The sequence below is a fragment of the Niabella beijingensis genome, assembly GCF_020034665.1.
In the GTDB taxonomy this organism is placed as follows: Bacteria; Bacteroidota; Bacteroidia; order Chitinophagales; family Chitinophagaceae; genus Niabella; species Niabella beijingensis.
The window spans coordinates 2,414,467-2,472,137 of record NZ_JAIQDI010000001.1 but is presented as its reverse complement, the minus strand read 5'-3'; the positions used below and the strand labels follow the sequence as shown (position 1 = coordinate 2,472,137).

Below are 57,671 nucleotides of genomic sequence, written 5' to 3'. Positions count from 1 at the left end.
AGCAGCATTCCGCATGGGTGCAGAAAACAGGGAGACATTCAATGAGCCGATGGCTCCGGATATGAGCTATGGAGAACTGCTGGGGCATTCGCTTTATTTTTATACAAAGGATACGGGTAAACCCGTGGCGTTCCATCCGCCTGCTTTTGCAATGGATGTGCAAAAAGAAATTCCCCGGTACAGGAGTTTTAATGCAAAGGAGCATGGCTGTAAGCTCTGGTGGGTGGAGTATGGCGGAAGACTGGATACCGTACACGACACCGAACAGATCAAGTGGGAATTGTGGAAGGTGATCTATGGTGTGTGGGATTATATCAAAAATTCAGGGGAGTTTCCTGAAGCGGCTACCTATACGCTGGAATGGGTGGGAATGATCCCGGGTAAAAGGGAAAGCCGCCGGTTTGAAGGAGATTATATGTTATCTCAAACGGACCTGATCGAACAGCGGATACATCCCGATGCCGTTGCTTACGGAGGATGGTCGATAGACCTGCACCCGGCAGACGGCGTATTCAGTGAGCGCTCTCCCTGCAATCAATGGCACAGCAAAGGACTTTTTCAAATTCCGTATCGTTGTTTGTATAGCCGGAATATAAAGAACCTGTTTCTTGCAGGCCGTATCATCAGCGTCAGTCATGTGGCTTTTGGTGCTACCCGCGTAATGGCTACCAGTGCTTATACGGGTCAGGCGGTGGCCGTGGCAGCTGCGCTTTGTGCACGGCTGCAGAAAGAACCGCAGGAGCTGCTGGAAGCACCGCATATGGCAACCCTTCAAAAAGAACTGATGAAGACCGGTCAGTATATTCCGGGTAAAAAGTTGCGGGATGAGGAAGACCTGGCGCTCCGCAGCACTGTTACAGCGAGTTCTTCTATAAACTTCAGCGGGTTTGATCAGCGGGAGTTGATGTATAAGCCGCTTACAATATCTGCAGGACAGCTGATTCCTGTTACGTCAGGAACATTGCCGGCGTTCCGGTTGCCTGTAAGAGCAGACGCGCCAACAGAGCTTACCGTGGAGATTCGCTCCAGCAGCAGGCCCGGCGGGTTCACGCCGGACAAGATCCTGTTCCGGAAGCAGCTTTCATTGAGCGCGGGTGATACGGTAATTGAAATAAACTCCGGGTTGCAGCTGGATCGGCCGCAATACCTGTTTCTTTGTTTTATGAAAAATGAAGCGGTGGAGATCGCGTATTCCGCGCAACGGATAACAGGTTTTGTTTCGGTCTTTAACGGGGTCAACAAAGCGGTATCCAATAATGGGAAACAGCAGGCACCGGAAGGATCGGGAGTGGATACCTTCGAGTTCTGGTGCCCGCAGCGGCGGCCGGAGGGACAGAACCTGGCGCTTACCTTTTCGGACCCTGTATTTGTACCAGGCATAAGCGCGCTTACCAATGGCGTTGACCGGCCAACCGACCAGCCCAATGCCTGGATCGCAGATCCCGCGGATGCACATCCGTCTGTATCCCTTGACTGGAGCGTGCCGCAGCAGATCCGAAAGATCCACCTGGCGTTTGATACGGATTTTGATCACGCCATGGAATCGGTGCTGATGACCCATCCGGAGACCACGATGCCGTTCTGCGTGCAGCGCTACCAGGTGGAAGATGAAGGGGGAAATATTGTGTATCAAAAAGAGGCTAACTTTCAAACGCAGCATACGATTGTATTTGAACAACCGGTAACCACGAAGCGGCTGACGATCCGGATGGAACATCCCTCCGGGCAGGTTCCGGCGGCGTTGTTTTCTGTAAGATGTTATGCAGAATAAATGAACTGTGACCGTTGTGCAACGTAAGAAAAGTACATAGCAGTACCGGAGTTGAAGGGTGCGACGCAACAAAGCATCATAGTAGTGCTGCAGCCGGGCATATAAAAAATATAGTAGTAACAGGTGCTAAAAAATAGTTTAAGAGTATGATAGATACAATAGTGGTTATCGTATTTTCTGTTTTTATTTTGCTGGTGGGCATCAGTTTTTCCCGTACCGGAAGAAACCTGAAGTCCTTTTTTGCAGGGGGAGAGGCGGTGCCCTGGTTCATTGGCGGACTGTCGCTGTTCATGAGCTTTTTTTCTGCCGGAACATTTGTTGCCTGGGGCGCCATTGCATACCAGCACGGATGGGTGGCGGTTACCATACAATGGACCATGTGCATCGGTGCGCTGGTAACGGGTCTGTACCTGGCGCCCAAATGGAAGGCCACCGGAAACCTTACGGCAGCGGAGTTCATCAAGATGCGGCTGGGGCCTGGTGTTCAAAAAAGCTATATCTACATTTTTACCATTGTTTCGGTATTTATAAAAGGATCGGTACTTTATTCGGTGGCAAAGCTGGTGTCTGCATCACTGGGGTATCCCCTTATTCCGGTTACGGTCATACTGGGCATCCTGATGATCTCCTACACCGCGGTTGGCGGCCTGTGGGCGGTAATGGTAACGGATATATTGCAGTTTGTGGTATTGACTGCTGCCGTGCTGATCATACTGCCCCTGGTATTTCATGAAACAGGCGGCGTGCAACAGTTTATTGATAAAGCGCCCGATCATTTCTTTAACCTGGTGAACGGCGAATACAGCTGGGGCTTCATTTTTGCATTCGCGCTCTACCATATATTTTACATCGGAGGTAACTGGACTTTTGTGCAACGATATACCAGTGTGGATAGCCCCAAAAGTGCCTCGAAAGTGGCCTACCTGTTTGCGGGGCTTTATATCTTAAGTCCCATCATCTGGATGTTGCCGCCCATGGCTTACCAGGTGATCCATCCCGGTCTGTCGGGTTTGGATGCGGAGAATGCATACATCATGGTTTGTAAACAGGTATTGCCGGCGGGCCTGCTGGGCCTGATGTTGACGGGCATGTATTTTTCCACCTCTGCCTCTGCCAATACCGCGCTGAATGTGGTATCTGCGGTATTTACCAATGATATTTATAAGGGATCCATCAATCCCGGGGCCTCCGATAAAAAACTGATGTTTGTGGCCCGGGCCTCCTCCTGGTTCTTCGGAATTTTTATGATCCTGATCGCCATTGGGGTGCCGTATATCGGCGGAATCGTGGAGTTTACGCTCAGCGTGGGCGCGATTACAGGCGGACCGCTACTGCTACCACCCATCTGGGCCCTGTTCTCCAAAAGGCTGTCGGGGAAGGCCACCATCTATATTACAGTACTGAGTCTTGCGGTGAACCTGCTGTTTAAAATGGTGATCCCGTTTATCAATCAGTATAAATTGTCGAGGGCCAATGAAATGCTGCTGGGTGTACTGTTGCCGCTGATTGCGCTGGCCGTGTATGAATTTATTGCAATGCGAAAACAACGGATCAGTACCGACTACACGGCATACCTGGATTACAAACAAAACAAAAAAAAGGAAGCCGCCGTACAGAATGAGGAAGAGGCCCGGCTTGTAAAACAACAAAACATATTCGGGTTAAAGATGATCGCTTTTTCGCTGGCGTTTATGGCGGTGTTGATGCTGGTACTGGCATTTATTACCTCAAAGGGCAGGACACTGGTGGCCATCATCGCGGTACTCATCCTGGCAGGGGCCCTTATACCCTGGCGGGCATCAAAGAAAGGGAAAGACAACTGATGCGGGTGTGTGTCCGGTACGGACGCGAAACAGGGCAGCAGATCCCTGCCTGAAATGTACCGTGCCTACGGCACTCTATCTTTTATTAGCGGGTGCTATCTCCGGAATAAATTCCGGAGTTGGGAGAGGGATCAGGCCGATGGCCTTCTGTATTCCTATCGAAGGATAAGAGGCATCGCCTCGACCAGCCATCAACTGCGAACTTCAGTTCGCGGTATAGAAGGAGAATGCGGAACAGAGAACCGTAGGCTCGGGGCATAAGCTATAGTGCAAACACGAATCAAGGCGAAAGAACCGCTCTATCATCTTTCTTTTTCTGCTTCGTTATTTCCTTCCTCCCCGTGTGAGGGATAGCAGCGGATACCCCGCTGAAGCCTTTGTGTGATGGGTCCCGGTGGCTATCGGGATGGCGGAGTAGGAGCGGATAGCCCGACCCCGGCCGTGTACTGCTTTTGCAGCGCTGGTAGGGTTGGGGGCACGCCCAAAAAATTATTTCTTCGCAATTAGTTTTTCCAGCTTATCAATCATTCCCTTTTGCTGTTACAGCATCGCTCGTACAGCTCAACCATCTTATCGATTGGATTAAATGTGCATTTGTATTGTCCTGCATAAGCTACAGCCTCATCAATAAAAGTATTAGATATGATATTCACTGCCTGTTCCTCATCAGAATTCTGTATCGCTTCCGCGGGTATTTTTAATGCAGTATATATCTGTTGGAGCAGGGTACATTTATGGTTTCTTTTTGTTTGAGTTTGGCGATGATTGGAAAAATAAAACAGAACCTGCTTCTTAACTTTATAAAACACCAATTATGGCAATTATTGCAACCATGAAAAACAGCGCCACCATCAAAAGAATGCGTAAGCTGAAGATATATGACCGGGCAATTGTGTATAACTCCACCCTTTGGAGCGGGTACATAATTAATCATTACCCGGAAATACGTCTTATGGGCAAATGGCTTTTGGATTGTGGCTTTAAGTGCGGCCAGCATATAGATATAACGATTGCAGAAAACAAGCTCATTATAGTTCCGGCATGTTTTGAACCGGAAAGGGGGTGAATCGTTATGTGCCGGGTATTTCTGTGTTGGTTTTTCCCGCTCTTTTCATACTTTCATACCCCCGTTAACGATTACGGGGATACAATAAAACATCAGTATGACAACTCCTACTTTTAAAAACCTGCTTGTTTTTTGGACAGTAGCTTTTTTTGCAATAACCAGCCATGCTGCAATGGCTGCGGATCCAAAACCCAAAGCGGTGTTGAAGATGATGCACCGCGTGGCCGACTGGCAGCTGAACGACTGGAAAATAAAGGGCTTTAAGTATGGAAAGGCTGACTGGACCAATGGAGCCTGCTATACCGGGTTGTACGCCGCAGGAACATTGAAGGGGGGAAAAAAGTACCTGCAGGCATTGGTAAACATAGGCAATGATCTTAGCTGGAATACGGGGCGCCGCCGTTTTTTTGCAGATGATTATTGTGTGGGACAAACCTATGCACAACTGTCGGTGAAATATAAAGACCCGAAAATGATTGCGCCTTTTATATTGCTGGCCGATAGCATCCTTGCAAAACCGCATGATGAGCCGCTGAACTGGAAGAACAGCATACAACTGCGGGAGTGGGCCTGGTGCGATGCCTTATTTATGGGTCCGCCTTCACTGGCCTACCTGACCACCGCAACAAGGGATCCGAAGTACCTGGATATGGCGGCAAAGCTCTGGTGGAAAACAACCGATTTTCTTTATGATCCTTCCGAGCTGCTTTATTTCAGAGACGAAAGTTATTTTAATAAAAAGGAAAAGAACGGGCAAAAAACATTCTGGTCGCGGGGCAACGGATGGGTACTGGGTGGATTGGTACGGATGCTGGAAAATATGCCCGCCAATTATTCCGATAGGGCAAGATTTGAGAAGCTTTATAAAGACATGATCGCAAAAGTGGTTTCGCTTCAGCAGCCGGATGGCAGCTGGCATGCGTCATTGCTGGATTCGGAAAGCTTTCCGGTAAAGGAAATGAGCGGTACGGGCTTTTTTTGCTATGCAATTTTATGGGGATTGAATCATGGTCTGCTGGATAAAGCTGCTTACTGGCCGGCGGCACAGCGTGCCTGGGATGTTATGGTGTCTTCAGTGAATGCGGATGGAATGTTGGGCTATGTACAACGCATTGGTGCGGCACCAGACAAGGTAAATGCGGAAAGCACAGAGGTTTACGGGGTAGGGGCCTTCCTGCTGGCGGGTACTCAATTGTATCATTATTTAAAAAAATAATAAGGAACAAATGAAATACAGTGCATACCGGATCATTGTGCTGCTTTTGCTTCTTACGGGCTTTAGCAGGGGTTATACTCAGGACACGGGCCGGAAAACGGTACGGTTATTCCTGATCGGTAATAGTTTTTCGCAGAATGCTACAAGATACCTCCCTCAACTGGCGCAGGAGGGCGGTTTTACCCTTTCCATCGGTCGTGCTGAACTGGGAGGCTGCTCATTGCAACGGCACTGGGAACTGGTTGAAGCCGCAGAGGCCGGCGATCCTAAAGGAAAAGCATACAACGGAAAATCGTTAAAAGAATTGCTGGGCTCCGGAACCTGGGATGTGGTTACATTGCAGCAGGCCTCCATTTTATCCGGCGATTCCAATACCTACAAACCCTATGCGCGCAAACTGGTGGAATACATTCACCACCTGCAACCCACCGCAACGATTGTGCTGCACCAGACATGGCCCTACCGCACCGATGCGCCGTCCTTTTCACAGATCTCCGGCGGAGGCCATGCTCCGTCTGCCGAAGCGATGTGGAAACAATCACGGGCTGCATATCATACAACAGCTGCTGCGTTACAGTTACCGCTTATTCCTGTAGGGGATGCTTTTTTTGCAGCGCAACAGAAAAGCAGCACGGCATTTAAAACGGATCAATCCTTTAAACGCGGGCAGGCCGTTTTTCCTGATCTTCCTGATCAGGCACATTCCCTGCATGTGGGATATTTTTATAATAAAAAGAAGGAGCTGGACCTGGATACGCATCATGCCAGCGAAGCGGGCTGCTACCTTGCGGGATTGGTATGGTATAAGTTCCTGTTTGGTGCTTCTTCCGTGCGCACCACATTTAAGCCAGAAATTGTAACGGATGAATTTGCAAAAGCGTTAAGGGCGATTGCAGATGATGTTGTATCCGGAATGGATCAGGCACAGGTACGGCGATGAGCCATGGTGAAAGCAGTACAAGTATTTTCGGTCCGTTGTTATCGGCTGAGAACGGAGTTACCGCATTATTCCTGAAGCCTTAGTCGTCTGCCAACACATAAAAAAGGAGCTCCATGTTCAGGTCGTTCTGGACCAGGGAGCCGGAGTATTCGTTCCTGGTCAATCCGTACGTGGTGATCAGGGTCAAAAACAACGCTTTCCGGGAGCCTGTAGCTTCGCGGAAGGCAGTGATTTTATTTCTCAGTTCTCCTGCGTATTTTTTGGTGATCGTAAAATCATTAAGGGAGAATTTCATTTCACAAAGATTGATCACCTGGTCTTTCCGGTCGATCACAAGATCTATTTGGGCCCCTTCACCCATCCAGGAAGAAACCGATGTCTGCACCCCGCTGATACCAAGTGCCTGTTTGATCTCTTTTATATGTGCAAGACAAACCTGCTCAAAGGCATAGCCGCTCCAGGCCCGGTGCTTTGGATCATCCAGGCCATTGATCCAGTTGTTTTCATCCTGCCGGGTTACAATAAAACGCAGATAGAAAAGCGAATAGAAATCAGCCAGCTGGTACAAACTGTTTCGTTCTTTCTTACCGAAAGAATTGTACTTACGGATAAAACCACTTTCTTCCAGCTCTTTTAATATGCGGGTAGTGCTGCCGGCATTCGGCAGCTTCGTAAGGGTAATGATCGCATCGCGCGTAAGCCCTTTTGCTTTTTTGCTCAGCGCTTCTATGATCTGGATGTGTTTTTCTGCCTTGTTAAATAAAGAACGGTACAGATCGTCAAATTCTGTAACCAGGAGTCCGCTTTCGCTGAAGCAGATCCGGTCAATGTTCTGTGCGGCACTGCGGCCCGGGTCAACCTGGTTCAGGTAAAAGGGAATACCACCCATTACCATGTATAATTGAATGATCTGATAGCGGTCAAAAACGGCGTTCCGGCTTTTTAAAAAAGCTTCGCATTCGGCAAGGGTGAAGGGATCCAGCTTAATGCGCCGGGTAACCCTGTTGTGCAGACCTCCCTTATTATGGATGAGTTTATTGATCATCCAGGAAGCGGTTGATCCGCAAACCACCAGCACAATATCTTTTCTGCCGCTTGCCCAAGAGTTCCAGAAATGTTCCAGCGCCGGCATAAAACCAGACTGTGCGGTATCCAGCCAGGGAAGCTCATCAAGGAATACGATTTTTTGGTCACTGGTTTTTGTTTCCAGCAGGGTGATCAGTCGCTGGAAGGCCATCAGCCAGTTTTCGGGAGGTATATTTTCTTTTGCTGCGGGGTCGTATTTATTCAGGGCCAGGTGAAAGTTCAGGAGTTGTTGCCGGGTGTTTACATTTGCCATCCCGGTAATATAGAAGTCAAAGTTATTGGCAAAGGTCTCCCGTATTAAAAAAGTTTTTCCTACGCGGCGCCGGCCATACACTGCAATGAACTCTGATTGTGCCGATGTACAGATCTTCTTTAGCTGCTCCTGCTCCTTTTTACGTCCGATAAGCATAAGAAAGACATTTGGCTATAAATATAATCAAAATACGCGTTAAAGCCAAATTATAAATTAAAATTGGCTTTAACTGTTGTTGAAATCATTGTTAAAGCCAAATAGATCCGGTATCTTTTATGGTCTGAGCCGGTCCTGATGCAAAGACGTTGTACCAAAGATCGCATTTACTACTGGTTAGAATATGCTGGTGCATACCCGACCGCCGGGCCCTGTCAGGTGCTTTGGGTTGACTTTTTAATGTACTGGTAACAAAAAGTTGCAGGGAAGTTACCGCCGCGCTGCGGCTGGGATGATCACTGAGGCCTCCTGGTTATAATGATTATCGGCGCGCTGCGCCTGTTCAGGCATTTTATGTTTTCTGGGTTTAAGATATGCCTCAACAATCAATGTGGCAAGCCGGCTCCGGATGCAGAGATATCTTGTTATTGGTAAAGACAGTACTCCGTGGTATGGATCGGCCCTGATGCATCGCAAACGCATTAAGTTAATTTGAGTATACCCGAAAGCTGCATCGCAGCGTAGATCTTTCAGGTAAGCGAATAACAGAGGAATAAAGGTGCAGCGCACCGGTAACAAAAAAAGGCTCCTGCAGCCATTGCAAAAATTTACCGCCGCGCTGCGGCTGGGATGATCATTGAGGCCTCCTGGTTATAATGATTATCGGCGCGCTGCGCCTGTTCAGGTATTTTATGTTTTCTGGGTTTGAGAATATTGGTAAAGGCCGGGCTGTACAAAACGCAAACAAAATGCATAAAAGCAAAGATCCGATTTTGCAGTACCATCATATTTCGGCGACTTACCTATTGTGTTCCAATAAAAAACCCGAAGTGAAACACTCCGGGATCTTTTGTGGTGTGGGCCGGCCCCGAAGCTTCGGGGGAACCGGCACTTTAATAAATTGTAATGGCGAATTTTTCGTCAACAATTTTCTTGAATTGTTCCAAAAACAGATCCTGGGCAATGAGTTTTCGCAAGAAATTTTTAGATTTCATTGATTTTATGTACTGTTCAATCCTGAGGGCTTCTACCCGTAGGGGTACTTTCAACGTCAATACAATTTTCCAATCGGAAGTAAAAGCGGTACTGGATGTAGCATAAAATCCTGTGTTGTGCTGCTGCAATCGTTGTTCCGGACAAACTGTTTCCCCGATGTAAAACCGGTCACAGGCCGGACTGTATAAAATATATACAAAGTGCATAAAAGCAAAGATCCCGATTTTGCAGTACAATCATATTTGGGCGACTTACCTATTGTGTTCCAATAAAAAAACCCGGAGTGAAACACTCCGGGTTCTTTTCGTGGTGTGGGCCGGGATCGAACCGGCGACACAAGGATTTTCAGTCCTTTGCTCTACCGACTGAGCTACCGCACCATCCTTTCCGCCTTAGCGGGCTGCAAATATAGAGCATAGGCAGCAGATTTTCAAAAATATCCGCAAAAAATCAAAAAATCTCCGGAGAGGATTCATTTGATACGCGCGTCATCCGTTAAAGGGAGCCGCTACATTCCGTATTCTGCCAAAAACTTGATCCGCATGATCTTAAGCTGCTCCCAGTTAAAATCAAACTCGGCCAGTTCTTCCAGTGCCAGCTGAAGGGAAGAGGTTTCACAGCTTTTGAAATATTCGATGATCTCATCCTGTTCTTCCTCATCCAGCATTTCATCTATAGCATACCCCAGGTTCAGCTTGGTACCGCTGGCAGCAATGGTTTCCATTTCCTCCAGCAGTTCGTTCATTTGCCAGCCCTTGTTTTTAGCAATGGTTTCCAGCGGAATTTTTTTATCAGTTTGCTGAATAATGTACACTTTGTTACCGCTTTTATTCACCACGCTTTTCATTACAAAATCATCCGGCTTCTGAATGTTATTGTCTTCTACATAGCGCGCCACCAGCTCCACAAAAGGTTTTCCATAGCGGATGGCCTTGCCCTTGCTCACCCCCTGGCATTTTTCCAGTTCAGCTGTGGTGGTGGGATACAAAGTGGCCATGTCCATCAGCGAATTTTCAAGGAAGATCACAAAGGGGGGCAGGCTTTTCCGCTTGGCTTCCTTCTGACGAAGTTCTTTCAGCATCTCAAATAACTGCTGATCAGTCGCAGCTCCGTCACCATCTTCTGCACCGGCCTCATCGTCGTCCCAGGCTTCTTCAAACTTATTGTTGAGCACAATCGGGAAGGCCTTGGGTTTCTTTAAGAAAGCGGTTCCGGCCGGGGTTATTTTTAATACACCATATTCTTCAATGTCTTTTTTCAACAGTCCTTCCAGGAGCATCTGGCGGATCAGGGAGTTCCAGAACAGGGTGTCCTGCTCTTTTCCCGTACCAAAACTGGAAAGCCCTTCATGACGGAACATTTTCACCTGGGGGGTAAGTTTTCCGATAAGGATATTCACTGTATAATCTGTGGCAAAACGTTCGTCCAGTTCTTTAATGGTCTTGAGCACCAGTACGGCCTGGTCTTTTGCTTCCATGCGTTCTTTAGGGTGTCTGCAATTATCGCACTGCCCGCAATTCTCTACCTCATATTGCTCCCCGAAATAGCTCAGGATCACTTTTCTCCGGCAAACGCCGCTTTCGGCATAAGCCACGGTTTCATTGATCAGCTGGGCACCCACTTCCCGTTCGCTGAGCGGTTTATCGCGCATTAAATGTTCCAGTTTGCTCACATCCTTATGGGAATAGTACAACAGGCATTTCCCTTCCAGCCCGTCGCGGCCGGCACGACCGGTTTCCTGGTAGTAGTTTTCAATGGACTTTGAAATATTGTAATGTATGACAAACCGGATATCGGGCTTGTCGATCCCCATTCCAAAGGCGATAGTGGCTACAATTACCTGTACATCCTCGTTTAGGAACTGGTCCTGCCGCTCTGCACGTAGCTTACTGTCCAGCCCCGCATGATAAGCCACTGCCTTAATGCCATTGGCCATCAGTATATCGGCCAGCTCTTCCGTAGTCTTACGGTTCAGCGTATAAATGATGCCGCTTTTATTCTTCATGCTTTTGATAAAGCGGACAATACTTTCGTTGGTCTGTTTCTTGTTTATCTTGGGAGCGATCTCATAATAAAGATTGTCCCGGTTAAAGGAGGAAATAAAGATGTTTGCCTCTTTAAGACCCAGGTTTTTTATAATATCGCTTTGCACCTTCGGGGTAGCTGTAGCGGTTAAGGCAATGACGGCGGCATCCGGGTTGATCTGGTTCATCATTTCCCGCAACCGGCGATACTCCGGGCGGAAATCATGGCCCCACTCGGAAATACAGTGCGCCTCATCTACTGCAAAAAAGGAAATGTTCAGATCGCTGAAAAAGGCCAGGTTCTCCTGTTTGGTCAGGGTTTCCGGGGCAACGTACAGGAGTTTTGTCTTACCGGATAACAGGTCATCATGAACTTCCTTTATTTCCTTTTTATTTAACGTGGAATTTAAAAAGTGTGCAATTTCATCATTGCTGTTATACCCCCGCACCAGGTCTACCTGGTTCTTCATCAGGGCGATCAGCGGTGAAACAATAATAGCAACACCCTCCATGATCACAGCGGGCAGCTGGTAGCAGAGGCTTTTTCCTCCACCGGTGGGCATAATAACAAAAGTGTCTTTTCCTGATAAAAGCGATTGGATGATGGCTTCCTGTTTGCCTTTAAATTTTTGAAAACCAAAGTTCTTAAGCAGTTCTCCGTGTAGGTCTGTCTTTGTTTCTGTTTTCTTGGTGCGGCTGACCGCAGGTTCCTTTTTCCTGGTGGCCTTCTTTTCGCTTTTCACTGCCATTTCTGTAATATAAAAGATTTAATTGTCATCCAATATCCTTAAAAGGTACGTTGGATATTCAGAAAAAAAAAATTTTCGGGAAGCGAATTTAGCTAAGGTTGGCCTGCTTTTAAAATATTAATGGTTAAAGTTTTTTGTGCCCATATAAATAATACATTTGTGTTTTCTTAAGTAGGCTGATATTTAAATGAGTGACAATATATTACAACGCGCCAGAAAAACATTCCAGCTAGAGGCCGGTGCGCTTAATGAAGTACAGCAGCAGTTAAACGATGATTTCCGGCAAGCGGTCCTGCTGATTCAGAACTGTACGGGGCGGGTGGTCTTCAGCGGAATAGGCAAAAGTGCCCTGGTGGCACAGAAGATCGTGGCTACGTTCAATTCAACAGGAACGCCTTCTATCTTTATGCATGCGGCCGACGCATTGCATGGTGACCTTGGCATGGTACAAGACGCGGATATTGTGATCATCCTCAGTAAAAGCGGGTACAGCCCGGAAATAAAAGCACTGGTGCCGCTGGTAAAAAACTTTGGGAACAAACTGATCGCCATCGTAGGTAATACCGGGTCTTATCTGGCGCAGCAGGCCGATCTTATTTTAAATACAACCGTCGACCAGGAAGCCTGTCCGAATAACCTGGCACCGACCTCCAGTACCACCGCACAGATGGTCATGGGCGATGCATTGGCTGCCTGCCTGATGGATCTGAAAGGTTTTAAAGATGATGATTTTGCCAAGTTCCATCCGGGAGGTACCCTGGGCAAAAAGCTGTACCTGAGCGTGGCGGATGTTTTTGCGGGCAACGACCGGCCGATGGTTTTTGAAGGGCAATCCGTAAAAGAGGTGATCGTGGAGATCACTCAAAAAAGACTGGGAGTAACTGCGGTGGTAAATGAACAAAATGCGCTTGCTGGCATTATAACAGACGGAGATCTCCGGCGGATGCTGGAAAAGAACACCGATATCGAAGGCACTGTTGCCCGGGATATTATGACGCGAAACCCTAAAACGATCGCACCTGGTGAACTGGCAATTTCTGCTCTTGATATGATGCGGAAGAATGCAATAACCCAGTTGGCTGTTGTTGAAGATGCGACGTACCTGGGAATTATTCACATACACGACCTGTTAAAGGAGGGGTTGATCTAAATAAAACGACATGAGTAACCGTTATGTTGCCATAATGGCCGGGGGAATCGGAAGCCGGTTCTGGCCCAAAAGCCGGACCAATTACCCCAAACAGTTTTTAGACATTCTGAATACCGGTAAAACGCTGATCCAGTCTACATTCAGCCGGTATAACAAAATTGTGCCCGCTGAGAACATCTTTGTGGTGACCTCGGAAGAATACAGGGATATTGTGGCGCAGCAGCTTCCCGATCTTCCGCAGGAAAATATTGTTACCGAACCGTTCCGGAAAAATACGGCGCCCTGTATTGCATACATCGCGTTTAAGATCCAGAAAAAAGACCCCGAGGCCATCATGATCGCGGCACCGTCGGACAATCTTATCCTGGAAGACGAGGCATTTAATGAAACAGTAGAGAACGCCCTGAAGTTTGTAGAGTCCGTTAATGCCCTGGTAACCCTGGGCATCAAGCCCCGTAACCCCAATACGGGATATGGCTATATACAGCATGACTCCGTTGAAGCGGCTCCCGGCATTTTTAAGGTAAAGACATTTACAGAGAAACCCAATCTCGATCTGGCAAAAGTGTTTGTAAAAAGCGGGGACTTTTTATGGAACTCCGGCATCTTTACCTGGAAGGTAAAAAATATCCTTGCAGCGTTTGAGCGGTTTTTACCCGAGATCCATGAAGTATTTGCCTCGTATCAGGATCTGTTCAACACTCCGGAGGAGGCAGATATAATAGAAGAGATCTATGCACAATGTTCCAATATCTCCATCGATTTTGGCATTATGGAAAAAGCATCGAACGTATATGTGATACCCGCAGGGTTCACGTGGAGCGATCTCGGTACCTGGAACAGCGCCTACGACAATATGAGTAAGGACTATTTTGACAATGCGGTTGTGGGTGCGGATGTGATGGTGTATGATACACATAATTGTATGGTGCATGTACCGGAAGGAAAACTGGTGGTGTTGCAGGGGCTTGAAAATTTTATCGTGGTAGATACCAATGATGTGTTGCTGATCTGCAGAAAAGACCAGGAACAGGAGATAAAAGAGTACGTTGCAGATGTAAAACGGAATAAAGACGAAAAATACCTGTAATCATGCTTGCTCAATATGCTGTTCATACCATTCTTTTTTTAGATATCGAAACCGTGCCGCAATACGCTTCGTTCAGCGAAGTGCCGGAGGCCTGGAAACACCTGTGGGAGCGAAAGTCTGCTTCTATTTTACGGAACCGGGAAGAGGAAACCCCGGAAAGTGTTTATGAAAGAGCCGGGATCTATGCAGAGTTTGGAAAGATCGTGTGTATCAGCTGTGGCATTATACAGGGAGGGGTCAATCAACGGAAGATCATCTTAAAGTCTTTTTATGGAGACGATGAAAAACAACTCCTTGGTGCTTTTGCTGAAATGCTGCAAAAGTTCAGCGCGAACGAGCAGAAATACCTGTGCGCGCATAACGGAAAAGAATTCGATTTCCCGTATTTATGCAGGCGGATGCTGATCAACGGGGTGCCGATACCGCTGCTGCTGAACACGGCAGGCAAGAAGCCCTGGGAGGTGAACCATCTGGATACCATGGAGCTGTGGAAATTCGGGGATTTTAAAAGTTATACCACGTTAAATTTACTGGCACATGCGCTGGGGGTGCCAACTCCAAAAGATGATATCGACGGAAGTATGGTGGCCGAAGTATATTATCAGGAGCGGCAGATCGAGCGTATTGCAACCTATTGCCAGAAGGATGTGATCACGGTGGCACAGATCTTTTTAAAAATGAGCGGGGAAGAACTGATCGCAGAAGAAAATATTGAATACAAGTAAATGGTTTCCTATGGATATTGAAATGCTGCGGGATTTCTGCCTGCAATTTCCGGATGTGGAGGAGGGATTTCCCTTCGGGCCCGATACTCTTGTATTTAAGGTGAAGGGAAAAATATTCCTCCTTACGGGACTGGATAATGATCCGTTGCAGTTCAACGTGAAATGCAACCCGGAAAAAGCGGAAGCATTGCGTGAAAGTTATCCCTCGGTATTGCCCGGCTATCACATGAATAAAAAACACTGGAATACCATCGTGGTGGATGGCACCACAAGCAGCCGGCTTTTAAAAGAATGGATCACAGATTCCTATAACCTGGTAGCAAAAATTAAAAAGTAACTTTCCGGCTCTTATAAAAAGAAAGGATCTCCTCGAGCAGGGTCCGGTCATTGCTTAACCGGGGCACTTTATGCTGGCCCCCCAGCTTTCCCTTATGATGCAGCCAATCAATAAAAAGCCCCTTGGGCAGGGAATGGATCACCGGGCTTTTCAGGGCAATATCCTTGTGGCGCTTCGCCTCGTAATCACTATTGATCGCTTTCAATGCAGCGTCCAGGTGCCGGGTAAACTGTTCCAGGTCCTCAGGTGCTTTTTCAAACTCCACCAGCCATTCGTGCCCCCCGTTCCCCTCATCAGAAAAATACACCGGCGCGGCCGTATAATCGTTTACAACAGTGCCGGTTTCGCGACAGGCCATGCTGATAGCCTTGTCGGTATTATCGATGATCACTTCTTCTCCAAAGGCATTGATAAAGTGCCGGACACGTCCGGATACAATTATTTTAAAGGGATTTTTTGATAAAAACCGGATGGTATCCCCCAACAGGTAACGCCAGAGCCCGCCATTGGTGCTGATCACGGGGGCATAGTTGGTGTCCAATTCTATATCCTTCAACCCGATCGTGCGGGGGTCTGCTGATCCGTATTCACCCAGCGGCATAAACTCCATGAAAATGCCATGATCTGTAAACAGCAGCAGGCCGTCTTCCCCCGGCGCCTGCTGTGCCGCAAAAAAGCCTTCACTGGCGTTATAGGTTTCCAGGTAATGAATGTCTTTTCCCACGATCTTCTTGAACTGCTCGCGGTAAGGGGTAAACGAAACCCCGCCATGCATATACAGCTCAAGTCCCGGCCATACATCCACAATGGATGATTTGCCCGTGATCTCCAGGATCCTTTTAAACAGTACCAGTGTCCAGGTAGGAACCCCGCTTACAGAAGTAACATTTTCGTTAATGGCCTGCGCAGCAATTTTTTCCAGCTTTGTTTCCCAATCGTCCATTAAAGCGATACTCAGTTCCGGTGTCCGGAGCCAGTGTCCCCAGAAAGGGCTGTTCTGCAACAGTACCGCGCTGAGGTCGCCGAACTGGGCTGCCTCATTCAGGGCGTTGATGTTATGACTCCCCCCAAGTACCAGCCCTTTGCCGGTAAGCATCGTACTATCCGGTTTAAAATGATAGTACATGGTCAGCACATCTTTGGCAGCTTTATAATGACAGTCCACCAGGCTTTCTTCGCTTATGGGAATGAACTTGCTTTTATCACCACTGGTGCCGCTGCTTTTGGCAAACCAAAAAATGGGCGAGTTCCAGAGCAGGTTCTGTTCCCCGTTCATACACCGTTCGATATAGGGCTTCAGGTCGTTATACTCCTGGATGGGGATCGCTTTTTTAAAGTCGCGGATATTGAACAGGTTGCTGAACTGATACTTTCTTCCGAATTCCGTATACTGGGCAGAGGTGACGAGGTTCTGCAATACCTCCCGCTGCGCATCCAGCGGATGACTGCGCCATCCGTCGATGCGCCATTGACGCATGCGGGCGAGGGATGATATGGCCGGACTCAGCAAGGGCATTCAATCGCAATATAAACACAATGTAATAAAAACAAAGGAGTTTTGTTGCAACGGCAGTTGCCGGGAACCGCCCGCCTCTTAAAATTCCGGTCAGCACTCCGGCCACTATGCTGCCTGGGGCACTCGGGGTTTCCGTTTCAGGATCAGTGCGCTTATCAGGGCCACCAGGGTCCCGATGGGTAGCACCTCGGTATAGGTGAGCAGTATCACAAAAAGCGGGTTGCGGTACATTTTATTGAAACGGACCATTTCTGCGGCTTTGGCATCCATTTCCGCAGCGCTGGCGCCACCGGCCCTGGCCTCGCGCAAAATATACTCGGTATATTTATCACCAAAGTCGGGAAAAAAAGCATAATAACAGACCAGCCACACCAATACATAGATGGTGGAAGCGACAAGTGCGATCAGGAATCCCGCCCTGAACGCTTTTCCAAAGGAAATAATCCCGCCATTATAACGGTCGCGGAAATTCTTCACACCCACAAATACCAGGGAAAAGATCAGCAACATGGCAGCGTAACCCACCACTTCATTTCCCTTAAAGTCGGCAGTCCCATAACATTTTGCGATGGCTACAGCCATAAACCCGCTCAATAATATGCCGGCAACCGATCCGAAGATGAGTACATTTTTTTTCATTTTGATACGTTTTTATTGCAGTACAAATATGGGGTGCCCTCAACCGGAATCGTTCATACTTTCGGGTGATTTTTGTTATACCAGCCTTATTTACCCGAAAGTAGTATCGTGTTTGGCCTGTTTTGGCACCACAGAAATTCTGAAATACTGATTTTTTTGATGCTCCGGCAAACGTACCACTGCCCGGTACTGTTATTCAGGGGATGATACATAAGCGCCGGGCTTTTTCCACGGCCTGTGTCCGGCGTTTAACGTCCATTTTTTCAAACAACCGGGAAGAGTGGGTTTTTATCGTATTAAGAGAAATGAACAGCCGTCCGGCTATTTCCTGGTTGCTCAATCCTTCGGCCATCAGCTGCAGTACCTCCAGTTCGCGTTCGCTCAACCCCATTTTTTCGATAGCCTGCCGGTTACAAATAAATCCGGCATCTTTTATATAGATCGCTTTTTCAACAATGACCGTCCGGGGTTTTGTCAGCCTGCGGGCGAGCCAGATGCCGAAAAGGGTAAACAGCAATGCAAGGGATCCCGCATAAATTTCAAAGGCATGATCAATGATTACAAATTTTAGCTGTAGCCATTTGAGCAGGAAAACCAGCAGTGCCAGTATAACACCGTATAAAATAAGGGCCCTGTTCCGGGAAAAGAAGTCGCGTAGCATCTGGCAGAATAATATACCGCAATTTACAAAAAAGCCGCAGCTAAAACGACCAGAGGCCCGCAGCAGCACCAAAAGGACAATAACCGTCTTTTTGTTTTTAAATAAAGCGAAGGTCTTAAATTTACCAAAATGAAAAAACGATTATTCCTTTGTGCTTTAGGGTTTTCCCTGTTACAGAACGGGATGGCCCAGGATTCGCTCATCCGTTATGTAAACCCCCTGATCGGAACTCAAAAAATGGGGCATACTTTTCCCGGGGCGACAGTTCCTTTTGGTGCGGTACAGCTTAGTCCGGACACAGATACCCTGCCATATGATGTTAACGGAAAATACAATACCGATGTTTATAAATATTGTGCAGGGTACCAGTATGATGATCCTACTATTGTAGGGTTCAGCCATACGCATTTCAGCGGCACGGGGCATTCCGACCTGGGCGATTTTCTCATCATGCCCACAACCGGGCCGCTGCAGCTGAACCCGGGCACAGCAGCGCACCCCGAAACCGGCTACCGGAGCCGGTTCAGCCATACCAATGAAACTGCTGAACCGAATTATTACAAAGTAAAACTGGATGATAATAATATCCTGGCGGAGCTGACGACCACCACAAGAGTGGGGGTTCATCAGTATACCTTCCCGCAATCGGAGGAGGCGCATATCATCCTTGATCTTATGCACGGGATCTATAACTATGAAGATAAAAATGTGTGGACCTTTGTGCGGGTGGAAAACGATACGCTGATAACAGGATTTAAGCAGACCAATGGCTGGGCCCGCACCCGCACCGTTTATTTTGCCATGGTTTTTTCAAAGCCGGTCCGTTCCTACGGGTTCGCAAACTTCAAGACCTATCCATACAAAGGGTTTTACAAACGGTTTGACCAGACCATGAATTTCCCGGAAATGGCCGGAGAGCAGATCCGCGCGCATTTTGATTTTAAAACCGGGGCAGGGGAAAAGGTCGGGATAAAGTTTGCGCTTTCACCGGTAAGTACAGAAAATGCCCTGGAAAACCTGCAGACAGAAGCCCCCGGCTGGAATTTTGAAGCAGTGAAAGCACAGGGACAGGACCAATGGAACAAAGAGCTGGCAAAAATAAAAATAGAAGTGCCGGATAAGAACGACCGGATCAATTTTTATACGGCGATGTATCATGCTTTTTTAAGTCCGACCGTTTATATGGACCAGAACCAGGAATACAAGGGGCTGGATCAAAATGTTCATAAAACGGATGGCTTCACCAACTATACCACATTCTCGTTGTGGGATACCTACCGTGCCCTGCATCCGCTCTTTAACCTGATACAGCCCCGGCGCAACAGTGATATGATCCGGAGCATGCTGGCACATCAGCAGCAGAGCGTGCACAAGATGCTGCCGGTATGGAGCCATTATGCCAATGAGAACTGGTGTATGAGCGGGTATCACAGTGTGCCGGTCATTGCCGATGCCATTGTGAAAGGGGTGGCCGGCTTTGATGCCAACAAGGCACTGGAGGCCTGTATCCAAACAGCGAATGTGCGCTATTATGATGGGTTGGAGGCCTATCTGACAAAAGGATATGTGCCCGACGATGTGCGCCCGAATTCCGTTTCCACCACTATGGAATATGCTTTTGACGACTGGAGCCTGGCACAGGCAGCGAAGAAGCTGGGCCGTATGGATGTATACGAAACCTTTATGAAGCGCTCACAAAACTGGAAGAACGTATTTGATGCTTCTGTCGGCTATATGCGCCCCCGGCTGAGCGACGGGACGTTCCGTAAAGACTTTGATGTACTGTCTACACACGGACAGGGGTTTATTGAAGGCAATGCCTGGAACTTCAGCTTATTTGTGCCCCAGGATCCGGCGGGAATGATTGCTGCAATGGGCGGGGAAAAGCAATTCATACCACACCTTGACTCCCTGTTTACCATGCACCTGCCGGATAAATTTTTTGAAGAAACGGAAGACATTACGCGGGAAGGTATCATCGGCAATTATGTGCATGGCAACGAGCCGTCACATCATGTGGCCTATCTGTATAACTTTACCCGTCAGCCCTGGAAAACACAGGAACGGGTACGTATGATCCTAAAAAAGCAATACCAGCCGGCTGTGGACGGGTTGGGCGGCAATGATGATTGCGGACAGATGAGCGCCTGGTATATATTCAGCACATTGGGTTTTTATCCGTTTGCTCCCGGCGCCGAGGAGTACCAGCTTGGAAGTCCGGCTGTAAACAAGGCGGTACTGCAGCTCGAAAACGGAAAAACCTTCACCATCACGGCCAGGAATCAATCGGAAAAAAATGTGTATGTGTCTAAGGTGTTGCTGAACGGCCAGCCACTGAAAGCGCACTTCATCAGGCACAGCGATATAACCGGGGGCGGTACACTGGAATTTATAATGGCCGCCAGACCCCCGAAGCGGTGATCGTGGATAAAGCTGGGCTAAACCGGCAGTACGGTTACCTCAACCCCTCTTGCGGTTAGCTCTTCTACAAGGTGGGGGGATATATTGCTGTCTGTAATGATCTGCTCGATATCGTCCAGTCCGCAGATCTTTCCAAAGCCCCTTTTCCCGAATTTGCTGGAGTCGGCCAGTACAATGGTCTTCCGGGAAGCGGCGATCATTTTCCGGTTCAGCTGCGCTTCCATCATATTGGTAGTGGTCAGCCCGAATTCGAGATCAATACCGTCAACGCCCAGGAACAACTTGCTGCAGGAGAAATCTTCCAGGATCTTTTCGGCATAAACACCGGTAACGGATGAGGATGTTTTGCGCATGATACCCCCCAGTTGTATGACCTCTATACCCGGATGATGGGCAATTTCCATGGCCACATTCAGTGCCGCTGTGATAACGGTTACATTTCCTTTTGGTTGTATGTGTTTTGCAAAATAAAAAACCGTGGTACCCGATGCGATCAGGATACAATCGTTGGGCTCTACTAATCCGGCCGCATATTGGCCGATTTTTTCCTTTTCTGTCGATTGAATTCCTACTTTCTCAACAACCGGCCGGTCGCCAATATAAGGATTGGTGAGTGTGGCTCCGCCGTGCGTCCGGTAAAGCTGATTTTTATCTTCCAGGAATTGCAGGTCCTTTCGAATGGTTACGGATGAAACATCCAACTCCTGGCAAAGATCCAGTACCTGAACCATTCCTTTCTGCTTCAGGGAGTCCATTATATGTTGATGACGTTCAATTAGACTGCTCATGCAATCAAAAGTAGCGTTTCCGGCTGCTTTTTCAAAAGAAATAAAAGGAAACTTATATCTGCTTATTAAATTATTATGAATTTTTTCATTTTAATTAAAAAAACGTTATTATTGCTTTCGAAATGTTTTGTTTTATTGGAAAGATAAGGGTTCGAAACTAAAGACAATCGGAGGAAAGCGGAAATGAATAATGGTATTCTTGACAGGGATCAATTGGTAAAGGCAGCTACACAGACGGGGGTGGTTTGGGATGTGCTGGTGATCGGAGGCGGAGCATCCGGGCTGGGAATCGCACTGGAAGCCGCAACCCGCGGATACAGGACCTTGCTGCTCGAACAATATGATTTTGCCAAGGGTACTTCCAGCCGGAGCACCAAACTGGTGCATGGCGGTGTTCGTTACCTCGCGCAGGGAGATATTGCATTGGTACGCGAAGCCAGCATTGAAAGAGGCTTGTTACAAAAGAATGCGCCCCACCTTGTGAAGAACCAAACTTTTATTGTACCGGTATATTCATTTTGGGACCGGCTGAAATATACCATCGGATTAAAGGCCTATGACTGGATTGCGGGACGCCTGTCCCTGGGGTCTTCCGTTTTCATTTCAAAAAAGAAGACCATTGAAGCGGTGCCGGATGTCAGCCAAAAAGGCCTTGTGGGTGGTGTGCTGTATCACGACGGGCAGTTTGACGACTCAAGGCTTGCGTTAAACCTGGCACAAACGATTATTGAGCAGGGTGGTGTTGCGGTGAACTATATGAAGGTGACCGGCCTGAAGAAGGACGCTGCCCAAAAACCCGGAGGGGTGGTAGTGGAAGATACAGAACGGTCGGAAACCTATACCATACAGGCCCGTGCCGTTATCAATGCTACCGGTGTTTTTGTAGATGACATCCTGCGAATGGATAACCCTTCCGCGGCAAAAAGTGTTGTTGCCAGTCAGGGCATCCACCTGGTTTTAAATAAATCCTTTTTTTCTTCTTCCCATGCGCTGATGATCCCCAAAACCACGGATGGGCGTGTATTGTTTGCCGTACCCTGGCATAACGAGGTGGTGGTGGGCACTACGGATACCCTGGTGGGTGCGCCTTCTGTTGAGCCCCGTCCCCTCGAAAAAGAAATCGAGTTTATCCTGGAAACGGCGGGCACCTATCTCAAAAAAAAGCCAGGCCGTAGCGATGTGCTCAGTGTATTTGCCGGTTTGCGACCATTGGCAGCGCCAAAGGAAGGTGCACAAAAAACAAAAGAGATTTCGCGCAGTCATAAGATCATGATCACTCCCAGCGGGCTCTTTACCATCATTGGCGGTAAGTGGACCACCTACCGAAAAATGGGAGAAGATATGATGGACAGTGTGGAGAAAAAGCTCGGCTGGCCTGCAACGACTTCAAGAACACCGCAGTTGCGCATCCATGGTTTTGCAGAAGGAGTGGACTGGAGCGACCCCTTTTATTTTTATGGAAGCGATGCGCCGGACATCAAAGCCAACAGTAACGGGCACTGGATCAGTGAGTCGTTAAAAATAAATAAAGCGCAGGTTATATGGGCCGTTACCCATGAAATGGCCCGTACCGTGGAAGATGTGCTGGCGCGGAGAACAAGGGCATTGCTGCTGGATGCGCGGGAAAGTATCCGGATCAGTGCAGCGGTTGCCGGAATTATGGCGCAGGAGCTGAACCGGGATGAGCATTGGGTTACAGAAGAAGTAAAACGATTTAACGGACTTGCACAGCAATATATTTTACAATAACGAAAAAAAATGCCATATGAATCGATTGTTTTGCATCGTAACGAAGGCGCTACATTATGTTTTCGTTAACAACGTCAAATGGTATCAAACACATGCAGAGGGCGCTCTATATTTGGGCCCCCGTTGCGTTTTTTTAAAGACGCAAAACCTTCAAGGGAAAATTGAATGCGCTTTGTTGTATAGAACAAGGTGGGGACAATCCTTATATGATCGTGTTGTAAATCTCACATCATCATTGTGTAGCAGGTTTGCCAGCTGTATTGCCAGGCAACCAATGGCTGCAACTGTTTACATAAAACGGTTTGCTATCAGAAACTCCGGTACCCCGGAGAACAGGTAGCACATGTGTTACCCGGAAGAGTGTGGACGGAGTATGCAATAAGGGAAGGCGGGCAGATACGAATTGACAGGAAAATAAAAAATTAAAGATACAGGGGTGACCGTTTTTGATCGGCCATTGGGTAAGCGTCTGAGCGGACTATATGGGTATTGTAACGATAGACCCGAAGAGATCACTGTTTAAAGACTTTTTTTAAAACAATCAGTAAAATGGGAAAATTAAAAATCCACAAAACGAAACTTACCACAATACTGCTGCTTTTGGCTTGCCTGTGGTGTATCCCTTTTGTTGTGCATGCGCAACAAAAGACGATAAGCGGAAGGGTTACTTCAAAGGAAACCGGCTCGGCTGTTTCCAAGGCAACGGTTGTGGTAAAAGGTACTTCGAGAGGAACCGCAACGGATGATGAAGGCCGGTATTCAATTGCTGTGAAAACGGGAGAAACACTAACCTTCTCGGCCATCGGGTATAAGGATGAGGATCGCAGAGCGGATGGAGAGTCGACAATAAATGTGGTGCTAGAAGAAGTAGGCAAACAGGAAGAAGAAGTGGTTGTTACGGCCCTGGGAATTAAGCGGCAGGAAAAATCCTTAGGGTATGCGCTCACTAAGATCGATAGCACGCAGCTGACAGATGCCGTGTCCTCTAACTGGACCGATGCGCTTTCCGGTAAAGTGGCGGGGTTGAATCTGATACGTTCCGGCTCTGGTCCGGCAGGATCCAACAAAATCATCCTTCGTGGAGAGAACAACCTTACCGGCGATAACGAGGCACTCATTGTTGTAGATGGAGTTGTGATCAATAACAGCAGTGGGAAACGTTCGGCAAATGCCTCCGATAATGTCTATGCTACGGGCAGCGACAACCTGCCTGCAGATTACGGGAGCTCGCTGAATGACATCAACCCGCAGGATATCGAAAGCGTATCGGTACTAAAAGGGCCTGCTGCAGCTGCTTTGTACGGACAAAGAGGAGCGAACGGTGCTATTATTATCACGACCAAATCTGCTGCCGCAAAAAAGAAAGGACAATTAAGTGTCCGGTTTACCTCAAACGGATCGCTGGAGTCAATAAACAGGTCTCCGGATCTGCAATATGAATACGGCCAGGGCTTGGATGGCGCTCTTTATTACTCTTATGGTGCTTCGGCAGATGGCAGCAGCACCAGTGGTACCAGTTCAGCATACGGACCAAAATTTGACGGACAATCATTTTTTCAGTATGATCCGGTGCGGCAGGCAGTGGGTTTGGAACGCACCCCCTGGGTAGCTTACGACAACATCAATGATTTCTGGGATGTCGGGAGAAATCTTACAAACAACTTAAGCCTGAGCGGCAGGATCGGAACGACCTCCTTCCGCGTTTCCGGAGCCATACAAAATAACAAATGGGTGGTACCCAACACCGGCTTCGATCGTAAATCAGCAAGTCTTACAACGAGTACAGACATTACGAAAAAACTAAAGTTGTCTACTAAAGTGAACTATGGTTACAGGTCCAGCAATAATCTTCCGTCTGCCGGTTACGGCAACCAGTCGCTGATGTATTGGTACATCTTCTGGCAACCCAACGCTGATTATAACTGGCTGAGAAATTACTGGATGGGCGCCCCGGGCAGCATCTATAGCTCCGACAGTATGTACAGAAGGATCCGTTATCCTTATTCTTCTTATCCGGAGAATCCATTTGCGATTGTAAATGAATTTTTGAATAAGACCAGAAGAAATAATGTAACGGGAAATGTGCAGTTAAATTACCAGCTTACGAAAGAACTGAGCTTTATGGTACGCGGAAGTTTGGATTGGTCGAACGATAAGCGGGAACAGGATCGTCCTTATGATGCCGGCTCGCGGCTGCCTTTCGGATCGGTAAGAAAGCAGAATGTCTATGCCCGGGAAATGAGTTATGACTTTCTTGCCCGCTACCATAAAGACCTGTCGGATGATGTTAAGTTTGGCGTTTCTTTAGGAGGAAGCCAGCTGAGGAACGAATACAACAAGACCGATGTCAGGGCCGATGGTTTAAAATTCCCCGACTCCCTCAATGGCTCACCTTATCCCGATATGTACAATCTGGATAATAATCTGTACGGGCTGACCTATTTTCCTGATACCAGCCGTTACCAGATCAACAGTGTTTACGGGATTGTGAATTTTAGCTACAAGAACTATCTGTTTGCGGAGTTAACCGGAAGGCAGGACTGGAACAGTGTTCTGGCCACGGCGAACAGAACGGATAATGTGGGCTTTTTCTATCCTTCATTAAACACCAGCTTTATATTGTCTGATTTCACTCAATTACCAACCTTTATTAGCTATGCTAAACTAAGGGCCTCTATTGCTCAGGTAGGAAGCGGTGCCACGATACCTTACCGGACGGCTTACACCTATCCTGTTTCCAGGAATAACGGGATATATCCTGATAGTGCCGTATCCAATCCAAGGACCTTACCAAATGACAATCTGAAACCGCTTAAAACCACGACCTTTGAATTGGGAACGGAGGTTCAGCTGTTTAAAAACCGCCTGGGATTTGATCTGGCGGTTTACTGGGGAAACACAAAGAATCAGATACTGACGCGAACCGTTGACCGGTCTTCCGGCTATGATGCAGCTGTAATTAATGCGGGAAGGGTGAACAACAGTGGTGTTGAATTATCGCTAAACGGAAAACCCATCGTAAACAGCAATGGATTTAACTGGGAGGTGACGGCCACTTTTGCATCAAATAAAAATAAAATCATTTCCATGCCCGACAGCACTGTTTTGCTCCGCTCCGGACAGATAGCAAGCGGCCAGATCGTAGCTACGATTGGTGGTAGTATGGGTGATTTGTACGGTCTTGGATATCAGCGCAGCCCGGACGGCCAGGTGATCTTTGATCCGGCAACCGGCTTCCCGAAAATTACCAGCAACATTATTTACCTGGGAAATACAACTCCGAAATATAAAATGAGCCTGGGCAACACATTCAGGTATAAACAACTGAGCTTAAAAGTATTGTTTGACGCGCAGGCCGGCGCAGTGGGATATTCGCTTACTCACTATAAAATGGTTGAACAGGGAAAACTGAAAAGTACCCTTCCGGGAAGGTATAATGGTATTGTTGGAAACGGTGTACTGGAGATATTCGACAAGAACGGCAATGTTACAGGGTACCGAAAAAATGATGTGGTAGCATATGATATCGACCAGTATTATCAAAATAGCATGGGATCGCTGAATGCAGAAGGAAGCACCTTCAGTACAGACTTTATCAAGTTTCGTGAAGCATCATTAAACTACGCGTTTAAACCAAAGCTTTTGAAGAAAATAGGTTTGAGTTCCGCGATGATCGGTATTTACGGACGCGATCTGTTTATCTGGTCGCCCTGGCCCATTTTCGATCCGGAATTTGGTACATTAAGCGGATCAGATATTGTTACAGGGTTTGAAGTTGGACAGTTCCCCTCTACACGCACTGTAGGGTTTAATTTATCAATCGGATTTTAACTTTATTAAAATGAAAAAACAACTACTTATTGCAGGCCTTGCTTTGTTGATGGTATCAACGCTCTATTCATGTAAGAAGGGTTTCGAAAAGTTGAATATAGATCCTATTAATATACTAGAGACCTCTTCGGATAAATTACTGGCACCGGCATTGGTGAACTCGATCTGGCCGGGTATGAGCCGGAACAGGAGCTTTACAAACGAACTGATGCAGGTTACGGTGAGTTTAAGCGATGGAGAAAATACCGTATTCCGGTATGCATTCAGGGCAAGCCAGTCGGACTATTTATGGAATTCCTGGTATGTACAACTTACCAACTTCAGAAGCGTTGACAGCCTGGCAAGCAGTGGCGGTAAAATCAATACATCCTATCAGGGAATTGCCCGCATTTGCGAGGCATGGCTGTTTGCCAACTTAACAGATACATATGGTGATATCCCTTACAAGGAGGCGCTTGGCGGAAAACAGGGAAATGTGCAACCTGTTTTTGACCGGCAAAAAGATATCTATCAAGGAATGTTTAATAAATTGGAAGAAGCCAATGAGTTGCTGGCAGGTAATACGCCTATCGTTTTGTCGAGTGATCCCGTTTTCAACGGCGATATTTCAAAATGGAGAAAACTCGGGAATTCGTTGTACTTAAGATTGCTGCTGCGTATATCCGGAAAGGCTGAAGTGGCACAGCAATGCCAGGAAAAAATAAAAGCGATTGTTGAAAATCCGGCAAACTATCCTATTATGACCAGTAACGCCGATTGTGCAAGAGTACTTTGGACTGGGGATGTAAGCAGCACTGATCCTTATACCTCACCGTATGTATACAATATCCGTGTACAGGACTTCAGATCTCCGGCAATCTGCAGTTATTTCCTGGATAGTTTGAATACCTGGTCGGATCCCCGGCTGACATCAGCAAAACCTTATGGATCGGGCTCTATTGGCCGCCTGGGTATTGCGCAGGCAAGCGGCGGCGGATGGCGCGGAGTGGCAAGTGGATATGAACCGGGTAAGGGTCAGGAGAAAGGATGTTATTTCCAAAGCTATGATAATACCAGTACTGGCGGGGTTTGGTCACTGCAGCAAAATCCGCGGACGGGGATTATCATGCAGTATGCCGAAGTTCAGTTTATACTGGCGGAAGCAGCACTTAAGGGATGGATCGGAGGTGATGCAAAAGACTATTTTTATCAGGGCATGGCGTCTGCTATCAATTATTGGGTACCCGATTTTCCGGAAGATGTTAATTCTACCAATTTCGCCACACACCTTGAGAACCTTGCTGCCGGCAGCGTTATCTGGGATGATAATACTTCTCCGGAAAGAAAGATGGAACTGATACATGGACAGAAATACTATGCCCTGTTCCTGACGGATCTGCAGCAGTGGTTTGAGTACCGGCGGACAGGATATCCGAATTTACATCTGGATCAGTTAAAAGGCCTGCAAAACAATAGCGTGATGCCGGCACGTCTGGTATATCCTGTTTATGTGCAATCTGCAAATCCGACTAATTATAAAGCAGCCGTGGCGGCACAGGGGGTTGATCAGATCAATACCAATGTATGGTGGCAAAAGCCATAATAACAGAAGAGTTCTGCTAATGCGGGAAGATTGTCGGAGTATTAAAGGAAATAAAAAAAATCACTGATGAAATATATATTCAATCTTTTTTTAGTACTAAGCGTAGGTATAACCATTAATAGCTGTACCAAAAATACCTACGAAAATTATCCGGGAGGAGTACCATACGAGGTGGTTTCCGTTCTGGATGTACGCCCTTTGTATAAAGGGCAGGATATAACCATTACCAAGGAAAGTGTTTATGGTGCTACAAATCTGGCAGCAGTAGTTGTATCAGATCATACTGCCGGGAATATTCCGGAAGGTCTGCTGATAGTCCAGGATAGCCGCCGCCTCAACACAATAAGAGGTATTTCAATAGACATGGGTGCTGCTGCAGCTAATTATCATCCCGGAGATTCGTTGATGATCGATATTATCGGGAGCACCCTGACCCGTAAAAATGGTATTTTAACTATTACAGGTATACCGGTGTCCAAGATCATACCTAAGGGGAAGGGGTTTGTTGGTATCAACTCCATCACTGTACCACAATTGCTGGCCAACCCGGATATTTATGAAAGTTCGCTTTGCATTATTAATAAATCCAGCCTTAACCCGGCCCCCAAACCGGGCGATGTGATCAGCGGTGCTAAAAATATCAATGATGGTTTTGGCGACCTTACGCTTTATACCGATCCAAATGCAGCCCACGCAAATAACACCCCTTTAATGTTAGCGGCGTATGTAGGCATCCCCTTCAAAAAGACCGATGGATCCGTAGAATTGAGGACAAGAGAAGGGGATGATATCGTTGACATGGGAACTTCAGCGCAGGATTTGATTATTACTGGTATTCAGAGCGATCCTAAAGGTGGAGATGGGGGGAATGAATACGTACAAATAATGGCGACCAGAGATATTGACTTTTCGGTTACTCCATACAGCATTGTATTTTGCAACAATGCAGGAGCCTCTACTCCTACGACGCTGGATGCTGGGTGGGCCACTGGTGGTAAACGTACTATTAAATGGGATATTACATCGGGTACTGCGCTTAAAGGGAAGTTTTTTTATTTTGGCTTCCAAAACAGGAAAATTAATGGAAACGCAGGTACTGTTTCTTTCCCCGAAGAAACTAATTGGTATGGAAAAACTTATCTGAATGTAAAGGGGGGACCGACCAATCCAGGCGATGGAGGGCTTGTTCGAACCAGCGTATTTACCGAAAGCGGCCCTTTTGCCAATAGCGGGAATGCCTGTGGTGTAGCTTTGTTTAAAGGAACTTCGGTTACAGAAGCGTCAGTGCCCGAAGACGTTTTATTTATTGCCTCGGGAGGAAACACGGGTCTCTACGACCCTTCCAAAAACCCGATACAGGGATATCGTATTTGTAATAACGACTGGTACTCCATGTACTCCATAGCCATCGATCCGGACACCTATAAACCAGTAATAGTACCGTATTTACATTATCGTTCAGCTGGAAATACCACCAATATGCCCTATCCGGTAAATGCAGCACACCCCGACCCGTCGAAAGCTGATGCTGGCTTGTTCAGTATGATGGGTGGCGTATATAATATTACCCTGGGCCGGTGGACTACTGCCAGGAAACAGGTTGTAATAGAACTGTTTCAAAAAACAGAAGATGGTCATGTAGCAGCTACTATTGCCGATATAGAAAATGATCGCGGCGGCCCCAATGATTCGCTAATTACAAGAATAGTAGAATAGTAATGCAGGGGGACTATTATTCATTTAATATACCCCAAGATTTTTAGTTTACTTTAAACCTAAAAAAATGAAAAAAACAAGAACCATTACAATCGGAATTTTTATATTGCTGATAGCATTTGTTAGTCTTACAGCTTTTACAAGAGCAGAAAAAACTATAGCTCCGACAAAAAATATTCATTTACGGGGAGCAGTACAAAAATCGTACGACAGAAACTTTAGGGAAAGCAAATTAAATAACTTAACTAGAGTGGTTTCGGATTCAGACTGTAGTGGAACTACCTGGGCGAGTCTTATAAGCATGAACATAGAATATAATCAGGTTACCCAGTACAACAATTTTAATATGAATTTTACGGGAAGTGGTACCTATATACTCGAATATTCGATTTACGAAAATGGGCCAACCTTCAATTTTATGGGTTCGGGGACAATCCACAATTTTTCAAAGAGTGGTAATTACCTGTTTCCTGTAGCTCTTCCGCCTGGCGACTATGTATTTGATTGTATAATTAAAAATGAATGCGGAGAAGATGTCAGTGATCCTATGGAATTCCTATTTACAAACGAAGCAGGATAAAAGCAGGACACAAGAAGGATAAAGCCGCTCACCTTGTACCTCTTGTCTTGTATTGCTGCTTCTGTTGATTAATAAAAGAACAGTAAAGAAAAATGATGAAACTCAAATTAAAACAAGCAATAAGCTGTTGCCTTATTGTAGGCAGTATGCTTGGCGCTGCTCACAGTAACGCCCAGTCCCCCACTTGGGACAGTACTTACCGTCCCGGAAGTTATAAACTGCGGGTGGACCAGTTCAATGCCTTTCCCAATTCCTCAAAGGATATTATTTTCCTTGGCAACAGCATCACGGCTGGTGTGGACTGGTCGGAACTGCTGAAAAACCCCGATGCCCGGAACCGGGGTATCAGTGGTGACATTACGTTTGGTGTGCTGGAACGCCTGCATGAAGTGACGGAAGGAAAACCGCAAAAAGTGTTTATCCTTATCGGCACCAACGATATTTCCCGCAATGTTCCGGATGCAGTGATCCTTGACAATTACAAACGCATTATCAGCCAGCTGCAAACCGAAAGCCCGGCTACAAAAATTTATTTTCAGACGGTATTGCCGGTGAACAGCGATATCCCGCCAAAGAAAAACCATTACGGAAAAGATGCACACATCGCTGCTGTAAATGAAGGGCTGAAGAAATTGGGGAAAGAAACGGGCATCACGGTGATCGATCTGCATCCGCATTTTCTAAAGGATGGTAAACTGGACCCAACACTTACCTATGACGGACTGCACCTGAATATAAAAGGATACGAACGCTGGGTGAAAATTTTAAAAGAAGGAAAATATTTATAACATGAAAAGTAGATTACTATGCACAACGGTATGGCTGGTTACGGTGGCGGCATGCAGCGCACAAAAAAAAATTGAACTTCCGGCAAAGTATAAACACTTTGATATGGAAGCACACCGGGGCGGCAAGGGACTGATGCCGGAGAATACCATTCCTGCAATGCTGAATGCCATAGACATGGGAGTAACCACACTGGAAATGGATATGCAGGTAACGCGGGACGGGCAGATCGTGGTATCGCATGATGCCGCTTTCAATGCCGGGTTTACAACCACCCCCGAGGGGGATACGCTGACCCCGGCTGAATCAAAGAAACGGATCCTGTACACCATGACCTATGATTCCATAAAAAAATATGATGTAGGCAAAAAGTTTTATGCGGCCGTTCCGCGTCAGAAGAAAATGGCGGCTGTAAAGCCACTGCTAAAAGACCTGCTGACGGCAACGGAGGCCTACGCAAATAAGAAAGGGGTAAAGATCCAATACAATATCGAGATAAAATCCAACCCGAAAGGAGAAGGGGTTTCCTGTCCGCCTGTAGCGGAATTTACGGATCTGGCCATGCAGACGATATTGCCTTTCAATATCGGAAAACGCATGATCATCCAGTGTTTTGATGAACGGGCGTTGAAAATAATGCACGAAAAATATCCGCAGGTACAAACCTCGCTTCTGATCGGCGATAAAGAAAAACGCAGCCTCGATGAGCAGCTGAAAAGCCTGGGCTATGTACCGGAATACTATAGCCCGCACTACTCGATCGTTACACCGCAGCTGGTAAAGGAATGCCATCAGAAAAATATGAAGATCGTGCCCTGGACGGCCGATGAGATCGGGATCATAAAGAACCTGGCAGATATGGGCGCGGACGGAGTGATCACAGATTACCCGGATTTATTTTACCAGTTAAAATAATTTTTACGCTAAACCCTTCAAACATGAAACCATTGCTTATCGCCGTAATGATGCTGTTTACAGCAGCCTGCAACAAAACGAATAACAATCTGAGAGGCCCCGTAGCAAGCAGGGAACCATCTTCGAAACTGGCTGCCGCCGCTTTAGCGGTCACACCAAAAGAAATGATTATCTGTGATCAGAAAAATGCACGGATCATTATGGTGGATATCGCCAACAACAACCAGATCACATGGGAATGGAAGGCTTCCGGTTCCTATGCCATGATACACAGTGCGGCGCAGGCATGGTTTTCCAACCTGAGCGATGCCAAACTGGTTTATAACGGCAGTTATATTCTGGCAACAGCATCAGGAGGCGGTGTGGCCCTCATCAGCGTATCCAGTAAAAAAGCGATCTGGTACGACTATGCGGGGGGTAATACACATTCTGCAGAGTTATTGCCCAATGGCAATGTGGTAACGGCCTCCACCACCGGGGGCTACCTGATGATATTCACCGTGGATTCTTATATTAATGACCAATCCAGCCAGGTAAAGGCTGCAACATTTGAAGATGTACATAATGTAGTATGGGATCATGCCCGTCAGCAATTATACGCTGCGGGGAAAGACAAGCTGAAAGTGTTCACGTATAACGGCAGCTGCACCGCTCCGAAGCTCACGCTTAAAGCAACCTATACAATGCCTCAGGGTAATGCGCATGAACTGTTTCCTGTATACGGTAGCACCACAGATCTCTGGCTGACCAACTCAGGAAATATTTACAGGTTCAACGTGACCACAGGCGCTTTTACTTTGATAAAAGCCACCAGTGGTGTTAAATCTGTAACTTCCGGGCCATCCGGTTATCAAACGATTATTGCAAAAGCAAACGGTGCTGGCGGCGAATCATGGAGAACGGACCAGGTATTGGATATTAATGGCGCCGTAGTATATAAAAATACTTCTATAGGATTATATAAGGCAAGATGGAAGCTGGTAAACACATTCAGCTATCCCGCAGGAGATCATTTTCATGAATGTACGCATCCGTAAATATTTCTCTGCAGGCCTGCCGCCCCTGGCTAACAGAGCAGAACGATTTAAAATGAACCGGCCACGATAGAAGAAGGACATCATTAACGGATTTGTGCGGATTGATTTTTTTAAATTTATTGCCTGCTCATAAACAGAATTTTTTATATTCACTTTTTTATAAACAAGATTGTATATGCCAAAATATGTTCTATCCCTCGACCAGGGAACAACAAGCTCCCGCGCGATCATTTTTGATAAAGCTGGTAACATTGTTGCTGTTGCTCAAAAGGAATTCACCCAGATCTTTCCCCAGCCCGGCTGGGTAGAGCACGATGCCAATGAGATCTGGTCTACCCAGCTGGGGGTGGCCACAGAAGCGGTGGTAAAGGCCGGACTTACGACGCAGGATATTGTTTCCATCGGAATTACCAATCAGCGGGAGACCACCGTGGTTTGGGACCGGAAGACGTCCCAACTGGTTTATAACGCCATTGTATGGCAGGACCGGCGTACCTCGGATTATTGTGATGCGCTGAAAAAAGACGGATCTGCCGATATTATCCGGGAAAAAACAGGGCTTGTTACAGATGCCTATTTTTCTGCAACGAAAATAAGGTGGATACTGGAAAATGTGGAGGGGGCCAAAGCAAAAGCACAGAACGGCGATCTCTGTTTCGGTACCGTCGACTCCTGGCTGCTATGGAAACTGACCAATGGAAAAGTACATGCCACGGATGTAAGCAATGCTTCCCGGACCATGGCCTATAACATCCATACCCTGCAGTGGGATGAAGAATTGCTGCGGCTGTTCGGTATCCCGCTCAGCATGATGCCCGAAGTCCGCTCCAGCAGTGAGGTCTATGGCCATACCCAGCAATTGCTTACTGCGGCACAGATACCGGTGAGCGGTATTGCCGGAGATCAGCAGTCAGCCTTGTTCGGACAGATGTGCACCCAGTCTGGGATGGTAAAAAACACCTACGGCACGGGTTGCTTTATGCTGATGAATACAGGCAATAAGCCGGTGCCCTCAAAAAATAACCTGCTTACCACCATTGCATGGAAGCTCAATAATGAAGTAAGCTATGCGCTGGAAGGAAGCGTATTTATTGCCGGTGCCGTGGTGCAGTGGCTGCGCGACGGACTAAAACTGATTCAGAAATCCGGCGATATCGAGGCCCTTACTGCAACGGAAACCGACAATGGCGGAGTGTATATGGTTCCGGCCTTTACCGGTTTGGGCGCGCCTTACTGGAACCAGCATGCACGGGGCATCATCACCGGGCTTACCCGTGGCAGCTCCGATGGCCATATTGCACGTGCCGCAATAGAAAGCATCGCCTATCAGACAATGGATGTATTAAAAGCAATGGAAGCGGATGCAGGACTGCAGATCAAAGAAGTTCGGGTAGATGGCGGCGCTACCGTGAACAACTACCTGATGCAGTTCCAGGCGAATTTATTAAACACGACGGTGGTACGCCCGAAAATAACGGAAACAACAGCCCTGGGAGCCGCTTACCTCAGCGGACTGGCAGTCGGTTTCTGGAAAGACCTGGATGAAGTAAAGCAATACTGGCAGGTGGATCAGCGCTTTGAGGCCTATATGAAAGACGACGTGCGGGAACAGTTGAGCAAGGGCTGGAAACGCGCGGTACGTGCCGCACAGGTTTGGGCAGAGGAAGGTTGATGTTTAAGATTTCAGGAGCGAAAAGCGAATCGTGAATTATCAACAGGGGTCATGTTGACACGTGCAGGTTCGTAATGAGTCAGTTTAGGATCTCTCCTTCACGCGGCTCACTTCTTACTAATAAAAAAAGCGATATGAATATTTTTACAAGTGAATTGATCGGGACCTTTTTTCTTATTATACTGGGAAACGGCGTCGTTGCCAATGTGGTATTAAATAAAACCAAAGGAAACAGCAGCGGCTGGATCGTAATAGCTATGGGTTGGGCCATGGCAGTTTTCGTTGGGGTGTTTGTTTCTTCAAAAGCAAGCGGCGCCCATTTGAACCCCGCAGTAACAGTGGCCTTGGCCTACCTGGGGAAAATAGAACCAACACTGATCCCCGAATATCTTGGCGGACAATTGCTGGGAGCCATGCTGGGTCAGCTCGGCGTATGGGCGGCTTACCGGCAGCACTTCCTGGAAACCGATGATACCGCAGCAAAACTGGCGGTATTCAGCACAGGGCCCGCCATCCGGAATACGGCCAGTAACCTGATCACCGAGATCATCGGAACCTTTGTGCTGATCCTTTCAGTCCTGTTTATTATTGCTCCCTCCAATAGCCTGGGTGCGCTGGACGCTTTGCCGGTGGCCTTTATCGTACTGGCGATCGGTTTGAGTCTTGGCGGCCCGACCGGTTATGCGATCAACCCGGTGCGCGATTTTGGCCCGCGCATTATGCACGCGATCCTGCCCATCGGTAAAAAAGGCAGCAGCGACTGGAGCTACAGCTGGATCCCTATTCTCGGACCATTGATCGGTGCCCTGCTGGCAGCAATTATATTCCAACAACTGGTATAAATTGCTGGTTATTTAAAACGGACCCGTTCAACCGCCGCTTTATTTTCTCCAGTCCCTTATGCTGGCGATAAACCGGGAGACCTCTGCTTCTGTATTGTGGTAATGCAGGCTAATGCGGATGCGGCCGTTGCGGCGGGTCGTGATGATGTTGTTTTGAGAAAGATGATCATGCAGCCCTTCGGCATCGTTTATTACGATAATGGAACTTCTGTTGGTTGTATCCGGCGGTCCCAGTAAGTCCAGACCACAGGACGGAAGTTCAGGCAGCAGCAGCCGGGCAAGCGCGGTATTATGTGCTTCGATCGCCGCAAGCCCGCGTTCCTGTTTTATCTCAATAGCCCTGTTTAAAATGGTCAGTCCGTACATATTTAATCCCCCGGGTTCATAGTTAAGCACGCTGTTGTTGGATGAAAAAGTATTACCCGAATACTGATAGGCGTTGCTGTGGGCCCCGGATACTTTTGGCGGGTATTCTGCTGCAAAATCCGGACGCATATACAGGATTCCGGTGCCGAAACCGGCATTCATCCATTTATAATTACTGGAGATGCAAACATCCGGCTGAATTTCAGAAAGCGAAATGTGTACAGCGCCCATACTTTGAGTGGCATCGATGATGGTACGGGTACCCAGCGAACGGCAGCTGTCACAAAGTGTTTTCAGGTCGATTTTAAAACCGGTCTGCCACTGCACATGACTGATGGCCACCAGGCGGATGCCCTCTTTTCTTATAAGATCTTTTATTTTTTCTATATCTATAAAAAAACCGTCTTCATCATCCAGCCACACGATATCGAATTTGTTAATCAGGAATGGAATGTAAACTGATGGAAAATCCTTCCGGTACAGCAGTACCTTTTCATCGCCCTTTAAAGCGTGTACCACTGCGTTCATACCAAAGGAAAAATTGGGAACAAATGCAATATGTTCCATACCGGCACCGATAAATGCGGCGGTGTTTTTCCGGATCACAGCAGCTTCCACATCGCGCCACAGCTCGCTTGCAGCTGAGCTGTTGTGTTCAAAATTCTTATACAGGGTGGTGCCTGCCTGCAAAACGGTTTCGGGTATCAATCCACAGGCAGCGGTATTAAAATAGATAGAACTTGTAGCTTCCGCCATTTGTTTTTTGATAAAAATACAAATAAAGTCAGACGAACCTGTCTGATCTTTCCATTCTCAGCAACACTGCTTATTTCAGATAGTCGAAAATATTCACGGGCCGGTATCTGGGACTGCGCCGGAAAAAGTCGTTAAAAAAAGCAGTATGGCCGGCTCCCATGAGTATAAAGATCCGGTCGTTTCCGGAAAGAGGGAGCTGGTTCAGGTTGGAAAACATGACCAGGTTCCTGTGATAGAATTTTGCGGCCTCCTGTGCCCCTTCTGCGTTTCCTTTTGTTGAGGCATAGGTAAGCAGGTCCGCATTTACATTGATCAGGTAATCCAGGGATTGAGGATGGTTCAGCAGGAGCAGCCGGTTCCTCACGGTCATCGAATCTTCTCCGAGTTGGTTTTTGACCTTTGTGATCATTGCGCGGTAGCGCGGTATGGTTTGCGTATCTACCCTGTTTTGTAACTGGTTAAAAATGCTGTAGTTGTAATTCTCGTGGAAATCGATACCAAATATTTTTACCGCGCCGCTAAGCCGCCCTACCTCATAGGCCAGCAGCTGGATTTCATTGGGGTTTTTAAAAGTTTTATCCGGATGTTTCACATAATCCAGGTAGTCCTCCAGGAGCGCTTCGTTTCTTTCCGGGACACGCTCCACAATAATTACAGTAGGTCTGAATGCAGCCAGCTGCCTGGCAATGGCACGTACTGTTTGCTGATTGTTCCTGTTGTGCTCGTCAAAATCCACTTTGGCAGCATCGGGTGTATATCCCATATGGAATGTTCCCATGTTGAGCACCGGAATGGCATCATCAAATTTATCTTTGAAAACAGGCCGTTGTGCCCCGGCGCAGAGTGCCGTCAGCAAACAACATAAAATAATGCAGAAACGGTTGGTCATAATAGATTTTTATTCAAATTTGACGTAGAGCTGTAAAATCTGAAAACAAACTCTGCAAATCCCCCTGTTTTATCTGCAAACGGGTTGGTTATTTCATGAGTTCCTGCGTACTTCATAAAAAAAATACAGACGATGCTTAGAAAGAAAACGGAAATAAGTGTTCACCTGGTTTTCTGGATCCTGTTTGCCGGGTTGCGTGTCGTCAGGGTTGTTTATACGCCGGCGGCAAGATTGCATTTCTCCTGGCCCGGTTTTTTTACGATGTCTTACCTGGTTATCACCGCGATCGTCTTTTACTGTAATTATCTGTACTTGTTACCAGCATTCAGTAAAAAAAGAGGTTTTGCCGGGAAGTATTTTTTCCCGGTGCTGATCAGCTATTGCTTCTTTTTATTACTCCGTTATGGTTTTGAGCAGGTGGCAAGTCCCGCTATATGGGGATATAAAAATTATTACGGGAATCCGTCATTGCTGTTTTATATTTATGACAACCTTTACTTTGCTTTTCCTGCGGTGGTCATAAGCACCGTATTATGGGTACTGATTCATAATATCCGCCTGATGGAGGAAAATGCAGCGATGAAGGTGCAGCAGGCTGCTGCGGAACTGAAGTTTTTAAAAGCGCAGGTGAACCCTCATTTTATTTTTAATACCCTGAACAACATCTATTCCCTGGTATATAACCGCTCTGGCGGGGCGCTGGAGGCAATAGAAGCACTCTCCGGTATGATGCGCTTTACAACGTATGAAGCAGGTGAGGAAACGGTTGCCCTGATACGGGAAATACAATACATCGAAAACCTGATCGCCCTTGAACAGCTCCGCCATGAAACACCGCTGAACCTGCAATTCGAAAAAAGCATTGCCGATGAACAGCTGTTAATCCCTCCGTTTATTCTTTCTCCATTTATTGAAAATGCGCTGAAACATGGAGTACCGGATGCACCGCAACAGCTGGTGACCATACGCCTTGAAACCTCTGCGACGCAGCTGCATCTTACAGTAAAAAACGGCATCAGCGGGAAGAAGTATAAGGACTTGTCGGGAGGCGTTGGTCTCGAAAACACAAGGAAGCGGCTGGGGTTTTATTATCCCGGCCGGTATACACTGCATTGCGGACCGGATAATGCTATTTATGAAACCGATTTAAAAATAAACCTGTAATGATCCGGTGTATCGTACTTGATGATGAACCCCTTGCTGTAGCCTTGCTCAAAAAGTATATACTGCAGACAGAAGGAGTGACCTTACTGGCTGGCGGAACAAAGCCCGGAGCTCTGATCCCCTTCCTGGAAAAGGGCATGGCGGAGCTGGTGTTTATGGACATCAGGATGCCGGAACAAAGTGGAATGGAACTGATGGACCGGTTCAACGAAAAGAATGCGTTTGTAATCACTTCCGCTTACCCGAAATATGCATTGGAAGGCTATCATTACAATGTGGTGGATTACCTGTTAAAGCCCATTACCTACGAGCGGTTCCTGAAAAGCATCGGGAAGTTCAGGGAGTGGACGTCTTATTATAAAAAAGAGGAAGAGCCTGCCTGTGTTTATATAAAAGAAAGCGGCATACAATACAAAATATACAGCAATGATATTTTATATATTGAAGGATTGAGAGATTATGTCCGGGTTTGCACCTCTAAGAGGAATTTTGTGGTATTAACCAATCTTAAGGATATTCTCCGTACACTGCCCGGCTATCAATTTGTACGGATTCACCGCTCTTTTATCGTTAATATGGATAAGCTGGAAAAGATCCAGAGTCACCAGGTAATGATTGGTATAAAGGAGATCCCCATCGGGGAGGCGTTCCGGAAAGCGTTTTCAGCAGCGATGGATCTCAGGAACGGCAAATAAAAAAGGCACCCTGAAGTGCCTTTATAAAAGATCCTGTAAAAATCAATCTTGTTTTTCCGGCCGCATTTGCGGAAAGAACAACACGTCCTGGATGGATGGCTGATTGGTGAGCAGCATTACCAGCCGGTCCACACCAAAGCCGATGCCGGAAGTGGGCGGCATTCCATATTCCAGGGCGCGTAAAAAGTCATAGTCGATATACATCGCTTCTTCGTCCCCGCGCTCCATAAGACGGGCCTGTTCCTCAAAACGTTCCCTTTGTTCAACAGGGTCGTTTAACTCGGAATATGCATTGGCAATTTCCTTTCCGTTGATCATCAGCTCAAAACGCTCTACCAGTCCGGGTTTGCTGCGGTGTTTCTTGGTAAGCGGGCTCATTTCCACGGGATAATCGATGATGAATGTGGGTTGTATATAGTGTGCCTCACATTTCTCCCCGAAGATCTCATCAATCAGTTTTCCTTTTCCCATTGTTTTATCTACGTGTATCCCCAGTTCTCCGCACACGTTGCGCAGCCCTTCTTCATCCAGCGTGCTTACATCATAACCAGTGTGTTCTTTAATGGCGTCATAAATAGACACCCGTTGAAAGGGCGCCTTGAACGAAATATTTTTATCACCCACGGGTACGTCGGTGGTACCACACACATCCAGTGCTGCTTTTTCCAGCAGCTTTTCGGTGGTTTCCATCATCCAGTAGTAATCCTTATAAGCCACATAAAATTCAAGGATCGTGAATTCCGGGTTATGAGTGCGGTCCATCCCTTCATTGCGGAAATTACGGCTGAACTCATATACCCAGTCAAAGCCGCCAACGATCAGCCGCTTTAAATAAAGTTCATTGGCAATACGCAGGTAGAAGGGCACATCCAGGGCATTGTGGTGTGTTTTGAACGGACGGGCTGCCGCACCGCCGGGTATGGATTGCAATACCGGCGTGTCCACTTCCAGGGCGCCTTCTTTATTCAGGAATTCGCGGATGGAATTTACGAGCCGCGTGCGTTTTAAGAACGTCTCGCGTACTGCGGGGTTAATGATCAGATCTGCATAACGCTGCCGGTATTTGAATTCGGGGTCGGTCACTTCATCAAAAACATTGCCTTCTTCATCCCGTTTTACGACAGGCAGGGGTTTCAATGCCTTTGCAAGCAAGGTAAGCGTCAGGGTATGAAGAGAGGTTTCCCCGGTCTTTGTTATAAACACATAACCCGTTACACCAATAAAATCACCCAGATCCAGTCCGTGTTTTACTACATTATCCCAGAAGGATTTGTCTTCACCGGGGCAAAGCTCGTCGCGTTTTACATATAATTGTATAAGACCCTGTTTATCCTGGATCTTAATAAAAAAGACCTTTCCTTTATCATTGATGCTCATGATCCTCCCAGCCAGTGCAACGTTGGTGAAATCCTCTTTCTTTTCTTCGGTAAAATTATTTTTTACGTCTGCCGAATAGTGCGTTACCGGGAACAGTGCCGCCGGGTAAGGATCTACTCCTGCCTCTCTCAATTTCTGTAATTTCTCGCGTCTTATTTTTTCCTGTTCGGAAAACTGTTGTGTGCTCATGAACTGCTTCAGATTTTTTTATGAAGCGCAAAGATACTTTAGCTGACCGGAAGTTTAAGGGACCGGAAGGATAAAAGTTTTACCGGAGCCGGAAGGATGCCGGAATATATCTTTTGATTGTCAGACTTTTATAGTTTTGGGGAGCGCTGTGTCGAAAGGCCGCGGGCAAACATATCCGATAAAAAAGGCTCTGGTTGGCTGATTTTTGTTATTGCAGAGACTCCTGCTGAATCATCCAAAAAATGATTGAAAGAGAAACATACCGGCAAAAAAAGTATGCTGCGAAACCGTATGTTGCCGGTATTTCTTATATTAAGGGGTTAAATGATTCCTGTCATGAAAAGAGCTGTCCTCCTCGCATTGCTGATTTACACACAATTTCTGAATGCCCAGGTACCGGTAAACCTGAGCGGATTAAAGAAAAACGGAGCAACCGTTACCGTGGATAAAGGTCTTGTTTCCGTTCGTTGGCCGGCGGGCAGGTCCGGCACTGCGCAGGTGCTGCTGAACCGGGATAGCACCGGGCCGCTATTCCGGAGTATCCGCGCCGGCAGTGCCGATGCCCCGACCACGATCATAAAAGACCTGGATCCTGTATTCATCCTGCGAACGGGCAAACGGACACTGAGCCCTTCCAGCGGCGGATGGGATGTTTTTTTCGATAAAGTACCCACCCGTCCGTATACTACAGAGCGTATCCGGTTTAACAGGACTGCGGTAAGTGTTTTGAGCGAAGGGTCCCGGACCATTATAAAAATCGGGGAATTAAAAGCCGCGGCGTTTTCGGGTCACCTGGAAATAACGGTGTATAACGGAAGCCCCTTGTTTAATGTGGCGGCCGTTATGTCGACCCAACAGGATTCTACCGCGATCCTGTATGATGCCGGCCTGGTCAGCAGGGGCCCGCTTTGGAACAGGATCGCCTGGTCCGATGTCCAAAATACCATGCAGTATGCCCGGCCGGAGGCACAGGAGCCTTCCCGGGATCTTGAAGTAAAATACCGGACCGTGATCGGTCAGGGGAAAGCAGGTGCCCTGGCTGTTTTTCCGGCTCCGCATCAATATTTTTATCCCCTGGATGAAGCCTTCAACCTGAAGTTTACCTGGATGGGCAGCAATTACCTGGACCTGGTGCCTGGTTTTGGCATCGGCATCCGGCAGGATCCCCTGGGCGACAAAAGATTTGTTCCCTGGTTCAATGCCCCGCCCGGCACGCAGCAGCGGCTTCATTTCTTTTGCATGGCAAGTGCCGGCGATGCCACAGCGGTGCTGGATGAAGTAAAACGGTTTACGAACGGAGATGTCTTTCCGGCCCTGCCGGGATATAAGACCATGGCGACTCATTTTCACAATGAATTCATTACAAATGTGGCACTGAGCGGAAAGCCCGTTCCGGAAAAGCCGGAATTTGTTGAAGTACTGAAAAAAGCGGGTCTCGATGTTGTTAAACTGGCAGAGTTTCATGGAGTGGGGCACCCGAAAGGGCCGGACTCGATCCGGTTAAAAGAACTGAAAAGCCTTTTTGAACAGACCCGGCGGCTTTCTGATGACCGGTTCCTTTTACTGCCGGGAGAGGAGGCCAATAATTTTTACGGAGGGCACTGGCTGGCTTTTTTCCCGCGGCCGGTTTACTGGATCATGTCAAGAAAGGAAAATGCCCCGTTTGAAACCACCGACCCGGAGTACGGAAAAGTATACCGGGTAAGCGATAAAAAGGAAATGCTGCGGTTGCTGGAGCAGGAAAACGGACTGGCCTGGGTAGCGCATGCACGTACAAAGGGATCGACAGGCTATCCGGACAAATACATGGAAGAGGATTTTTTTAAATCGCCCACTTATCTTGGCGCAGCCTGGAAATCCATTCCTGCTGATCTTTCCTGGGCTACACTGAGCAAACGGGTGCTTTATTTAATGGACGAGATGGCCAACCGGGGATTGAAAAAATACGCGCTTGCCGAATCGGATATTTTTACCATAACGGAACAGAACGAAATGTATGCGCACTTAAATGTGAACTATCTCAAATTAAAGCAGCTGCCTGCTTACAAGGATGGATGGCAGCCTGTACTGGACGTACTCCGGAACGGCCGGTTCTTTGTTTCTACGGGAGAAGTGCTCATCCCCGAATTTAATATCGATGGAAAAGAATCCGGCGAAACGCTGAAAGTAAAGACATCCGGGAATGAGACCATTAATGCGGAGCTCACCTGGACCTTCCCGCTTCAGTTTGCAGAGATTGTTTCCGGTGACGGAAAAGAGGTCTATCGCAGCCGCATCAACCTGGATCATACCCTGCCGTTTGGCCGGCAGACCTTCCGCTGGCCGGTAAATCTCCGCGGAAGAAAATGGGTCCGGATCGAAGCCTGGGATATTGCGGCAAACGGGGCGTTCACGCAGCAGCTGTGGCTGGAGTGATTGCGGCGCTCTTTTCAAAGTGCGTTAAATGGCATGCTGTTCCGGCCCCTCCTGTCGTGTGGACACGTTTTTTTGAAATGGCTGGGGATGGGCATCAGTACCAGGACCGTCTTCAGGCTAAAACTGATACAATCTTTGACCGATAAAAGCGGCCTGAAAGGACTCAATAAGAATAGCCTCCAACCGCAATTGGAGGCTATCCGAAGGTTGACAGTTCAACCCCGGGAGGGGTTGAATCCGCCATGACAGGTGCCCTCCGCGCTGCCACTATCGTACATGGAGCTGCATGCGCTCAGGAATTAATTATGCCTGCACAACAGGATCCATCCGGAGATTTCAGCAGCCGGTTATGGTTTTATGTTACCGGCGAGTTCATCTGCGGCGGACACCTCTATTGTATCTTCCTTTTGATTGCTCTGATCATATATGTTCATCAGGTTGAACAGGTATTTCAACGCATTTTCATTTCCTTGGGGAACATCGGCGGTCATCTCTCCCGAAAGCCGGTTGCCTTTCAGTTGCTGGGTCTGCAGCTGCAGGGAGCCCATTTGCCGGAGCATATTTATAAATGTGGTCTCGGTCGTTGAGCGCTTTTCATTTTTTGCAAAATAGGATTGCAATTGCCCGGGATTGAAAAACAGGTTCATATTGGAACGGAGCAGTTGCTTTTGCTGTTTTTTATCCAGGCGGGAAACAAACCGGTTGTTATCAATCTCTGTAAGCGCATTTTTATCCGATGCGGCAAATACGATCCCGTTTTTAATAAGGAGGTGGAAAGCGCTGCCGTCCTTATTGTCGAAAATATCTGAAACGGTATAAATATTCTTATCCTGGAATACTTTCTTTTCCTTGATGCCAAACCGCAGCAGCCGTTCAAACAGGCGAGTGTCGTCACTGGAAAACAGGAACAGAAAATCCGGCCGGGATTCCGTACGCAGCTCCTCTGTTTCTTTTGATTCGCCGGTGTCCTCATCATATTTGTAGCTGGTGTGTTTTACCTGTTTATCCGTAATCCCTCTCAGTACAAATAAGGCATCTCCCTTGAAGCAGCGGGCGATGGCCTTTTCATCCAGCAGCAATGAAATAAAGTCGGATACCAGTCCTGCCAGTTCCGGCTCGTTCTTCCCGAGTCCGAGATAAAGCCGCGAAAGCAGCTTTGGATAGAACTTCAGATAGGCTTCGGTATTGTATGCATAGGAAATATAACCCACAGCCTTGTCGGTATTGATGTACCGGAGCAGGTTCCTATTGATCCGGTGATCCATGATCTCCTTCAGATAAGGTTCCAGTTTTTTGCTGACCTCCAGCTCGCTGGTGATCCTCAGTTTTTCTTTCTCCAGGTACAACTGGGCATTAAGGGCATTCGCGCCCAGGTTAAAGGCGCTGCCGGGAAAAGCTGCTGAAAGCAGTTTGGACCGCCCCCCGAGGTAGGGGAGACTGAACGCATTGGTGGCGGAGGCGATATAAAGGGAGGCTGCCGCTTGTTTTTGCTGTGCCTGCACAAAGCCGGGAACTGTGGTGATGGCATTTTCCGGTGTCGTCGCCCCGATGGCGCCGGCAACAAAGCTGGTTGTCCAGATATGACGCAGACTGTCTTTGATATCCTGTGTGCGTTGGTAACGCGCGTCGTAGAACGGATCAGGAACAGCAGCGGCTGCCGGCAGATCAGTCGCTGTATCGGCTGCGGTATCTTCGGTAGCCATTGCCGCGTCGGCCGCCGCGGCGGCCGCAGCAGCAGCAGTTGCAACATCTTCGTCAGCCGGTGAAACTTCGGCTACTGCCGAGTCAACAGCAACGTCCGGCTCTCCGACAGCTACCACGGTGGTGGTATCGGCAGCCACATCGGTATTGTTTTCAATCCCGTAGCGGGCGGCAACGGTAGAGTCGTAAAAGAAAGCATCTACAACATTGCCGGAACTGATCAGTGCGTAGTTGTTGGTCCATGCGAAGATCTGGTGGCTTGCGGTATCGGTTGCCTGCGACCGATCGCCGTATTTTGTTACCGGACCGTTTTTAAAAGCGGTGAATAATGTGCCGAATTTCGCTGCATCGTTAAGCGGCAGCAGTGTACAGTTGTACCGGATACTGTCATTATTGAGCGTATAATAATACGCTGTGGCCGTCACATCGATCCCCAGCGCTTCAATGCTGCTGATGCTGTCTGTTCCGGATCTTTTATTATAGGCCTCCAGCAGGTCTTTTCCCAGCACGGAACGGTCAAAATCCTGTATACTGATCAGGTTAAATATCTGGCCGCCTTTTACAGACAAAACGGAATGGGCCTCTTTTGGAATTTTTACTGCCAGGTCCTGGGAATTTGCCAGATGAACTGTTCCCATCAGCAATAACATAAGTTTCAGTTGTTTCATTGTAATAACTGTTAGAATGAAGAAAGTTGAATTTTATTGGAGAGTGTAATGTTTCCGGATACCAGTTCCTTCGCCGTAAACCGCTGCACCACCCCCGATTTACTGTTAAGCAACCGCGCCCGTGTATTGGACCAGCTTTTTACGGGTCCTGCAAAACGGCAGACGCTGATGCAGTGTCCGCCATCGATCAGGTCTTTTCCCGTCTGTTTCAGTTGCCGGTAGGCTGCTTGTGCGGCTTCGGCCCCGGTGTATTTTTTTTCAAAAACACCCGAAGTCCTGTCATAGCTGTAAACCGGCAGGGGTGTGGCGCTGATCTTATAGATCGCTGCCAGCGTTTTAACGGCCTCATTGATCCGGCCGACATCGGAAAAACTGAATTTTAAAACGGCGACATACGCGTTGTAATCCGTAGTGAAGGTAACATCCGAGATACCGGGGATGCTGCTTAGTCCGGATTGCACTTTTGATATATTTTGCCGGATCTCGGATTTATCCGGAATTTTGAAATCATTGAACCGCCCTACAAGCATTGCTGCGGCTATTTTTGTTTTACTTTCACTGCAATTGAGAATGATCCGCACAGAGCCGCTTCCGTTCCGTTGTACGGCCACCTCTTCAATCAGCTCATAACACGACGAAAACCCAACGGCAATAAAGAGGTATAAAAAAAAATAGAATCTTTTCATAGGTTAAACGAAAAATACAGCCATAACGGGTATACAATTGTTCTGTATAAAATGATAAAAGCGGCACAAAGATACGGATATAATTAACAGGAATATATTTCCACCCCCGGTAGGTAAGCCTTATGTCATCCCAACATCGTGTTGTATTCCAATCCGGAAATTTTTGAATACTCGTCGTATATTTATCAGGCCGTTATTTTTGCAGCCCGATTAAAACGGTCTGGTGTCACTATTTAAAAGAATACAATGGAATATACCGCCTTGTTGCAGGATGCAGCAAATTATGTAAAGCAATACATCTCCCGGCATGAACGGCCGGAACTGTATTACCACAACCTCAGTCATATCAGCCACGCAGTAGACGCAGCGAAGCAGATCGCAGATCATTACCAGCTGCCGGAACAGGAATATGCCATTGTAACCATTGCCGCATGGTTCCATGACCTGGGTTATTATGACGGCAGCCGGGCGGGGCATGAAGAAGCCAGTGCCGGCCTGGCCGCAGATTATCTTACGGAAAAAGAAGTGGAAGCTCCTTTTATTACTGCCGTAACGGGCTGTATAAGGGCTACAAAAATGCCACAGCAGCCCGCCAATCAGCTGGAGGCCATCGTATGCGACGCCGACCTTTTTCATCTGGGCACTTCCGGGTTTGACGAGTTCAATAAACAAATGCGCAAAGAAGAAGAGGCGGCGCTTCAAAAAAAGATTTCCAAGGAAGAGTGGCGCGAGAGCACCATCCTGTTGCTGCAACAACACCGCTATCATACCGACTATTGCCGGCTGCTTTTATCGGATAAAAAACAGGAGAACCTCGAAAAACTGCTGGCAAAACAGCAGGAAAAGACAACCGATACCGCCCTGCCGCCGGCCCAGACAACGGAGAAGTCAGGAGATAAAAAAGGTGCAAAAGAACCGGGCAGGGGTATTGAAACCATGTTCCGGATCACGTCTACCAATAACCAGCGGCTAAGCGACATGGCCGATAACAAAGCCCAGATATTGATCACGGTGAACTCCATCATCCTTTCCGCGATCATTACCCTGTTGCTCCGGAAACTGGATGGAGATGATCCCCTGGTGTATCCCACTTTCCTGATCCTTTCCACGGCCGTGATTACAATGGTGATCGGCATCCTGGCCACCCGCCCCAGTTTACCCAGCGGGGTTTTTACACAGGAACAGGTTGATACAAAAAAAATAAACCTGTTGTTTTTCGGCAATTTTTACAGGATGAACCTGGATGAATATGCTTCGGGAATGCGGAAAGTGATGGCGGACAGGGATTTTCTTTATGATACGCTCATTAAAGATGTTTTTTCCCAGGGGGTAGTGCTGGGCAGAAAATATAAATTGCTGCGACTGGCCTATAATATATTCATGTTCGGGATCATCTTTTCAGTGATCGGTTTTTTAATAGCCATGATCATTAATAAATAAGCGGTCAACCCCACTAAATGGACAATTTGCAAAAATTCAACGACCGTGATATCAGCTGGTTGCAATTTAACGGAAGAGTATTGCAGGAAGCGGCCCATCCGGATGTTCCCCTGCTGGAACGCATCAACTTCCTGGCCATCTTTTCTTCCAACCTGGATGAATTTTACCGGGTACGCATACCGGTCATAAAGGCGCTGGGCCAGCTCAGGACACCGGAGGAGAAGGGGCTCCCGGTGCTGGATGAAGTACTGGAACGGATCAACCGCCAACAGGAAATGTACGGGCAGATCCTGAAAACGCAGATCATCCCGGAACTACGACAGTCCGGTGTCTGCCTGGTCTACAATACGCCGGTGCCTGATGGTATCCGGGAACCGGTACGTGCATTCTTTTTTGATGTAATGGCCGCATTTATTACGATACTTCCGCTGGAAGCCCGGACCCCGGTATTCCTTGAGAATAATAAGCTGTACATGCTGGTGGCGCTCGAACAACAGGGACAACAGATGCTCCGGATCATCAATATCCCATCCGACAAGATCTCCCGCTTTTTCAGTACCCGGCATGAAGGGACGGAATATGTACTTTTTATTGATGATATTCTGCGGCTGTACCTGGATATTATCTTTAAGAACGCGACAGTAAAAGGAGCATATACGTTCAAAATCACAAGGGATGCCGAACTGAACCTGCAGGATGAATATGCGGGAGATATCGCAGTGAAAATAGAAGAAGAGATCCAGAAAAGGGATTTCGGACTGGCCACCCGCATTTTATACGCACCGGACCTGCCACAGGAATTGTTACAAATACTGGTTAATACCTATAAACTGCAGGGGGCCAACACTACTGCAGGAGGGTATTATCACAATCTCAGGGATTTCTTTTCGTTCCCTTTCCGGCAGGCGTCATTGCTGTACCCGCCGGAACCGCCGCTGGCCTTTGTTCCGGATGCCGGTTCATTGTTCGATCGTATCGCTGACGGGGATTTTATATTGCATACGCCTTATTGCTCGTATGATGCGGTGTTGCGGTTCTTCAATGAAGCGGCCATAAACCCTGATGTGGAAGAGATCTATACCACCATGTACCGGATCGCCCGGGATTCAAAAATAGCCAACGCACTGATCAGCGCGGCTAAAAACGGGAAAAAGGTTACCGCTTTTGTAGAGCTGAAGGCCCGCTTTGATGAAGAGAACAATATCCGGTGGGCCAAAACAATGAAGGCCGCCGGCGTACGCATTATTTACAGCATTCCCAAACTGAAGGTCCATGCCAAGGTAGCACTGACACGGGAGCGGAAAAACGGGCGGATGGTCAGTTACGGACTGTTTTCCACCGGGAACTTTAATGAGTCTTCTGCTCGCATCTATACCGATCATATCCTGTTCACTGCAAACCCACTGCTGCTGCGGGAGCTGGAGCTGCTTTTTATTTTCCTTGCCAAGCGGCGGAAGCCCCGGCCGGAAGAAACAACCTTCTTCCATACACTGCTGGTGGCACAGTTCAACCTGCAGCAGGAGTTTTTACAGCTGATCGACCAGGAAATCGCTCATGCAAGGGCCGGCAAAAAAGCAGGCATTACGATCAAGCTGAACAATCTTGAAGAGGAAGTGCTGATCCGGAAATTATATGAAGCCAGCTGTGCAGGGGTAACCGTGAACCTGATCGTAAGAAGTATCTGCCGGATCGTGCCCGGCGTGGCCGGATTCAGCGAAAGAATTAAAGTAAAAAGGATTGTGGATCGTTATCTGGAACATGGGCGTATCTTTTTCTTTGAAAATAACGGTGCGCCGCTGGTATACCTGGGCTCTGCAGACTGGATGGACCGGAACCTGTACCGGCGTATCGAAGTGTGTTTTCCTGTCCTGGATCCCCGTTTAAAAAAAGAGTTGACCGACATCCTGGAAATGCAATGGAATGATACCGCCGCTGCGGTATGGATCGGGGCAGATGGGGAGAATCACCCGCTGCCGGGAAACAAAAATGATTTCAGATCGCAAAGGGCTGTTTACCTTTACCTAAAAGAAAAGTACGGAAAATGAATAAACTTGGTATGATCCTTTTCTCTATCGCTGCAGTGTCCTGCATCAGCCAGAAGGAATATACAAGCCCGGCAGGCTATGACCTGAACAAGCCGGAAACGTTTGATATGCCCGCCATCCTGGACGAGATTTCGGGGATCACTTTTGACGGCAGCAGTGATACGCTTTATGCCATACAGGATGAAAGCGGTACCGTATTTCATTTTAAGCCGGGTAACGCTGAACTTTCGGCCACAAAATTTGGTAAAAAAGGCGACTATGAGGACCTTTCCATAAGCAACGGGAATATTGTAGTACTGCGAAGCGATGGCAGCCTGTTTGCATTTCCTTTGAGTGAAACGAACCTCAATGAAGCCGTTACAGTAAAAGAATGGAAAAAAGCGGTGCCTGCGGGAGAATATGAGGCGCTTTATGCCGATCCGGTAAGTAATGACCTCTATGTTTTATGCAAACAGTGCGAAGCGGATAAAAAAACGAATCAGGTGAGCGGTTATATATTACAATGGAGTGGTGGTGAACTGGTGCTTAAAAGTCCGTTTGCGCTGGATGGCACAACAATAGAGAAGAAAAAGTCGAAAAAAAGTACATTAAAGCCAAGTGCGCTTGCGCGTAATCCGCGTACCGGCGAATGGTATATCCTGTCGTCTGTAAATAAATCGCTGCTGGTAGCGGATAAGGACTGGAAAATAAAAGAAGCCCATGCCCTGAGGCCCTCGCTGTTTCCCCAACCAGAGGGGATCACCTTTGACAAAGCGGGTAATTTGTTTATCAGTAATGAAAAAGATCAGGAAGCGTATGGCACGGTTTTAAAGTTCGCGCTCAAACAATAGCCCTTTATGCTGAAAAAAATTATTGGTTATCTGTTCTTATTGCTTCCGCTTGCCGGAGTCCGGGCGCAGGATTCGGTGCGGAACCGCCTCATATTTATCGGTGATGCGGGTGAGATCAATCCGCATCAGTCTGCTGTGATCACCACAGCGGCGGCACAGATACTGGATAATAAAACCACTGTACTGTTCCTTGGTGACAATATTTATCCGGATGGTATGCCGCTGAAGGACCCGGCGGCGATTACCGCTGCGGAAAAGATCCTTACGGCACAGTACGAGCCCATGCTCAAAAACGGAGCAAAAGTAGTCTTTGTTCCGGGTAACCACGACTGGGACCGCATGGGAAAGCAGGGGTACAAAAAGATCCTTGCCCAGGATGCCTTCCTGAACGGACAGAACAATCCCCGGTTAAAGCTGCTTCCGGAAAAAGGCTGTCCTGGCCCCGAAGAGATCCCGGTTTCGGAGGAAGTGGTACTGATCGCCTTTGACAGTGAATGGTGGCTGTTTCAGCATGAAAAGAACAGCGAAGCCTGCGAATGCAGTACAAAAGAGGCCTTCCTGGAAAAGCTGTCTGAAATAGTGAACCGCAACCGCGGTAAAATGATCTTCCTGGTATGCCATCACCCGTTTCAAAGTTATGGGGTGCATGGGGGGTACTACAATCTTAAAGACCATATTTTTCCGCTCACCAATCTGAATAAAGGGTTGTACATCCCGTTACCGGTAATCGGATCGCTTTATCCCCTGCTGCGGAGCAGCATTCCCAACCCGGAAGACCAGGGCCATCCGGACTATAAAGAAATGACAGCCCTGATTGACAGTGTTTTTAACGGGTATCAAAACCTCGTTCATGTAGCCGGGCATGAACACGGCCTGCAGTTCATCAAGGGACAGCAAACCCAGATCGTGAGCGGAGCAGGGGCAAAGAATGCCTATGTAAAGAAGGGGCGGCACAGTCTGTTTGCCCGAAAGAACAGCGGTTTTGTAACCGTGGATGTCCTCACCGGGGCGCAGTTAAAGATCACCTATTACATGATGGATGGCGGGCGCATGCAACAGGCATTTGAGTACCGCCTGCCGTTTATTACCGGGCAGCAGCAACGTGAGGCTGTTTCTAATGATTCCCTGGCAACAGCAGACAGCGTAGTAGTACGCACGAATGCAGCGCTTGAAAAGCCGGGGCGCGGTCACCGCGTCTGGTTCGGGGAAAATTTCAGAAAGGAATGGGCGGCGCCCGAAAAACTGCCGGTGCTGCGGATCTCAGAGATCAGCGGAGGACTTACGCCGATCAAGGAGGGGGGCGGACTTCAGACGAAATCGCTGCGGCTGGCAAGTCCGTCGGGAAAAGAGTGGGTATTACGTAATGTAAACAAGAATATGGAGATCCTCCTTCCGGAGGCATTGCGGAATACGTTTGCAAAAGATGCCGTCACCGATGCGCTAAGCGGCCAGCATCCTTTTTCGGCACTGATTGTACCGCCTATTGCGAACGCAGTAGGCGTGCCGCATGCCAATCCCATTATCGGCGTGGTGGCCCCCGATACCGCACTGCTGCCCTATGCGGACAATTTCTTCAACAAGGTTTGTTTACTGGAAGAACGGGAGCCGATCGGGAAATCGGACAATACCGAAAAAATGTATAAGAACCTGCTGAAGGATAACGATAACACGGTAGATACGGCCACGTATTTCAGAGCCCGCCTGGTAGACCTGCTGATCGGGGACTGGGACCGGCACGAAGATCAGTGGCGCTGGGCCTACGATAAAAAGAAGAAGGACCGCAGGTATGTACCCGTGCCCCGCGACCGTGACCAGGTATTTCATGTGGTGCAGGGTATATTGCCCACGATCGCTTCCGGACCTTCGATAATGCCGCGGTTTCATGATTTCACAGGGAAGATCAAAAAGATCAATGCCTATTTCATGGCCGGCAGGGCAATAAACGGTAATTTTTTTAATCAATACAACTACGATCAATGGATGCAGCTGGTACATGATTTTACAACCGCTGTTACAGATTCGGTGCTGGAAGCAGCACTGAAGCGGCTTCCGGCGGCATCTTATAACAGGGATCATGATAAGTTCCTGGCGATCCTGAAGGAACGGAGAAACCGGCTGCCGGAGGCAATGACCACTTACTACCGCTTTTACAACAGGGTGGTGGACATACAAACTTCAGACAAGAAAGAACTGGTGCAGATTACCGATGCCGGCGACCGCGGGCTGAAGATCAGCATCCATAAGATCAATAAGGAAGATGCGGTGTCCGACCAGCTGTTTGAACGGACATTTGATGCCGGTGTTACAAAAGAGATCCGTCTTTATATACATTCCGGTGATGACAGTGCGATCATCAATACCCGTTCTAAAATAAGATTGCGGATCATTGGCGATAAAGATAAAAAGCAATACCAGGTTGTTAATGGAAGAAAGAACATCCGCGTCTATGGAAAAAAAGAACAGGTCTATTTTACCGGGGAAGATCAACATATCCGTAAGCGGTTGTCGAATGACAGCAGCAATACCGCCTATATGCCTACCGACCTCTATAACCGGTATTTTATACGTCCCAATCTCGGTTTTAACCGGGACGATGGGATCATGCTGGGCCTGGGGGTTCGGTTTGTGAACCAGGGCTTCAGAAAAAAACCATATGCCAATTCGCACCAGTTGTCGTACCTGCATTCGTTTTCTTCGGGGGCCAATAGTTTTCGTTTCAAAAGCGACTGGCTGCATGCGATCGGAAATGCGGACCTGGTGGTGATCGGCCGGGTGCTGGCCCCAGACAATGTTCAGAATTTTTTCGGGCTGGGCAATGGAACCGGATACGACAAATCGAAAGGAGTGGGCTATTACCGCGCCCGGTTTACGCTGGTAGATATAGCACCAGGCCTGCGCTGGCGGTTTAAAAAGACAAGAACATTGTCTGTCTCGCCCTTCTTTCAGCATTACCGCTATGATGCGGATGACAATGAAGGCAAGCTGATTGCAACGCCCTCACTTGTTGGCACTTATGACAGTATTACTGTAAATAAGAACAAAAATTACACAGGACTTGTTTTTAATTATGAAGCGGATTCAAGAGATGACCAGTTATTGCCCACTTCAGGAGGACTTTTAAACCTGCGGTTGCAGGGCTTTAAGGGACTGAACAGCAGTGCCAGGGATTTTGCACAGCTGTTGCTGGAGTTGTCGTTTTTCAGGAAAGTGGGTGCCAGTGGAAATGTGGTGTTCTCGGACCGTATCGGGGGTGGTACCACCGTTGGCAATGCACCGTTTTACCAGGTGCTGTTCCTTGGCGGGCAGGAAAACCTGCTGGGATACCGGAAATTCCGGTTTGCCGGTGAACATCTTTTATACAATAACCTGCAGCTGCGTATAAAGATCGCAGATGTGGGAAGTTATATCCTGCCGGGGCAGCTGGGTTTTTCAGGCTTCTTTGATGCCGGTAAAGTGTGGGCCGAAGGGTATAACAGCCCTAAAATTCATACCGGAGTAGGCGGGGGGCTTTATTTTGTGCCGGCGCAGATCGCCGTGGTGCAGCTCCTCGCCGGGTATTCCAGGGAGGGGTGGTATCCTCATTTTAGTGTCGGATTCAGATTTTAACTACAATGCAAACCAGATTACTCGATTTAGCAAAATGGAAGGCCGTGCGTATAGACGGACTGGAGAACGTGCTTTCCTTTAACCCGCTGATCCAATATCTTAAAGACCGGATCGGACGGGAAACAACAATAAAAAAGAATTTTTTTGAATTCGTTCTTGAAAAACTGCTGGCGAACCCGCACCTGAAGGAAGAACTTACTCCGGCAGACATGGCACACTTTAAGGACGAACTGGAGCTGGTCTATTGTCTTGTTGAACCGGCCCTTGCGGAAGAACAAAAAGTGATATGGGCTATCAGCGTGCCGCTGGATCCCCAGATCATATGCGGTACAGACGCGTTTTATGAAATGATGGAGGGCAACAATGAACTGCTGCACCGGTCAATGATCCAGTCGATACAGGATAAATCGATGATTCAGAAACGGATGGAATTTGTTTATTCCGTCATCTTCGAAAAACTGTACGGACAACACATTCCTTTGGGCAATGAAGTAAGCTATGCTATGTCCTACGTGGAGAACGGACTGCCCCGGTATTTTAAAATCAACATCGATACACGATTTGTAGATGTCATCGCCAAAGGCGAACTACCCCCCCTGAACCTCATCGAATGGGCAAAGGACATTAAAAGCGAGGATTACGACTGGAGCCAGGGGATCCGGCAATTACCGCTGACCTTATTTAAGTTTCGGGGACTGGCCATTATCACGGTAACCGAGATCACACAGGAACATGCGGTGGAAAGTATCAAAGAGATTGTGCTCAGCAGGCACCGGTTTGCCCTCAAGGAGGATACCGAACAGGTCATTCATTCCTTGAAAGTATTAATGGGAAGCCCGGCCATCGAATTCGGCCTGCTGCCCAATTTACGGGTGAACGATAAATTGGTGTTTACACTGGAAAGCGGCAACAACAGCATCCTGTTGCAGCCCAATCATTGCATCGATAACGGAAAAAGTTTTCAGAAGCTGGCGGAAGAATACCTGAACCATCCCAAGCCTGTGCTGATCGATGAATCGGTTCAGGCGGAGGATGCAAAGCAGTTGTTACAGTTTTTGAATATGGCCGGTATTGAAGCCTATGCGTTATTTCCTATTTTTCACAGCAACGAAGTGGCGGGTGTTTTGGAGATCTATTCCTATAAAAAAGACGTACTCAATCTTCAAAGCCTGGTAAAGCTGAAAGATGCCATACCGGTGATCGCCCAGCTGTTGAAAAATGCGATCGACGAATTCAATAACCACCTCGACGGCATCGTAAAGGATAAGTTTACGGCATTGCAGCCGGCCGTCCAGTGGAAGTTTAACGAAGCGGCATGGGATTACCTGCGCGATAACCGCCTGTCGGATCAGAAGCGGCCGATCGGAAAAGTGTTGTTTAAAAGTGTGTATCCGCTCTACGGGGCGATTGATATACGTAATTCCACCATTGAACGGAATAAGGCGATGGCGGCGGATGCGGCCTTTCAGCTTGAATTGCTGATCGGCCTGCTGGAACAGATCCGGGAAAAGACCGGTTTGCTGCTGGTGGATGATATGATCGGGAAATGCCGGAAGTGGCTTTCCGGCCTCAGTCATGATATCCGGGATTCGGAATACGGAAAGCTGAATGAGTTCCTGGAAAATAAAATAACACCCTTCCTGAAAGATCTGAACGAAAAGGATCGCGAGCTGCAACCGCTGATACAGCCATATCTGAAAGAAATTGAAAGCAGCACCGGCAGCGTCCTCAGGAATATCCGCGTTTTTGACAACGCACTTAAAACGATCAACAACACGATCAATGCGCGCCTGGAGCGGTTTAATAATGAGTTGCAGACGTTCTATCCTTATTATTTTGAAAAATTCAGGACGGATGGGTTTGAATTCGATATTTATATCGGGCAGGATATCGCCCCGCAAAAACCGTTTAGCAGGTATTATCTGCAAAACCTGCGGCTGCGGCAATTACAGGCGATGGCAGAGATCGCAAGGGAAACACATGCGCTGCTGCCACATCTGGAAATCCCGTTACAGACCACCCAGCTGATCTATATCCGGTCTGCTCCGATCGATATTGTGTTCCGCCAGGATGAACATAAGTTTGATGTGGAAGGAAGCTATAACATCCGTTACCAGGTGATCAAAAAAAGGATCGACAAAGTTCGGATCCTGAATACCCGGGAACGGCTTACCCAGCCGGGAAAAATAGCACTGGTATACCTGAATGAAAGCGAAACGCGCGAGTACCGTGATTATATCGCCTATCTCCAGGAAGAAGGGTTGTTGCTGAATGACCTTGAAGCGGTGGAGCTGGAGGAGCTGCAGGGCGTGACCGGGCTCCGTGCCCTGCGGGTAGGGATAAATGTGGAGAAAGCAAATGATCCTGTTCCGAATGAACTTTAACCAGGAAATGCGCAAAGAAGCGCAAAGGGAAAGAGCTGTAGCCTGTAGAGCGAAAAAATCCTTGCGTTCCTTAGCGTCCCTTGCGGTTGTATTGAACCGCGAAGTGCGCAAAGTATCGTAAAGGGAAAGAACCTGTAGCCCGTAGAGCGGAAAAATCCTTGCGTTCCTTAGGTCCCTTGCGGTTGTATTGAACCGCGAAGTACGCAAAGTATCGCAAAGGGAAAGAGCTGTAGCCCCCAGAGCGAAAAAATCCTTGCATTCCTTAGGTCCCTTGCGGTTGTATTGAACCGCGAAGTACGCAAAGTATCGCAAAGGGAAAGAACCTGTAGCCCGTAGAGCGGAA

The 57,671-nt window shown here is 47.7% G+C and carries 40 protein-coding genes and 1 tRNA gene (1 of these 41 running past the window's edge); 28 read left to right on the top strand and 13 right to left on the bottom strand.

Annotation, left to right across the window (positions count from 1 at the left end; all coding sequences use genetic code 11):
• The 5 genes from K7B07_RS10305 to K7B07_RS10285 form a co-directional block, all read left to right on the top strand.
• Positions 1 to 1,771, top strand: partial view of an FAD-dependent oxidoreductase gene (locus tag K7B07_RS10305; protein ID WP_223709402.1) — the 3' portion only. It extends 515 nt beyond the left edge of the window; only the last 1,771 of its 2,286 coding nucleotides appear in the window; the start codon falls outside the window, past its left edge; its stop codon occupies positions 1,769 to 1,771.
• Positions 1,772 to 1,917: 146 nt separating this feature from the next.
• Entirely contained in the window at positions 1,918 to 3,594 is a 1,677-nt protein-coding gene (locus K7B07_RS10300) for a sodium:solute symporter family protein (protein WP_223709401.1), read from the top strand.
• 814 nt (positions 3,595 to 4,408) lie between these two features.
• Complete coding sequence (locus K7B07_RS10295) at positions 4,409 to 4,660, top strand: SymE family type I addiction module toxin (protein WP_223709399.1); 252 nt, start codon at positions 4,409 to 4,411, stop codon at positions 4,658 to 4,660.
• Positions 4,661 to 4,757: 97 nt separating this feature from the next.
• Positions 4,758 to 5,876, top strand: a complete 1,119-nt coding sequence (locus K7B07_RS10290) for a glycoside hydrolase family 88/105 protein (RefSeq protein ID WP_223709398.1) — start codon at positions 4,758 to 4,760, stop codon at positions 5,874 to 5,876.
• Positions 5,877 to 5,886: 10 nt separating this feature from the next.
• Positions 5,887 to 6,816 (top strand): DUF4886 domain-containing protein, encoded by a 930-nt coding sequence (locus K7B07_RS10285; protein WP_223709397.1) that lies wholly within the window; start codon positions 5,887 to 5,889, stop codon positions 6,814 to 6,816.
• 79 nt (positions 6,817 to 6,895) lie between these two features.
• On the opposite strand, the gene K7B07_RS10280 is transcribed toward K7B07_RS10285, so the two are convergent.
• From K7B07_RS10280 to recQ, 4 genes are all read right to left on the bottom strand, one after another.
• Positions 6,896 to 8,311 (bottom strand): AAA family ATPase, encoded by a 1,416-nt coding sequence (locus K7B07_RS10280; RefSeq protein WP_223709396.1) that lies wholly within the window; start codon positions 8,309 to 8,311, stop codon positions 6,896 to 6,898.
• 893 nt (positions 8,312 to 9,204) lie between these two features.
• Positions 9,205 to 9,513, bottom strand: a complete 309-nt coding sequence (locus K7B07_RS27885; protein WP_223709395.1) for a GIY-YIG nuclease family protein — start codon at positions 9,511 to 9,513, stop codon at positions 9,205 to 9,207.
• A 101-nt stretch (positions 9,514 to 9,614) separates the two neighbouring features.
• Positions 9,615 to 9,687 (bottom strand) — tRNA-Phe (locus K7B07_RS10270).
• A 128-nt stretch (positions 9,688 to 9,815) separates the two neighbouring features.
• Complete coding sequence (recQ, locus tag K7B07_RS10265) at positions 9,816 to 12,080, bottom strand: DNA helicase RecQ (protein ID WP_223709394.1); 2,265 nt, start codon at positions 12,078 to 12,080, stop codon at positions 9,816 to 9,818.
• A 187-nt stretch (positions 12,081 to 12,267) separates the two neighbouring features.
• Here recQ and K7B07_RS10260 point away from each other — a divergent pair, with 187 nt between their 5' ends.
• Genes K7B07_RS10260 through K7B07_RS10245 form a run of 4 tightly spaced genes read left to right on the top strand, consistent with a single transcriptional unit; the run spans position 12,268 to position 15,382 of the window.
• Positions 12,268 to 13,230: a KpsF/GutQ family sugar-phosphate isomerase gene (locus K7B07_RS10260; RefSeq protein WP_223709393.1), complete on the top strand. Its 963-nt coding sequence runs from the start codon at positions 12,268 to 12,270 to the stop codon at positions 13,228 to 13,230.
• Positions 13,231 to 13,240: 10 nt separating this feature from the next.
• Positions 13,241 to 14,320, top strand: coding sequence for a mannose-1-phosphate guanylyltransferase (locus tag K7B07_RS10255; protein ID WP_223709391.1), 1,080 nt, complete (start codon positions 13,241 to 13,243; stop codon positions 14,318 to 14,320).
• A gap of 2 nt (positions 14,321 to 14,322) precedes the next feature.
• The gene (locus K7B07_RS10250; protein ID WP_223709390.1) at positions 14,323 to 15,045 is read left to right on the top strand and encodes a 3'-5' exonuclease; all 723 of its coding nucleotides are present in this window, start codon (positions 14,323 to 14,325) and stop codon (positions 15,043 to 15,045) included.
• 10 nt (positions 15,046 to 15,055) lie between these two features.
• On the top strand, positions 15,056 to 15,382 hold the full coding sequence (locus tag K7B07_RS10245; protein ID WP_223709388.1) for an MmcQ/YjbR family DNA-binding protein: 327 nt from the start codon (positions 15,056 to 15,058) through the stop codon (positions 15,380 to 15,382).
• Here K7B07_RS10245 and K7B07_RS10240 read toward each other — a convergent pair.
• From K7B07_RS10240 to K7B07_RS10230, 3 genes are all read right to left on the bottom strand, one after another.
• Entirely contained in the window at positions 15,372 to 16,898 is a 1,527-nt protein-coding gene (locus K7B07_RS10240; RefSeq protein ID WP_223709387.1) for a GH3 auxin-responsive promoter family protein, read from the bottom strand. The two genes, K7B07_RS10245 and K7B07_RS10240, sit on opposite strands and share 11 nt — an antisense overlap.
• A 105-nt stretch (positions 16,899 to 17,003) precedes the next feature.
• Positions 17,004 to 17,537, bottom strand: a complete 534-nt coding sequence (locus K7B07_RS10235) for a DUF4199 domain-containing protein (RefSeq protein ID WP_223709385.1) — start codon at positions 17,535 to 17,537, stop codon at positions 17,004 to 17,006.
• A gap of 196 nt (positions 17,538 to 17,733) precedes the next feature.
• Positions 17,734 to 18,198: a helix-turn-helix transcriptional regulator gene (locus K7B07_RS10230; protein WP_223709383.1), complete on the bottom strand. Its 465-nt coding sequence runs from the start codon at positions 18,196 to 18,198 to the stop codon at positions 17,734 to 17,736.
• A gap of 129 nt (positions 18,199 to 18,327) precedes the next feature.
• On the opposite strand from K7B07_RS10230, the gene K7B07_RS10225 reads away from it, so the two are divergent.
• On the top strand, positions 18,328 to 20,619 hold the full coding sequence (locus tag K7B07_RS10225) for a GH92 family glycosyl hydrolase (RefSeq protein WP_223709381.1): 2,292 nt from the start codon (positions 18,328 to 18,330) through the stop codon (positions 20,617 to 20,619).
• Between the two features lie 17 nt (positions 20,620 to 20,636).
• On the opposite strand, the gene K7B07_RS10220 is transcribed toward K7B07_RS10225, so the two are convergent.
• On the bottom strand, positions 20,637 to 21,407 hold the full coding sequence (locus K7B07_RS10220; RefSeq protein ID WP_223709379.1) for a DeoR/GlpR family DNA-binding transcription regulator: 771 nt from the start codon (positions 21,405 to 21,407) through the stop codon (positions 20,637 to 20,639).
• Between the two features lie 183 nt (positions 21,408 to 21,590).
• Here K7B07_RS10220 and K7B07_RS10215 point away from each other — a divergent pair, with 183 nt between their 5' ends.
• From K7B07_RS10215 to K7B07_RS10170, 10 genes are all read left to right on the top strand, one after another.
• Complete coding sequence (locus K7B07_RS10215; RefSeq protein ID WP_223709377.1) at positions 21,591 to 23,156, top strand: glycerol-3-phosphate dehydrogenase/oxidase; 1,566 nt, start codon at positions 21,591 to 21,593, stop codon at positions 23,154 to 23,156.
• Positions 23,157 to 23,705: 549 nt separating this feature from the next.
• Positions 23,706 to 26,987 (top strand): SusC/RagA family TonB-linked outer membrane protein, encoded by a 3,282-nt coding sequence (locus K7B07_RS10210; RefSeq protein ID WP_223709376.1) that lies wholly within the window; start codon positions 23,706 to 23,708, stop codon positions 26,985 to 26,987.
• Between the two features lie 10 nt (positions 26,988 to 26,997).
• The gene (locus K7B07_RS10205) at positions 26,998 to 28,569 is read left to right on the top strand and encodes a SusD/RagB family nutrient-binding outer membrane lipoprotein (protein ID WP_223709374.1); all 1,572 of its coding nucleotides are present in this window, start codon (positions 26,998 to 27,000) and stop codon (positions 28,567 to 28,569) included.
• Positions 28,570 to 28,635: 66 nt separating this feature from the next.
• Complete coding sequence (locus K7B07_RS10200; protein WP_223709373.1) at positions 28,636 to 30,285, top strand: DUF5689 domain-containing protein; 1,650 nt, start codon at positions 28,636 to 28,638, stop codon at positions 30,283 to 30,285.
• Between the two features lie 67 nt (positions 30,286 to 30,352).
• Positions 30,353 to 30,865, top strand: coding sequence for a hypothetical protein (locus K7B07_RS10195; protein ID WP_223709371.1), 513 nt, complete (start codon positions 30,353 to 30,355; stop codon positions 30,863 to 30,865).
• Positions 30,866 to 30,957: 92 nt separating this feature from the next.
• Positions 30,958 to 31,653, top strand: coding sequence for a GDSL-type esterase/lipase family protein (locus K7B07_RS10190; protein WP_223709370.1), 696 nt, complete (start codon positions 30,958 to 30,960; stop codon positions 31,651 to 31,653).
• Between the two features lies 1 nt (position 31,654).
• On the top strand, positions 31,655 to 32,566 hold the full coding sequence (locus K7B07_RS10185; protein ID WP_223709368.1) for a glycerophosphodiester phosphodiesterase family protein: 912 nt from the start codon (positions 31,655 to 31,657) through the stop codon (positions 32,564 to 32,566).
• A 23-nt stretch (positions 32,567 to 32,589) separates the two neighbouring features.
• The gene (locus K7B07_RS10180; RefSeq protein WP_223709366.1) at positions 32,590 to 33,603 is read left to right on the top strand and encodes a DUF6528 family protein; all 1,014 of its coding nucleotides are present in this window, start codon (positions 32,590 to 32,592) and stop codon (positions 33,601 to 33,603) included.
• A 175-nt stretch (positions 33,604 to 33,778) separates the two neighbouring features.
• Entirely contained in the window at positions 33,779 to 35,275 is a 1,497-nt protein-coding gene (glpK, locus tag K7B07_RS10175; RefSeq protein WP_223709364.1) for a glycerol kinase GlpK, read from the top strand.
• A gap of 134 nt (positions 35,276 to 35,409) precedes the next feature.
• Positions 35,410 to 36,117 carry an MIP/aquaporin family protein gene (locus K7B07_RS10170; protein WP_223709363.1) on the top strand — a complete coding sequence of 236 codons (708 nt, stop codon included), beginning with the start codon at positions 35,410 to 35,412 and terminating at the stop codon, positions 36,115 to 36,117.
• A gap of 39 nt (positions 36,118 to 36,156) precedes the next feature.
• Here the strand turns inward: K7B07_RS10170 and K7B07_RS10165 are convergent, their stop codons facing one another.
• Both K7B07_RS10165 and K7B07_RS10160 read right to left on the bottom strand, forming a co-directional pair.
• Positions 36,157 to 37,239, bottom strand: a complete 1,083-nt coding sequence (locus K7B07_RS10165) for an aminotransferase class V-fold PLP-dependent enzyme (RefSeq protein ID WP_223709361.1) — start codon at positions 37,237 to 37,239, stop codon at positions 36,157 to 36,159.
• A 70-nt stretch (positions 37,240 to 37,309) separates the two neighbouring features.
• Positions 37,310 to 38,128: a DUF5694 domain-containing protein gene (locus K7B07_RS10160; protein WP_223709360.1), complete on the bottom strand. Its 819-nt coding sequence runs from the start codon at positions 38,126 to 38,128 to the stop codon at positions 37,310 to 37,312.
• A gap of 132 nt (positions 38,129 to 38,260) precedes the next feature.
• On the opposite strand from K7B07_RS10160, the gene K7B07_RS10155 reads away from it, so the two are divergent.
• Both K7B07_RS10155 and K7B07_RS10150 read left to right on the top strand, forming a co-directional pair.
• Positions 38,261 to 39,292 carry a sensor histidine kinase gene (locus K7B07_RS10155; RefSeq protein ID WP_223709359.1) on the top strand — a complete coding sequence of 344 codons (1,032 nt, stop codon included), beginning with the start codon at positions 38,261 to 38,263 and terminating at the stop codon, positions 39,290 to 39,292.
• The gene (locus K7B07_RS10150; protein ID WP_223709358.1) at positions 39,292 to 39,987 is read left to right on the top strand and encodes a LytR/AlgR family response regulator transcription factor; all 696 of its coding nucleotides are present in this window, start codon (positions 39,292 to 39,294) and stop codon (positions 39,985 to 39,987) included. Before K7B07_RS10155 ends, K7B07_RS10150 begins: the two co-directional genes overlap by 1 nt.
• 42 nt (positions 39,988 to 40,029) lie before the next feature.
• On the opposite strand, the gene lysS is transcribed toward K7B07_RS10150, so the two are convergent.
• The gene (lysS, locus tag K7B07_RS10145) at positions 40,030 to 41,553 is read right to left on the bottom strand and encodes a lysine--tRNA ligase (RefSeq protein WP_223709357.1); all 1,524 of its coding nucleotides are present in this window, start codon (positions 41,551 to 41,553) and stop codon (positions 40,030 to 40,032) included.
• Positions 41,554 to 41,889: 336 nt separating this feature from the next.
• Between lysS and K7B07_RS10140 the strand changes: the two genes are divergently transcribed.
• Positions 41,890 to 43,968, top strand: a complete 2,079-nt coding sequence (locus K7B07_RS10140) for a CehA/McbA family metallohydrolase domain-containing protein (RefSeq protein WP_223709356.1) — start codon at positions 41,890 to 41,892, stop codon at positions 43,966 to 43,968.
• A gap of 347 nt (positions 43,969 to 44,315) precedes the next feature.
• Here the strand turns inward: K7B07_RS10140 and K7B07_RS10135 are convergent, their stop codons facing one another.
• Positions 44,316 to 46,337, bottom strand: a complete 2,022-nt coding sequence (locus tag K7B07_RS10135; protein ID WP_223709355.1) for a hypothetical protein — start codon at positions 46,335 to 46,337, stop codon at positions 44,316 to 44,318.
• An 11-nt stretch (positions 46,338 to 46,348) separates the two neighbouring features.
• On the bottom strand, positions 46,349 to 47,023 hold the full coding sequence (locus tag K7B07_RS10130) for a hypothetical protein (RefSeq protein WP_223709354.1): 675 nt from the start codon (positions 47,021 to 47,023) through the stop codon (positions 46,349 to 46,351).
• Positions 47,024 to 47,269: 246 nt separating this feature from the next.
• Here K7B07_RS10130 and K7B07_RS10125 point away from each other — a divergent pair, with 246 nt between their 5' ends.
• Genes K7B07_RS10125 through K7B07_RS10105 form a run of 5 tightly spaced genes read left to right on the top strand, consistent with a single transcriptional unit; the run spans position 47,270 to position 57,328 of the window.
• Positions 47,270 to 48,463, top strand: coding sequence for a Pycsar system effector family protein (locus tag K7B07_RS10125; protein WP_223709353.1), 1,194 nt, complete (start codon positions 47,270 to 47,272; stop codon positions 48,461 to 48,463).
• Between the two features lie 17 nt (positions 48,464 to 48,480).
• Positions 48,481 to 50,508, top strand: coding sequence for a polyphosphate kinase 1 (gene ppk1 / locus K7B07_RS10120; protein WP_223709351.1), 2,028 nt, complete (start codon positions 48,481 to 48,483; stop codon positions 50,506 to 50,508).
• The gene (locus K7B07_RS10115; RefSeq protein ID WP_223709350.1) at positions 50,505 to 51,338 is read left to right on the top strand and encodes an SdiA-regulated domain-containing protein; all 834 of its coding nucleotides are present in this window, start codon (positions 50,505 to 50,507) and stop codon (positions 51,336 to 51,338) included. Before ppk1 ends, K7B07_RS10115 begins: the two co-directional genes overlap by 4 nt.
• A gap of 6 nt (positions 51,339 to 51,344) precedes the next feature.
• Entirely contained in the window at positions 51,345 to 54,944 is a 3,600-nt protein-coding gene (locus K7B07_RS10110) for a BamA/TamA family outer membrane protein (protein ID WP_223709348.1), read from the top strand.
• A 5-nt stretch (positions 54,945 to 54,949) separates the two neighbouring features.
• Positions 54,950 to 57,328 carry a GAF domain-containing protein gene (locus K7B07_RS10105; RefSeq protein ID WP_223709347.1) on the top strand — a complete coding sequence of 793 codons (2,379 nt, stop codon included), beginning with the start codon at positions 54,950 to 54,952 and terminating at the stop codon, positions 57,326 to 57,328.
• Positions 57,329 to 57,671 lie beyond the last annotated feature (343 nt).

Coding starts and splice junctions, on each gene's coding strand:
- K7B07_RS10235 (WP_223709385.1), bottom strand. CDS start 17,537: ATGAAAAAAAATGTACTCATCTTCGGATCGGTTGCCGGCATATTATTG.
- K7B07_RS10140 (WP_223709356.1), top strand. CDS start 41,890: ATGAAAAGAGCTGTCCTCCTCGCATTGCTGATTTACACACAATTTCTG.
- K7B07_RS10255 (WP_223709391.1), top strand. CDS start 13,241: ATGAGTAACCGTTATGTTGCCATAATGGCCGGGGGAATCGGAAGCCGG.
- K7B07_RS10280 (WP_223709396.1), bottom strand. CDS start 8,311: ATGCTTATCGGACGTAAAAAGGAGCAGGAGCAGCTAAAGAAGATCTGT.
- ppk1 (WP_223709351.1), top strand. CDS start 48,481: ATGGACAATTTGCAAAAATTCAACGACCGTGATATCAGCTGGTTGCAA.
- K7B07_RS10245 (WP_223709388.1), top strand. CDS start 15,056: ATGGATATTGAAATGCTGCGGGATTTCTGCCTGCAATTTCCGGATGTG.
- K7B07_RS10180 (WP_223709366.1), top strand. CDS start 32,590: ATGAAACCATTGCTTATCGCCGTAATGATGCTGTTTACAGCAGCCTGC.
- K7B07_RS10155 (WP_223709359.1), top strand. CDS start 38,261: ATGCTTAGAAAGAAAACGGAAATAAGTGTTCACCTGGTTTTCTGGATC.
- K7B07_RS10150 (WP_223709358.1), top strand. CDS start 39,292: ATGATCCGGTGTATCGTACTTGATGATGAACCCCTTGCTGTAGCCTTG.
- K7B07_RS10290 (WP_223709398.1), top strand. CDS start 4,758: ATGACAACTCCTACTTTTAAAAACCTGCTTGTTTTTTGGACAGTAGCT.
- K7B07_RS10170 (WP_223709363.1), top strand. CDS start 35,410: ATGAATATTTTTACAAGTGAATTGATCGGGACCTTTTTTCTTATTATA.
- K7B07_RS10195 (WP_223709371.1), top strand. CDS start 30,353: ATGAAAAAAACAAGAACCATTACAATCGGAATTTTTATATTGCTGATA.
- K7B07_RS10205 (WP_223709374.1), top strand. CDS start 26,998: ATGAAAAAACAACTACTTATTGCAGGCCTTGCTTTGTTGATGGTATCA.
- K7B07_RS10210 (WP_223709376.1), top strand. CDS start 23,706: ATGGGAAAATTAAAAATCCACAAAACGAAACTTACCACAATACTGCTG.
- K7B07_RS10230 (WP_223709383.1), bottom strand. CDS start 18,198: ATGCTACGCGACTTCTTTTCCCGGAACAGGGCCCTTATTTTATACGGT.
- K7B07_RS10220 (WP_223709379.1), bottom strand. CDS start 21,407: ATGAGCAGTCTAATTGAACGTCATCAACATATAATGGACTCCCTGAAG.
- K7B07_RS10160 (WP_223709360.1), bottom strand. CDS start 38,128: ATGACCAACCGTTTCTGCATTATTTTATGTTGTTTGCTGACGGCACTC.
- K7B07_RS10185 (WP_223709368.1), top strand. CDS start 31,655: ATGAAAAGTAGATTACTATGCACAACGGTATGGCTGGTTACGGTGGCG.
- K7B07_RS10200 (WP_223709373.1), top strand. CDS start 28,636: ATGAAATATATATTCAATCTTTTTTTAGTACTAAGCGTAGGTATAACC.
- K7B07_RS10130 (WP_223709354.1), bottom strand. CDS start 47,023: ATGAAAAGATTCTATTTTTTTTTATACCTCTTTATTGCCGTTGGGTTT.
- K7B07_RS10285 (WP_223709397.1), top strand. CDS start 5,887: ATGAAATACAGTGCATACCGGATCATTGTGCTGCTTTTGCTTCTTACG.
- K7B07_RS10165 (WP_223709361.1), bottom strand. CDS start 37,239: ATGGCGGAAGCTACAAGTTCTATCTATTTTAATACCGCTGCCTGTGGA.
- K7B07_RS10125 (WP_223709353.1), top strand. CDS start 47,270: ATGGAATATACCGCCTTGTTGCAGGATGCAGCAAATTATGTAAAGCAA.
- recQ (WP_223709394.1), bottom strand. CDS start 12,080: ATGGCAGTGAAAAGCGAAAAGAAGGCCACCAGGAAAAAGGAACCTGCG.
- K7B07_RS10115 (WP_223709350.1), top strand. CDS start 50,505: ATGAATAAACTTGGTATGATCCTTTTCTCTATCGCTGCAGTGTCCTGC.
- K7B07_RS10105 (WP_223709347.1), top strand. CDS start 54,950: ATGCAAACCAGATTACTCGATTTAGCAAAATGGAAGGCCGTGCGTATA.
- K7B07_RS10250 (WP_223709390.1), top strand. CDS start 14,323: ATGCTTGCTCAATATGCTGTTCATACCATTCTTTTTTTAGATATCGAA.
- K7B07_RS10300 (WP_223709401.1), top strand. CDS start 1,918: ATGATAGATACAATAGTGGTTATCGTATTTTCTGTTTTTATTTTGCTG.
- K7B07_RS10260 (WP_223709393.1), top strand. CDS start 12,268: ATGAGTGACAATATATTACAACGCGCCAGAAAAACATTCCAGCTAGAG.
- K7B07_RS10110 (WP_223709348.1), top strand. CDS start 51,345: ATGCTGAAAAAAATTATTGGTTATCTGTTCTTATTGCTTCCGCTTGCC.
- K7B07_RS10295 (WP_223709399.1), top strand. CDS start 4,409: ATGGCAATTATTGCAACCATGAAAAACAGCGCCACCATCAAAAGAATG.
- K7B07_RS10190 (WP_223709370.1), top strand. CDS start 30,958: ATGATGAAACTCAAATTAAAACAAGCAATAAGCTGTTGCCTTATTGTA.
- glpK (WP_223709364.1), top strand. CDS start 33,779: ATGCCAAAATATGTTCTATCCCTCGACCAGGGAACAACAAGCTCCCGC.
- K7B07_RS27885 (WP_223709395.1), bottom strand. CDS start 9,513: ATGCACTTTGTATATATTTTATACAGTCCGGCCTGTGACCGGTTTTAC.
- K7B07_RS10215 (WP_223709377.1), top strand. CDS start 21,591: ATGAATAATGGTATTCTTGACAGGGATCAATTGGTAAAGGCAGCTACA.
- K7B07_RS10225 (WP_223709381.1), top strand. CDS start 18,328: ATGAAAAAACGATTATTCCTTTGTGCTTTAGGGTTTTCCCTGTTACAG.
- K7B07_RS10240 (WP_223709387.1), bottom strand. CDS start 16,898: ATGCCCTTGCTGAGTCCGGCCATATCATCCCTCGCCCGCATGCGTCAA.
- lysS (WP_223709357.1), bottom strand. CDS start 41,553: ATGAGCACACAACAGTTTTCCGAACAGGAAAAAATAAGACGCGAGAAA.
- K7B07_RS10135 (WP_223709355.1), bottom strand. CDS start 46,337: ATGAAACAACTGAAACTTATGTTATTGCTGATGGGAACAGTTCATCTG.